Here is a 57,671-nt window from a genome sequence, read left to right on the forward strand (position 1 = left end):
AAAACTTCGAAAATAACGCTTGACACGAAATGAGGTTAGCGTAGAATGCGCGCCTCGGTTGAGCTGAAAAGCGCTTAACCAATCGCTCTTTAACAAATTGAATCAAGCAATTCGTGTGGGTGCTTGTGAGTACGGACTGATAGTCACCAAGATTATCAGCATCACAAGTGGCCATGCGAGAAATCACATAGTCATTTGAGATTGCTGAGCCAAGTTTAGGGTTTATTAAAAACCCAAGCAGTATTGAACTGAAGAGTTTGATCATGGCTCAGATTGAACGCTGGCGGCAGGCCTAACACATGCAAGTCGAGCGGATGACGGGAGCTTGCTCCTTGATTCAGCGGCGGACGGGTGAGTAATGCCTAGGAATCTGCCTGGTAGTGGGGGACAACGTTTCGAAAGGAACGCTAATACCGCATACGTCCTACGGGAGAAAGCAGGGGACCTTCGGGCCTTGCGCTATCAGATGAGCCTAGGTCGGATTAGCTAGTTGGTGGGGTAATGGCTCACCAAGGCGACGATCCGTAACTGGTCTGAGAGGATGATCAGTCACACTGGAACTGAGACACGGTCCAGACTCCTACGGGAGGCAGCAGTGGGGAATATTGGACAATGGGCGAAAGCCTGATCCAGCCATGCCGCGTGTGTGAAGAAGGTCTTCGGATTGTAAAGCACTTTAAGTTGGGAGGAAGGGCAGTAAGTTAATACCTTGCTGTTTTGACGTTACCGACAGAATAAGCACCGGCTAACTCTGTGCCAGCAGCCGCGGTAATACAGAGGGTGCAAGCGTTAATCGGAATTACTGGGCGTAAAGCGCGCGTAGGTGGTTCGTTAAGTTGGATGTGAAAGCCCCGGGCTCAACCTGGGAACTGCATCCAAAACTGGCGAGCTAGAGTATGGTAGAGGGTGGTGGAATTTCCTGTGTAGCGGTGAAATGCGTAGATATAGGAAGGAACACCAGTGGCGAAGGCGACCACCTGGACTGATACTGACACTGAGGTGCGAAAGCGTGGGGAGCAAACAGGATTAGATACCCTGGTAGTCCACGCCGTAAACGATGTCAACTAGCCGTTGGAATCCTTGAGATTTTAGTGGCGCAGCTAACGCATTAAGTTGACCGCCTGGGGAGTACGGCCGCAAGGTTAAAACTCAAATGAATTGACGGGGGCCCGCACAAGCGGTGGAGCATGTGGTTTAATTCGAAGCAACGCGAAGAACCTTACCAGGCCTTGACATGCAGAGAACTTTCCAGAGATGGATTGGTGCCTTCGGGAACTCTGACACAGGTGCTGCATGGCTGTCGTCAGCTCGTGTCGTGAGATGTTGGGTTAAGTCCCGTAACGAGCGCAACCCTTGTCCTTAGTTACCAGCACGTTATGGTGGGCACTCTAAGGAGACTGCCGGTGACAAACCGGAGGAAGGTGGGGATGACGTCAAGTCATCATGGCCCTTACGGCCTGGGCTACACACGTGCTACAATGGTCGGTACAGAGGGTTGCCAAGCCGCGAGGTGGAGCTAATCTCACAAAACCGATCGTAGTCCGGATCGCAGTCTGCAACTCGACTGCGTGAAGTCGGAATCGCTAGTAATCGCAAATCAGAATGTTGCGGTGAATACGTTCCCGGGCCTTGTACACACCGCCCGTCACACCATGGGAGTGGGTTGCACCAGAAGTAGCTAGTCTAACCTTCGGGGGGACGGTTACCACGGTGTGATTCATGACTGGGGTGAAGTCGTAACAAGGTAGCCGTAGGGGAACCTGCGGCTGGATCACCTCCTTAATCGACGACATCAGCCTACTGATGAGCTCCCACACGAATTGCTTGATTCAGATGTAAAGACGATCAAGACCCTATATAGGTCTGTAGCTCAGTTGGTTAGAGCGCACCCCTGATAAGGGTGAGGTCGGCAGTTCAAATCTGCCCAGACCTACCAATATGCGGGGCCATAGCTCAGCTGGGAGAGCGCCTGCCTTGCACGCAGGAGGTCAGCGGTTCGATCCCGCTTGGCTCCACCACTTTCTGTTGTGTCTAGTTGATCAGAACTTAGAAATGAGCATTCGTTGATGAATGCTGATTTCTGACTTTTGTCAGATCGTTCTTTAAAAATTCGGATATGTGATAGAAATAGACTGAACACCCGTTTCACTGCGGGTGGATCAGGCTAAGGTAAAATTTGTGAGTTCTGCTCGAAAGAGCGACGTGCGAATTTTCGGCGAATGTCGTCTTCACAGTATAACCAGATTGCTTGGGGTTATATGGTCAAGTGAAGAAGCGCATACGGTGGATGCCTTGGCAGTCAGAGGCGATGAAAGACGTGGTAGCCTGCGATAAGCTTTGGGGAGTCGGCAAACAGACTGTGATCCAGAGATCTCTGAATGGGGGAACCCACTCAGCATAAGCTGAGTATCTTGTACTGAATACATAGGTGCAAGAGGCGAACCAGGGGAACTGAAACATCTAAGTACCCTGAGGAAAAGAAATCAACCGAGATTCCCTTAGTAGTGGCGAGCGAACGGGGACCAGCCCTTAAGCTGGTTTGAGATTAGTGGAACGCTCTGGAAAGTGCGGCCATAGTGGGTGATAGCCCCGTACACGAAAATCTCTTGCCAGTGAAATCGAGTAGGACGGAGCACGAGAAACTTTGTCTGAACATGGGGGGACCATCCTCCAAGGCTAAATACTACTGACTGACCGATAGTGAACCAGTACCGTGAGGGAAAGGCGAAAAGAACCCCGGAGAGGGGAGTGAAATAGAACCTGAAACCGTATGCGTACAAGCAGTGGGAGCCTACTTTGTTAGGTGACTGCGTACCTTTTGTATAATGGGTCAGCGACTTATATTCAGTGGCGAGCTTAACCGAATAGGGGAGGCGTAGCGAAAGCGAGTCTTAATAGGGCGCTTTAGTCGCTGGGTATAGACCCGAAACCGGGCGATCTATCCATGGGCAGGTTGAAGGTTAGGTAACACTGACTGGAGGACCGAACCGACTACCGTTGAAAAGTTAGCGGATGACCTGTGGATCGGAGTGAAAGGCTAATCAAGCTCGGAGATAGCTGGTTCTCCTCGAAAGCTATTTAGGTAGCGCCTCATGTATCACTGTAGGGGGTAGAGCACTGTTTCGGCTAGGGGGTCATCCCGACTTACCAAACCGATGCAAACTCCGAATACCTACAAGTGCCGAGCATGGGAGACACACGGCGGGTGCTAACGTCCGTCGTGAAAAGGGAAACAACCCAGACCGTCAGCTAAGGTCCCAAAGTCATGGTTAAGTGGGAAACGATGTGGGAAGGCTTAGACAGCTAGGAGGTTGGCTTAGAAGCAGCCACCCTTTAAAGAAAGCGTAATAGCTCACTAGTCGAGTCGGCCTGCGCGGAAGATGTAACGGGGCTCAAACCATGCACCGAAGCTACGGGTATCACCTTTGGTGATGCGGTAGAGGAGCGTTCTGTAAGCCTGTGAAGGTGAGTTGAGAAGCTTGCTGGAGGTATCAGAAGTGCGAATGCTGACATGAGTAACGACAATGCGAGTGAAAAACTCGCACGCCGAAAGACCAAGGTTTCCTGCGCAACGTTAATCGACGCAGGGTTAGTCGGTCCCTAAGGCGAGGCTGAAAAGCGTAGTCGATGGAAAACAGGTTAATATTCCTGTACTTCCAGTTATTGCGATGGAGGGACGGAGAAGGCTAGGCCAGCTTGGCGTTGGTTGTCCAAGTTTAAGGTGGTAGGCTGAAATCTTAGGCAAATCCGGGATTTCAAGGCCGAGAGCTGATGACGAGTGCTCATTAGAGCGCGAAGTGGTTGATGCCATGCTTCCAAGAAAAGCTCCTAAGCTTCAGATAACTGGGAACCGTACCCCAAACCGACACAGGTGGTTAGGTAGAGAATACCAAGGCGCTTGAGAGAACTCGGGTGAAGGAACTAGGCAAAATGGCACCGTAACTTCGGGAGAAGGTGCGCCGGTGAGGGTGAAGCACTTGCTGCGTAAGCCCACGCCGGTCGAAGATACCAGGCCGCTGCGACTGTTTATTAAAAACACAGCACTCTGCAAACACGAAAGTGGACGTATAGGGTGTGACGCCTGCCCGGTGCCGGAAGGTTAATTGATGGGGTTAGCGCAAGCGAAGCTCTTGATCGAAGCCCCGGTAAACGGCGGCCGTAACTATAACGGTCCTAAGGTAGCGAAATTCCTTGTCGGGTAAGTTCCGACCTGCACGAATGGCGTAACGATGGCGGCGCTGTCTCCACCCGAGACTCAGTGAAATTGAAATCGCTGTGAAGATGCAGTGTATCCGCGGCTAGACGGAAAGACCCCGTGAACCTTTACTATAGCTTTGCACTGGACTTTGAGCTTGCTTGTGTAGGATAGGTGGGAGGCTTTGAAGTGGGGACGCCAGTTCTCATGGAGCCATCCTTGAAATACCACCCTGGCAACCTTGAGGTTCTAACTCAGGTCCGTTATCCGGATCGAGGACAGTGTATGGTGGGTAGTTTGACTGGGGCGGTCTCCTCCCAAAGAGTAACGGAGGAGTACGAAGGTGCGCTCAGACCGGTCGGAAATCGGTCGTAGAGTATAAAGGCAAAAGCGCGCTTGACTGCGAGACAAACACGTCGAGCAGGTACGAAAGTAGGTCTTAGTGATCCGGTGGTTCTGTATGGAAGGGCCATCGCTCAACGGATAAAAGGTACTCCGGGGATAACAGGCTGATACCGCCCAAGAGTTCATATCGACGGCGGTGTTTGGCACCTCGATGTCGGCTCATCACATCCTGGGGCTGAAGCCGGTCCCAAGGGTATGGCTGTTCGCCATTTAAAGTGGTACGCGAGCTGGGTTTAGAACGTCGTGAGACAGTTCGGTCCCTATCTGCCGTGGACGTTTGAGATTTGAGAGGGGCTGCTCCTAGTACGAGAGGACCGGAGTGGACGAACCTCTGGTGTTCCGGTTGTCACGCCAGTGGCATTGCCGGGTAGCTATGTTCGGAAGAGATAACCGCTGAAAGCATCTAAGCGGGAAACTTGCCTCAAGATGAGATCTCACTGGAGCCTTGAGCTCCCTGAAGGGCCGTCGAAGACTACGACGTTGATAGGTTGGGTGTGTAAGCGCTGTGAGGCGTTGAGCTAACCAATACTAATTGCCCGTGAGGCTTGACCATATAACACCCAAGCAATTTGCTCATGCGAATTGCGGTGGTGAAGACGAAACGAACCGAAAGTTCGCGACGAACCACAAGATCACATATCCGAATTGGCTGGAGTATCCATCTGGATCTTCTGGCAACAGAATTTCTTGACGACCATAGAGCATTGGAACCACCTGATCCCATCCCGAACTCAGCAGTGAAACGATGCATCGCCGATGGTAGTGTGGGGTTTCCCCATGTGAGAGTAGGTCATCGTCAAGATTCATTTCGCAAAACCCCTATCTGCGCGAGCAGGTAGGGGTTTTGTCTTTGCGCGATCGAAACGCAAGCCCCCTGTAGGCGCCGGCTTGCCGGCGAACATCGGCACCGCCGCGAGTCCTTCGCCAGCAACGCCGGCGCCTACAGGCAAATGTGTTTTGCTCGTCGGCCCGGTCACCGTCAAGCGTCAGAGGTGCGACAATATTGTCGCCAAATGACGTGACTTCCCCGTACCTACCCTGCGTCAAGGCTTAGGTTCGGGGCAAACCTGGCACCCGGACCGAGCGATGCCAGCGTACCGTGCTGCGCATTCCTGGACTTTCACCGTCCTATTACTTGAGGTTAGAAGCAAGATGGCCAAGGCCGCCGATGTCGTTGTGCAATGCCTGGAAAACGAAGGTGTCGAGTATGTGTTCGGCATTCCTGGCGAGGAAAACCTCGACCTGCTCGAGTCCCTGCGCAAGTCGAAGATCAAGCTGGTACTGACCCGCCACGAACAATCCGCGGGCTTCATGGCCGCCACCTACGGCCGCCTGACCGGCAAGACCGGCGTCAGCCTGTCGACCCTCGGCCCTGGCGCGACCAACCTGGTGACCGCCAGCGCCTACGCCTACCTGGGCGGCATGCCGATGATGATGATCACCGGCCAGAAGCCGATCAAGAAGTCCAAGCAAGGCCGTTTCCAGATCATCGACGTGTGCGGCATGATGGACCCCATCACCAAGTACACCCACCAGTTCGCCTCGGCCGACAACATTCCTGCCCGTATGCGTGAAGCCTTCCGCCTGGCGGAAGAAGAGAAGCCGGGCGCCGTGCACCTGGAATTGCCGGAAGACATCGCCGCCGAGCAGACCGACGCCCTGCCGATCCCGCGCAGCCTGCACCGTCGCCCGCTGGCCGAGCACGTGGCCATTGAAGCCGCCGTGCAGAAACTGCAGAACGCCCGCAACCCAATCCTGGTGATTGGCGCCGGCGCCAACCGCAAGATGACCGCCAAGGTCCTCAAGCAACTGATCGACAAGACCGGCATCCCGTTCATCACCACCCAGATGGGTAAAGGTGTGGTCGACGAGCGCCACCCGCGCTTCCTGGGCAACGCCGCGCTGTCCTCCGGTGACTTCGTTCACCGTGCCGTCGAAGCTGCCGACCTGATCGTCAACATCGGCCACGACGTGATCGAGAAGCCACCGTTCTTCATGGTTCGTGGCGGCACCGAAGTGATCCACGTGAGCTTCCGCTCGGCTGAAGTTGATGCCGTGTACTTCCCGCAAGTAGAAGTGATCGGCGACATTGCCAACGCCGTATGGCAGATCAGCGAAGCGCTGACCGATACCAGCCACTGGGACTTCACCCGCCTGATGGCTATCCGCGAAGCGAACGAAGCGCAGATTGCCGAAGGCGCCGATGACGACCGCTTCCCGGTCTACCCGCAGCGCATGGTCGCCGACATCCGCCGTGCCCTGCCGTCCGAAGGCATCGTCGCCCTGGACAACGGCATCTACAAGATCTGGTTCGCCCGTAACTACAAGGCACACAAGCCCAACACCGTGCTGCTGGACAACGCCCTGGCGACCATGGGCGCCGGCCTGCCATCGGCCATGGCTTCGCACCTGGTCTACCCGGACCGCCCGGTGATTTCGGTTTGCGGCGACGGCGGCTTCATGATGAACAGCCAGGAGCTGGAAACTGCCGTGCGCCTGGGCATGCACTTGACCGTGGTGATCCTGCGTGACGACGGCTACGGCATGATCCGCTGGAAGCAGGCCAACATGGGCTTCACCGATTTCGGCCTGGACTACGGCAACCCGGACTTCGTCAAATACGCCGAAGCCTACGGTGCCAATGGCCACCGCGTGGAAAGCGCCGAAGCCTTCCTGCCGCTGCTCGAGCACTGCATCAAGACCCCTGGCGTGCACGTGATCGACTGCCCGGTCGACTACAGCGAGAACGACCGCATCCTCAACAGCGAGCTGCGTGAGCGCGCGCTGGCGGTCTAAACCGTAGCACCCTCTTGCGGGGCAAGCCTGCTCCCACGTTGTGCAAGAACAACGTGGAGCAGGCTTGCCCCGTGATCGTTTTATTGGCGCTGTGAATGCCTGCGCCGCTTTTCCCATGTGTTAGGGTGCACCCATATTTTGTTTCCTCAGGACTCCTACCCATGCTCCCCGCGCTCAGCGAAAAAGAACTCGACCGCCTCGAAGACCTGCTGATCACCTACGGCAACGATTATTCGGTACTCAACCTCGCCGAGCTCAACGGTTTCTTCACTGCTCTGGCCAGCTCCCCCAACAAGGTCAACCCTGAGCAATGGCTGCCTTCTGTCGCCGGTGGCAAGGTGCCCAAGTTCAAGAAGCCTGCCCATGAAGAAGCGTATACCGCGCTGATGCTGCGTTATGCCAGCCAGGTGGCCGAAGAGTTGGCCACGGACCTCGAGGACTTCGAGCCGATGTTCGAAGAGGGCGAGAGCGAAGAGGGCCCGACGATCATTCTCGAGGAGTGGTGCTTCGGCTACATGCGCGGCACGCAAGTGGCCGAGTGGAGCGAGCTGCCGCCGGAGCAGGATCGTCTGCTCAAGGCCATTTCACTGCATGGGCTGGAAGATAACTTCGAGCTGCTCGACTCGATGAGCTTCGATGAGCACCAGGCTTGTGCACCGCTGGTGGTCGAGGCGGCGCGAGGGTTGTACCAGTACCAGAAACAGCACCGGCATTGAGATCGCAACCGCGGGCGCGTGGGAGCGGCGATGCGGCGACCCGACTTGCCCCGCGATTGTAATTATTCCACTTGCCGAAATACTGGATTGCTTCCAGCACGGATTCTGCTGCCAGCCGATCCCGTGCAGCATGTCCTCCAGCAGCGCCACTCCCGGCGCTGATCCGGAGCCCAGAACATGCCAAGCCCGATCAAGCTCTACAACTTCCCCAAGTCCGGCCACGCCCACCGCATCGAGCTGATGCTGTCGCTGCTCGAACTGCCTACCGAACTGATCTTCGTCGACCTGGCCAAGGGTGAGCACAAGCAGCCTGAATTCCTCGCCATCAACCCCTTCGGCCAGGTGCCGGTGATCGATGACAACGGCATCGTCATCGCTGACTCCAACGCCATCCTCGTCTATCTGGCCAAGGCCTATGGCGGCGAGCGTTGGTTGCCCGAAGATCCGGTCGGCGCCGCCCGTGTGCAGCGCTGGTTGTCGGTCGCCGCAGGCCCGCTGGCCTTCGGCCCGGCCGCCGCCCGCCTGGTGACTGTATTCGGCGCCTCGTTCAACACCGACGAAGTGATTGGCCGCGCCCACACCCTGCTCAAGGTGATCGACGCCGAACTGGCCAAGGCCCCGTTCCTGGTCGGTGACCAGGCGACCATCGCCGATATCGCCAATTACTCGTACATCGCCCATGCGCCGGAAGGCAATGTGTCGCTGGAACCGTACCCCAACGTGCGCGCCTGGCTGGCCCGGATCGAGGCGCTGCCGGGCTTCGTGCCGATGCCACGCACCGTTATCGGTTTACAGAGCACGCTTTGAACCCAGAGGAATGCCGCCATGCGATCGCCCTGGCATGCAGGTGAAAAACGGCTGCAGGAGCAAGTCGGTGTTGCAGAGCGCATGGAGGTGTTCGGCCAGAAGGTCATCCGCGACTTCATGCCCGACCAGCATCGCGCGTTCTACCAGCAATTGCCGTTCCTGGTGGCCGGTGCCGTGGATGCTGCTGGCACCCCTTGGGCGACGCTGCTCGAAGGCCCGGAAGGCTTCATCAGCTCGCCCGATCCCCGGCAACTTTTGATCGGTGCCGATCTCGCCTGCGACGATCCGGCCACGCCGGGGCTGGTGGCGGGGGGGGCCATCGGCCTGCTGGGGATCGAGCTGCATACGCGGCGGCGCAATCGCCTCAATGGCCTGATCCGCCGGGCTGGCACCGGCCAGCTGGAGGTGGTGGTCGACCAATCGTTCGGCAACTGCCCGCAGTACATCCAGCTGCGCGAGTACACCCGCGTCGACGAGCCGCCGCAGGCGCGTCGGGATTCATCGGCACTCAATGCCGCGTCCCGCGCCATGATCGAAAACGCCGACACCTTCTTCGTCGCCAGTTACGTCGAGCAGGAAAATGGCCAACGTGCCGTGGACGTGTCCCACCGCGGTGGCCGGCCCGGTTTCGTCAGGGTCGAAGGTAATCGCCTGACCATACCCGACTACGCCGGCAACCTGCATTTCAACACCCTCGGCAACCTGCTGGTCAACCCGGTTGCCGGCCTGTTGTTCATCGACTTCACCACGGGCGATGTGCTGCAGGTTTCAGGGCGAACCGAGGTGATTCTCGACAGCCCGCTGATCAGCGCTTTCGAGGGGGCCGAGCGGCTCTGGACCCTGGACATCGAGCAGGTGGTGGTCCGCCCGGCCGCCGTGTCATTGCGCTGGGCCTTCCAGGAATACGCCCCTACCAGCCTGATGACCGGTACCTGGAGTGAAGCCCAAGAGCGCCTGCAACAGCGTGAGCGCCAGCGCCAATGGCTGACCTGGCGCGTGCTGCGTATCGAGCAGGAAAGCCGCGATATCCGTTCGTTCTACCTGCAACCCGAGGAGGGTACGGCGGTGCCCTTCGTGCCCGGCCAGCATATTCCGGTGCGCTTGCAGGTTGATGGAGAGGCACCGCTGATCCGCACCTACAGCCTGTCCAGTGCGCCGTCCGATGGCCACCTGCGCATCAGCGTCAAGGCGCAGGGGCCGGCGTCACGCTATCTGCACCAGCAACTGAAGGTGGGCGACCCTTTACAGGTGCGCCTGCCCATGGGCAATTTCACCCTGGATCACACCAGCGACCGGCCCCTCGTGCTGGTCGGTGCTGGCGTCGGTATCACCCCGTTGATCGCCATGCTCCGCGAGCAACTGGCCTTGGGGCTGGGGCGGCGCATCTACCTGTTCCACGGTGGCCGTACGCTGGCCGACCTGCCGTTCCAGCACGAGCTTGCCGAACTCCAGCAGCACGCCGGTGGCCTGCTGAGCATTCACCGCGCCCTGAGCCTGCCCGAACCCCAAGCCGTGCAGGGCCGCGACTACGCCTTCGCCAGCCGCCTGGGCATCGAGCAGATCAAGGCCACGCTGTCGCTGGACGACTACGACTTCTACCTCTGTGGCCCGGCCAGTTTCACCCAGGACCTTTACGAAGGCCTGCGCACGGTGCATGTACCGGATGCCCGCATCCATGCCGAAGCCTTCGGCCCTTCGACCCTGCGTCGCCACAACGACGACAACCAGTCCACCCTGCAACAACCACCGCCCGCGAGCGAACCGGTGCCGGTGTACTTCGCCAGCTCCGCCAAGGAGGCACGCTGGACGCCCGGCGGCGGCACCTTGCTGGAACTGGCGGAAAGCCGCGGCCTGTCGCCGGACTTCAGCTGCCGAGGAGGCTCGTGCGGTACCTGCAAGACCAAACTGGTCAGCGGCCAGGTCCACTACCCGAACCCGCCCGCTGAACTGCCCGAAGCCGGTAGCGTGCTGATCTGCTGCGCGATTCCGGCCCAGGCCGAGGAAGGCGTGCAGCCCCTGGTACTGGAGCTCTAGCGTGACCACGGCGATAATCGCTCGACGACAACGCGTGGGGCGCGGCATGGACCAGATCCACCTGATGAAAGTGTTCGTGGCCGTCGGCGAGCTGGAAAGCTTCGCCGCCGCCGCTCGCCGCCTGGCCATCTCGCCGGCGGCGGTGACCCGCGCCGTCAGCGCCCTGGAGGAACAGCTCGGGGTCAAGCTGCTGCTGCGCACCACCCGCAGCGTGCGCCTGACCGAGGCCGGCGGGCGCTATCTGGAAGACACCCGGCATATCCTCGCCAGCATTGTCGAAGCCAACGAAGCCGCCGCCGGCATCAACGCCGCGCCCAAGGGCGACCTGGCGGTGACCGCGCCGATCCTGTTCGGCAAGAAGTTCGTCATGCCGTGCATCGTGCGCTACCTGCAGCAGTACCCCGAGGTGGACGTCTCGGCGTTCTTCCTCGACCGCGTGGTGAACCTGGTGGAGGAGGGCATGGACGTGGCCGTGCGCATCGGCCAGTTGCCCGACTCGGGCCTGAAGGCGCTGCGGGTGGGCAAGATGCGCCGGCTGCTGTGCGCCTCGCCCGAATACCTGGAACGCCATGGCACGCCGCGCCATCCCTCGGAGTTGCAGAAGCACGAAGTCATCGCCGCTGGGACGCTGTCACCTCGCACGGACTGGCGTTTCGGCGCCATCGACGACCCGACGCTGATTCGCATGAAGCCGCGCCTGACCGTGACCAGCAACGACGCCGCCATCGCCGCGGCCAGTGCCGGGCTGGGGATCGCCCGGCTGCTGTCGTACCAGGTGGCGGACGAAGTGGCGGCCGGGCGCTTGCAGGTGATTCTGGCCGAATACGAGGAGGCGCCGTGGCCGATCCATATCCTGCATCGCGAGAGCAAATATGGTTCGACCAAGGTGCGGACCTTTATCGATATGTTGGCTGAGCACTTGCGTAGCCAGGCGCATCTGGCGTGATTCCGGAACCTGGGGCTGCTGCGCAGCGGCCCCAAGTACCTCAAGCTCAATCAAGGCCTTGAAAGGCCAGCACACTCCGCCAGCACCCTCAACCCGCCCATCACCTCCGGCGTAATCACCCGCCCCAGGCACACCCGCAACCCAGTGCCACACTCCCCATCGGCAAAGAACATCCCGCTGGCGCCCACATTGCAGCCACGCTCCGCGGCAAGCCGTTGCAGCGCCAGCATGTCTGTCCCTCCCGGTAATTCGACCCAGTGGATGAAGCCGCCCCGAGGCGCCACATAGCGCGTCCCCGCCGGAAATACCGAACGCACCAGCGCCTCCATCACCCCGGCCTGCGCCGCCAGCCGCCCACGCAGTTTCGCGCAGTGCTCGTCCATGTACCCCCGCCCGATGAATTCATCCAGCACCCGCTGCGCCAGGCTCGATACCGCCAGGTTGCGTGAAAACATCTGGGCCAGGATCGCATCCCGGTACCGTCCGGCCACGCACCAGCCCACCCGATACCCCGGCGCCACGGTCTTGGAGAACGACGAGCAATAGATCGTCTGCCCGGTCACGTCGTAGTGCTTGATCGCCCTGGGCCGCTGCGCCTCGTCCACCAGGTCGAAGAAGATATCGTCCTCGATGATCGGCACATCCGCCGCCTGCGCCAGCTGTGAGAGCCGTGCCCGCGCCGCGTCGGGCATGATGAAGCCCCGGGGGTTCTGCAGCGTCGGGTTGAGGAACACCACATCGACCTTCCCGCGCTTCAGGGCCCACTCCAGGTGCTCGAGGTCCATGCCGCTGTCGGCGTGGGTGTGAATGGGCAGGGCGCGCATCCCCAGGCGTTCGATGGTCTGCAGGATGCCGTAGTAGGTGGGTGTCTCGATGGCCACCGTGGCGCCCGGCCGGGCGACGGCTTCGAGGGCCAGTTCCAGCGCCACGGTGTCGCCTGAGGTCACCAGGATATCGTCCGGCCCGCAGGCCACGCCGCGTTGCAGCATCAGCCCGGCGATACGCCGGCGCAGCGAGGCCAGGCCGGGTGGCGCGATCAGCCCGGCCAGCGCCAGATCGGCCTTGCTCGCCAGCGATGCCAGGCATCTGCTCAGCAGCACCTGTGGGGCAAGTTCGTCATGCAGCACTGCCGAGCTCAGCGAAAGCGTGGTGTTGCTGGCCGCCTGGGCGAGCATGGCGACCACCGCGTGGTCGACGTTGACGGTGACGCTGGCCAGGTCGAACCCCTGCACCTGGGCCGTGCCTTTGGCGACGAAATAGCCTACCCGTGGCCTGGCCTGCACATAGGCATTGGCCTCCAGCTCCGCCAGGGCCCGTTGCACGGTGGCGATGCTGCTGTCGAACAGCCGCGCCAGCTCGCGCACCGAGGGCAATTGCATGCCGCTGGGCCATTCGCCGCTGTCGATCTGGCGCAGCAGCCAGGCGTTGACGGTGTGCCAGCGCTTGTCGGGCTTGGGAATGCGGTCCATGGGGGCTCTTTGTGGCGTCAGGTTCAGGCCCCCGAAAGGTAGAGCAAAACCACGCCGGTTGCAGCCACAATGACAATGTTCAGCACGACCAGGGCAAAACCGAAGCGGATCAGCCCGTGTTCCTCGTCGCGGTTGGCACCGGCCAGCCCGATGATCAGCGCCAGGATCGACAACGAGCCCAGCGCGCCGTGCCCGGCGGCACTGTTGGCCATGGCGGCCAGCCACGCACCATGGCTGTCGGACAATGCCGCGATGGCGGGCATCACCAGGGTGGTACCGCCGACATTGGAACTGGTGACATAGCCGGCCAGCCCTGCCAGCAACGACACCGTCGCGGCCAGCGATACGCCGGACAGCGACTGCAAGGCCCGTTGCGCCTCGACCAGGAAGCCCGCCTTGACCATCACCTGGGAGAGCAGCAGGAACAGGAAGATCGTCGCCACCGGAAACCGTGCGCGGGTGAACAGTGCCCGCCACGGGAAGCCGCCGCCCTGGCGTGCGGCCATCGCCAGCACCACCAGCAGCAGCGCCAGCCCCGGCGAGGCCAGTGGCTTCCACGCCACCTTGGCGCCGTGCACCACCCACCCGCCGTCCCAGCCCGAGACCAGGAACAGCCCACGCGAGGCGACGATCACCCCCAGCAACGCCAGGTACGGCCACGCTGCCCGTGGCCAGTGCACCAAGGTTCCTCGCCGCGCCCAGGACAGCGCCAGGCCCGTGCAGGCCACCGCCAGCCCGGCCAGCACCCCCGAAGCCTCAGGCCCGATCCAGCGGTTGGCCGTATACAGCACTGTGCTGAACAGCAGCGAGATCGCTGCCAGCCCCAGCCATGCCTTGAGGCTGCGGATCCCCGCCAAGGCCAGTGCCACGGCGGCCAGGCAGAGAAACACCGGTGCGCTGACCAGCGCCGAATGGCTGCCCAGTTCCTGCGCCGGTACATGGGCCAGCAGCGCGCCGATCACCGTGGCCAGCCCAAGGGTGCCCCACGGCATCACCGCCATCCCCGCCAACGCCATCTTCATGCCCGTCTGGCGCGAAAACAGCCCCATCAGCAATGGCACGGTAGCGATCAGCGACACCCCGAACCCGGTCATCGCTTCCAGCAGCGGCGCCAGGCCCAGGACGATGAAGATCACCTGCATCGGTGGCGTCCAGCCCAGCTCCCGTACCCAGGCCCCGATAGCCTGCGGGGCGCCGGCGCGCTCGACCAGAATGGCAAAGGCCAGGCCCGGGACGATCACGCCGGCGGTGCTGAGAAACAGGATCAGCGTGTCTTGCAGGATCGCGCCGGACACCGCCGTCGACAGCGGCTGCGCGACGCCCAGGCCCCACAGCAGCAGGACACCGGCCACGCCGGCCAGCGCGGCCTGCACGGGTGGGCGGCGCAGCAGCAGGATCAGGGTGATCACCAGGCCTATGGGGGACATTTGCAGCAGCAGGGCAGCCATGATGCGGGTTCCTTTAGCCATCCGGGGGAGTGTGGGAGGGATGGTGGAGGGAAGGGCGAGACGGCAATAGATACAGGGGGGCTGGGTTTTTCAATACAGCTCTGGCGGCTAGCGAGGAGCGGCACTCGGTCCTGCGTTTGCAGCGTTGGAAATCCGCGCTACGCTTAATTATTAACTCGCCCATGACCACGTTCGACAGGATTTCCTGTCTGGCACTTTAGATGCCGATTTGTGGCGTGGGCGAGCCTACCTGCTTAATGCCTTAAGGGGATCGCAGACGATCTTCGTTCACAGCCCCTCTCCAAGGTACAGGCGATGAACTTCGCCGATCCGCTTACTGGCGGTGGCGGGTACACCGGCCTCTCTGGCAAAACGCGGCCACTGTGCGACGGCTTCACAGACTTCCTTGATGATCCCTCGTGCATCCATCCCCCTGACCTGGCTGGCCACGCTCAGCAAATCGTCGAGGGTGAAGTCGTCGCGTTTGCCGTTCACGGTCATCTGGTGGCTATCGACCCAGAAGCTGCCAGGCAGGTAGGAATAGGACACGTCATACGCCGGGGTGAGGTACCAGGTGCCGTCGGTGTCCATCATGAAGGCCGTGTTCTTGGTGTGGTCGTCCTGGTTACGTGCCACCAGGTTGAACACCATGCGGCGGTAGAACTGTTCGGCGCCGTCGCGGGAAATCCGCAGCGCGCGCATCACCCCGAAGGCCTCGGCATAGGAGTATTGGCCAGGCTTGCGGAAGTCGGCGTGGTCGAGTGCGCACAAGGTCGCGACGTGGATCTTTTCACCTTCGGCCGTGCGGTCGAAGCGTCGGGTCATGAAGTGAGCGCGTCCACCTTCCTCCAGCAATCGGCACTCGGTCATGGTGATGCCGGCCGCCTTGGCCATGAGGTGGTAGGCGTACTCGATGCGCCCGTAGCCTTGTGAGTCAGCCAGCACGGTCGAGTCCTTGGCCACATCGAACTTTAGCAACCAGTACTCGAAGCCCGGCGGCGCGGTGACCTGCCCCGAACGGATCTCGCCTTCGGCATTCATGGCGATCACCGCCTTGGCCCGGGCGCCGCCCGCGCTGGTACCGATCTGGATGAGGTGCTGCAGGGCGCCGTCGTCCAGCGATGGGTCCTTGGCATCCAGGCGCTCGGCGATCGACTCGCGTTCGGACAACACCTCGCTGGCCAGGCGCACCAGTGCATCGATATGGATGCTCTCCCCCTTGTCCCGCTCGGTGGCCATCGCCGGGCGATACTCCAGGGCGCCCATGCCGCGCTTGCCCTGGTACAGCAGGCGCTCGACCGGGGTAAACGTTGCCTTGTCACGCCCCTGCTGGGCCAGCCAGGCATCGATCAGCGCGTTGCCGAAATCATCGGGCAGGGAGTCGGCGAGGATCGAGGGCAGGCCCTTGAAGGTTTCGCGGTCCAGCCCCTGGAACACGTAGGTGTAGTCCTGGCGCAACGGCATATGGACCGGCGAGATCTCAAGGCCCGTCCTGACGAACTCGGGGGTGTATTCGAACTCCCCGGTCTGGGTCTGCGTGTTCCAGTTGAGCGCGCCTACATACACATCCCAGAGATAGATCCGTGCAATCACCAGCTGTCATCCTTGTCGGGTTTCGAGCCACCAATGAGCGTGGGCTTGCCGATAGGCGTCCTGATTCCGTGTTCAGGCGCCGAAGGTGTAGCCCGTGTGACGGTCGCCCGCATCCGCTGCTTGCCCTGCATTTTTGCCAGTTGTACGGGGCTGGTCCTGACGTCCTCGATGAGGGAGGCGAGACGATCTAGCTCTCCCAGCACTCGCAGGACGGCAATCACGTTGACCAGGGTGCCTTTGCCTGCCGTGAGCTTGCGGTAGGTCTCCCGGGAAATCCCGGCTTCATGGGCGACGATGTCCTGGCCAATATTACGCTTCAGGCGGATAGCCTCAATGCGTTGGCCGATCTCGTTGGCGATAGCGTCGTCAGTCATTGATATGGCTTTCATAACGCCTAGGATCCTATGCTTAAAACGCCGTTATTGACCTGAATGCCTCTGATTCTAGGCTTTGTATAGTGCGCTTGAAAGGGCAATTCGCTACTGAATAAAGCCTAATTTTCTAGGCGTTAAGTGTGTATTTTAGGTTTCCCGCCAAGAATTATAGGCGTTGTCCGATCCTGGTGTTCGCGGCGGTTTTCAGCGTTTGGTTTACCACATTTCGTTTCGCGCAGAACTGGCTACCGAATCGAGCGTCCCGAAGTGACCAAACCTGCCAGCACCTGCCCCAGTTTCACCACCGCCTCCCTCATCTCAGCGGGCGTCAGTGCCGCAAACCCCATCAGCAAGCCGGCATCGTTCCTCGGCTGCGCATACAAGCTGCCCAGCCCCAGCAGATCGATCCCCGCCCCGCGTGCCGCCCTGACCACAGCGTCTTCCGCCAAGTCCTGAACGAAATGGCAGGGCATCTGCAGCCCACCCACCGGCACGTGTGGGTGCAGGAACGCCCCCAGGCGCCGCTGCACCAGGTCCGCCAGTACGTCGCGTCGCTCGGCATAGAGGCTGCGCATGGCCCGCACATGGGCGTTGAAGTGGCCGTCTTCCATGAACCGGGCCAGGGTCAGCTGGGCGACGGACGCGTTGTGGCCATCCTGCAACGTTCGCGCGGCGGTCATTGGCGCGACGAGCTGGGGCGGCAGCAGCAGGTAGCCGATGCGCAGCCCGGCGCCCAGCGACTTGGTGAAGGTGCCGATGTACAGCGTGCGCGCGTGCGAATCCAGGCCCTGCACGCAGGCGGTGGGGCGGCCGGCGTAGTGGAATTCGCTGTCGTAGTCGTCCTCGATGATCCACGCCTGCTGCTGGCGCGCCCAGTCGATGGCCCGCAGGCGCCGGTCCAGCGACAGGGTGGCGCCGGTCGGGTATTGGTGCGAAGGCGTGAGGAACAGCGCCCGTGCATCCGGCGCCCGCTGGGCCATGCCATCCACCTGCAGGCCGTGCGCGTCCACCGGCACCGGCACGCCTTGCAGCCCGGCGGCGCTGATGGCCTTGCGGGTGCCCTGGTACAGCGGGTCCTCGACCAGCACCCGGTCGCCTGCGTCCATGAGCACCTGGGCGCACAGGCCCAGGGCCTGCTGCGAGCTGGTGAGGATCAGGATGCGGTCGGCGGATGCCTGCGCGCCGCGTTCTAGGTTGAGGTAGTCGGCGATTGCACTGCGCAAGGCGAGCATGCCCTGTGGCTCGCTGTGTTCCAGGGCACGGGTGCCGTATTCCTTGTACACCTGCCGCTCCAGCTTCTCCCAGGCGGCCAGGGGGAAATGCCGGGTTTCCGCCACGCCCGGGGCGAAGGGGCGGGGTGATTGGAAGTTGTGCACGCCACCGCTGTGCAATAGCGCTTCACCTCGGCGGCTCAACTGCACCGGGGCTTCGCTGTGTGCCGGCCGCTGGCGCTTGCGCGACGGCAGGCAGCGGGCGCGTTGCGACACGAAGCTGCCGCTGCCTACGCGCCGCTCGATAAAGCCCTCGGCGTGCAACTGGCTGTAGGCCGACTCCACGGTATCCCGCGAGACGCCCAGCGAACTGGCCAGCGACCGCGACGCCGGCAGCGGCTTGCCGACCGGCAGGGCACCCTCAAGGATCAATTGGCGGATGGCCCGCTGGATGCGCACGTGCCGCGCCAGTGCGCCATGGGCGGGATCCGTTAGCCAGGCTTTTACCGATTCCAGCTGGGCGTGTTTGAACATTGGCCTGGGTCCTTGGCGGGTAGATTCGACAGATGCCTGCCAATCCTGGGGCCGGATCGCGACCCTAAAAATGGTCTGGTAACTACCGAATAATTGGCAGGCAAAAACCAGCCATTTATCCGCTATAAAACCCAGGTCCGCAAGCAATCACCAAGGAAGGCAAGCGCTACGGACAGGCCGGCCCCCTCACTCATTCAGCTGTGTTGTCCAAAAGGGGTTTGAACAATGACCACCACCCAACTGCCCGTTTTCGTTCGCGAAGTGAAGCAAACCGACCTGCAGCCATGGTCCGACTACTGGGCGCAATACCAGGCCTTCTACCAAGTGGACCTGGGCCCAGCCATCACCGAGCGCACCTGGGCGCGCTTCTTCGACCCGGCCGAGCCCATGCACTGCGCCGTGGCCACGGACGGCGAGCAATTCTTCGGCTTCGTTCACTACGTGTTCCACCGTTCGACCTGGGGGCGCAATGATTTCTGCTATCTGGAAGACCTGTTCGTGTCGCCGAATGCGCGGGGGAGAATGATCGGCAAGCGCCTGATCGAGTTCGTCCAGGACCAGGCCCGGCAGCAGCGGTGCGACCGGTTGTACTGGCATACCCAGGAGACCAACAAGACTGCGCAGCGGTTGTATGACTGGATTGCCGAGAAACCGGGGGTGATCGAGTACCGGATGCCGTTGGAGGTTGCTCACTAAGTCCAATCTGAGCTGATTAGGGCGTGAGAGCAGGCTTGCCCCGCGAAGGATGGCACCGGCTGCGGGGTGTAAGCCCCTGCAGCGCCGCTCCCACGCCCCAGTCATCAGAAATCTTCCTTCGAAATCTGCCCTGCGTCTTAAGGTGCTGTCAGACTATTCAGGAAGAAGAACCCCCTCCCTTGCAGAGGAATTCTTAAACCAATCTCGCACGACAGTCGGGATGGGTTGAAGGGGCAATTACTACGCTGGCTTCATGCTTCCAGTACTTTGCTCACATATGCATCCAGGAACCAATCCGGCATTTCATCCTGATGGAATTCGAGTGCCGTGCCATCGGTTATCTCAGCCAAAAAAATCGATTCGTCACCGGTGTTATCGAAAATGTAGGCTCGGTTGGTGGCCGCAATGGCTTCGGGCAGCAGTGCCAAGGTACGAGCGTAGCGCTGGACGATTTTGTCCTTAGGTACGTCGTGTCCGCCGTCTTCGACCCTGTTAGCCACCCTCAGGATATTGATCTGGGGTGAGTTGGTTGCGACGAAGTACAGGTAGGTTCGATAACCCAGTTGTCGGGCCTCATTCATGAACCTCACCTTTTCGGCCGACGACATGACGGTCTCGAAGGTGAAACTGGCTCTACGCTCAAGTAGCTCATGCCGGATGAAGTCCGCAATGACCGAGGCGTAGTAGGAGTTCATGGTGATAGCGCGAAGGTCTATGCACTGCCCACTAAGCTCTACTGTCGCTACGGTGTGCTGTAGCTGCGCCTTGATCAGCAAGGGGTGATTAGCCAGGAAGGTAGTCAGCTTCTGGAGGGGCGGGCTGATATCGAATTCGGCCAGATTGATGCAGCCGGTTGCACGCGCAGCTTTTTCCAAGTCATCTGCATTGATGTAGGTATTTATCAGGCCTGCCGGGATCTGATCCTTGATGGTGCTTTTGCCGGAGCCGTTGGGCCCGGCAAAAACCCGCAGTTTAGGCGCGCCCATCGATCTTGCGAACAGTAAGGACCTGGCCTTTCTGGACCTTGCGACGTGGCCTGGATTCGACCAACACCTCAACCTGCCCGTCAGCGTGGGTTGCTACGATTCGATCCTGCTCGACGGTGACCACGGTGTGCCCTGCTGCGACAGCGCGGAAGTAGGCAAGGCGCGTCGCAGCAGCTGCCATTTCTGGAATCTGGCTTTCCAAATTTTCGAGGGCTGCGTCGCTGAGCTGCTTTTTCTGAACGGTTGCCATGGGGTCTCCTGGGCCAGTCAGGTGCGAATACGCGATGCGTGCCATTGTAGCGCTGCCAAGCGTTACCAAACAGGGGCGCGAGGTGTCTTCTTGGCAAAAACTATGAGCGCATCGCTCTGCATCGGATCGTTGCAGTTGCGCATGCCTTCGATGTCGCAAGACTCATGATCCGCTCTAAACTCATCAATGGTCTTGCCCTCGACCACGTGACTGGCCTGTTCCAGTCCGGCATATCGATGCCCTTTGTGGCGAGGGCAAGCCCTTCTTCTGCCATTACCGCTGTGTGTGGGAGCGGGTTTACCCGCGAAGGGCCGCAGAGCGGCCCCAGGGATCTTCAATCCCCCACCCCATGCAACCGCAACGCCCGTTGCGCACATGCCTTCCAGCTCAGCTTGCGCCGCTCGGGCACCACCACGGGTACCTCCGCCGCCATCACCACCGGCATATCCCGCATCCGTACCCAAGGCTCACTCTGCCAGTACAACAGACTCGCCGTATGCCCACCCGGCCAGCACATCCTGCCTAGGCGCGGCAGGTCTTCCAGCGCCGAGTCCTGCCCATCGCGCAGCACCGCCACCACCTCATGGGTCAGCCAGTGGCGCAGGTGGCGGTTTTCCGGAATGTGATGATGGGCCAGCAGGGTATAGGCCCCGGACTCGCTGACCATGGTGGTCTCGCCGTACTGGCCGTAGCGCAGCAGCTGCACGGTGCGATGCTGGTCCGGGTCGAGTTTGCGGATGCAGTGTTCGTCGAAGAAGCGCCCGGTCATCCGGCCGAGTTCGTGGGCGCAGAACCAGGCTTGGGATTCGAGCCAGAGGGTGTGGAGGGGGCGGTTGTGGCGGGTGAAGAGGGTGGAGTCGTGGAGGTCAGTCATGGCTGGCCTCCCTGGTCCTGAGGGAGTGGAACAGGCGGGACGCATGTGCGAAAGGCCTGCGAACGCTAGTCTCGATAGGCATTTCCTTTACCTCTGTCTGTGATCAGCTTTCTTAGGGCTGGGTGTCGGGAGCTAAGAAACCTTACACAGAAGGCCGGACATATTCCCCTCGCGGGTCTTGTATTAGCCCACTCCCGACGTAACAGAGTGTTTCATGCGCGCAGTAGTAAACCACAGGCACAAAAATGCCGCATCTGTCGGGAGCGGGTAGACCGCTGTGTAAAGCGTTTCTTAGGCGCCGAGAAAAAATATGACCTCCATGTTGCCATGTCAATGATCAAGAATGTAGGAGGTTTCCTATTTTTAATGAAATTTACGGATTAATGTTCATGAAGAAGGGTGTTGGGTAGGCTCAAGCTGTGAGAGAAAAATATAGCTTCCTGACCTTTCATTTTCTTCGCTGCGCTATAGACCAAGTCGATTTCGGAGATGCGATGATCTGAGTAGATTTCTCTGATTTCGGGATGGTCATCATATGACAAGATCCAAGGCGTTTTTAGGGTCTTTAAGAGCTTGCCTATTCTTTTGTGATCATCGGCCTCATAAAAATTATCATAAAGTCTCTTCCCTTTAACAAAGTATGGAGGGTCTACGTAGGATATTGCCGGATCAAAGTTTCGCCTATCCATTTCAGAAAGAAATACTTCAGCATCTAAATTGTAGAGTGAAATTGATTCTTTGATTTTTGCGATAGATGTAATTCGTTCGATTAGTTCGTCTTTGTTGAAGCGAGCGTCGATTTTGTAGTTGCCAGTTTGATCATAACCACCAATCACTCCAGCATTTATTATTCCGGAGCGATTGGTTCTATTTAAGAAGAAAAATGCAAAGCCAATATCTGTCGTAGAGGCGAAAGAGGGGTTTCTCATGATGTCTCTTTGCGCGTACCATGTTTCCATGGTTATTGGCGTGTCATATATTTTTTTCATTAGGCGCTCCGTGCTGTGCAGTACGGAATGCCAAAAGCTATGAACACCAATATTTAAGTCGTTGATGTGTATGTGTGATACGGTTTTCGTTAAAAGTAGCTCTAATGCTACGGCTGCCCCGCCTGCGAAAGGCTCAATATATTGAGCTCCATCAAGTTTGTTCTCTTTGATGATATCTTTTATAAGCCAAGAGAGCTTGGCTTTTCCTCCGGGATATCGCAGAGGTGTAAAGTACCTGCTTGCCATTTTAATCTTGTAGATCTTTTAGGTGAGACCAAAGTGCCCGAAGGTATTCTTCGTAGCATCGGTCCCAAGCTTCTTTAAGGTTCGTCATGGAACTCTCATATCGACCATGCATGAAGGCGTGCAAAGCTTGCGGGTGTAGGAAGCTTTGAGGGTTAGCCGCATCGCCACTTGAAATTAAGTTATTCAGTTCGCGAGATATCTTTTTTTCATTGTAAAGATGATTTGCGACAATTTTAACCATTTCGCCCAAGGCTATTTGGCCAAATGAGTTCTTCTTGGCTTTGTCACCAATATAAAGGTCTTCAATATAAATTTGCGAGGATATGTCAACTAAGGCTCGTGCGGCGCAGGCCACGACTAAACCATGCTCGCTAAGTTTTAATGAGTCAATTTGCCTATAAAGTTTGCTGCATTTGGTTTTGGCTGGTGGGATCGAGAGGTTGCCTATGAATAATTTATCTCGCTCAGCAGGGTTCGGCTGCTTTCTTGGCTTAGGCTGAGGATATAATGAAGAAACATTTGGAGCTTGGGAGGGGGCATTAATTTTCGGGGGCGTGCTAGAAGGTAACGGGAATTTATCTACGCCATTTGGTGAGGTAGTTATTTCCTCTGATTTGTTGTTTTTTGGGAATGCTGTGTCTAATGCACTTGTTAGAAATTCTGTTTTCTCGTCGGATGTGTAAATTTTAGAAACATTGAAGCTTGGGTTGGATACACGGTCAAGAACTACGGATAGTACTTTATTGTGTGTCTCGCGATCAATTAGCATCTGGACCGAAGAATTTTTGTATGAGACGCCGAGCGCTTTCTTGAATTCGGCGCTTGGAACCAGTCGATCAAGGTTGGATATTCTTTCGTAAAGTCTAACTGCTTGTTGTTCTGTGATTAGTTTTTGATTGATGGCGTACTCAATGAAATAGAGTGAGCGCCAGTATCGGGCCTTGCCAGAATAGTCTTGCTCATGACGGCTTTTTTCCGCTGCGCCCCACTTGAAAGTGCCTGCGCCATTTTGCTGTCCTAAGTGGCGAAGCCCCATCATCCATAAAACTCTGTGCCGATCACTACAGCTAACGCATTTTATGTCGAAACTGAAGCCATTGAATGGTGAGACACTTTCAATTTTTCGTTTAAATAGATCGTCGTCACAGAGAGATGGATCGTGCAAAAGCTTTAGAGCTGCTACTCTCCGATTTCCTTCCTTGACTACGTACATGCTTCCTTGGGGCTGAACAAGTATTTTTTCGATATCGCTGAGCCCATCTTTTGAGATGCTTCGCATTAACTGGATGAGCTTGTCGCCCATGTGCTCTACATGCCAATTAATAATCTCTCGCTGATCCTCTAGAATCTCATGGCGAGGATTTTCGCGGTCCATAAGAATTTTAGTTATATTGACTGTTACGTCTTGTGTGTCGGCCACAGATGTCGTCCTTTTCGTACTGATTCGCAGGCCCCAATCCTGCAAAATTCCCTATTGATATCATGGTGCCTGTATTGGTGCTAGCTTTTTAGTACGTTAAGCAGAAGAGGCTCCATATGGAGCCCCCTCAAAAAAAATCAATCCCAGCTCAGAGCACCACCCGTCTGATACTCAATCACCCGAGTCTCAAAGAAGTTCTTCTCCTTCTTCAAGTCCATGATCTCGCTCATCCATGGGAACGGGTTGGTAGTCCCCGGATACTCTTCCTTCAACCCAATCTGAGTCAGTCGACGGTTGGCAATGAACTTGAGGTAATCCTCCATCATCGCCGCGTTCATGCCCAGCACGCCGCGTGGCATGGTGTCACGGGCGTATTCGATCTCCAGCTGGGTACCCTGCAGGATCATCTGGGTAGCCTCTTCCTTCATCGCGGCATCCCACAGGTGTGGGTTCTCGATCTTGATCTGGTTGATCACGTCGATGCCGAAGTTCAGGTGCATGGACTCGTCACGCAGGATGTACTGGAACTGCTCGGCGACGCCGGTCATCTTGTTGCGGCGGCCCATCGACAGGATCTGGGTGAAACCGCAGTAGAAGAAGATGCCTTCCAGTACGCAGTAGTAGGCGATCAGGTTGCGCAGCAGCTCTTTGTCGGTCTCGACGGTGCCGGTGTTGAACTCCGGGTCCGAGATGGCGCGGGTGTACTTCAGGCCCCAGGCTGCCTTTTTAGCGACCGACGGGATCTCGTGGTACATGTTGAAGATCTCGCCTTCATCCATGCCCAGCGACTCGATGCAGTACTGGTAGGCGTGGGTGTGGATCGCCTCTTCGAAGGCCTGGCGCAGGATGTACTGGCGGCACTCCGGGTTGGTGATCAGGCGGTACACGGCCAGGGCCAGGTTGTTGGCCACCAGGGAGTCGGCGGTGGAGAAGAAGCCGAGGTTGCGCATCACGATGCGGCGCTCGTCTTCGGTCAGGCCGTCCATGCTCTTCCACAGGGCGATGTCGGCGGTCATGTTGACCTCTTGCGGCATCCAGTGGTTGGCGCAGCCGTCGAGGTACTTCTGCCAGGCCCAGTCGTACTTGAACGGGACCAGCTGGTTGAGGTCGGCGCGGCAGTTGATCATACGCTTTTCGTCAACGGCGACGCGGGCCGAGGAGCCTTCCAGCTCGGCCAGGCCTTCGGCGATGTCCAGGGCGTCCAGGGCAGCCTTGGCGCGCTTGACGGCGTCGGAGTCCGAGGCGGTGGCGGCGCGGGCTTCCAGGGCGGCGGCACCGCCGGCGCTGTCGAGCTTGTCGAGGGTGGTGGCAGCGGCGGCTTGCGCGGGGGTGTTGGCCTTGGCGGCGACTTCGCCGTCTTCTTTGTCGAATTCGTCCCAGCTCAGCATGGTCCTGGCTCCTGCTAGAGGGTTGCGCGGGGCAACCGGTTGGATTTTGAAGTGATGCCTGCGCGGCGCGACGCCAAGGGGCGTTACGGCAGGCAGTGAGAGCGTGCTCTCGTCACATTTGAAGGTGTTTGAGTAAGCGGCCGGCCTGTCCTCGAGCGAGGGGCCTGGGCGCCTGAAAACTGTATGGCAACGATAAAACGTGCGGTCTGGCCAAGCGGGGCTTGTGTCACGCAGTCGATCATTGGTTCAACCCTTTTTTGGGGGGCGAAGTATACCGGAATTCATGTCGGATCGGGGTGGTGCAGGGCGCGGCCGGTGGTAATTTTTCGACCGGGATCGTGCGCTTGCGTTCAGCCGAAACGGGTTGTTTTCACTGGGGTGAGAGTCTAGCTCTAAATGCGAGCGGATCCTATATGTTGTGTGGTTTTTTTTATTTGCCACTGTATATGGTGTTTTGATCTGGGGCATGACCCAGGAGGGGGATTGTCTGTACCGGCCTGTTCGCCGGCAAGCCGGCTCCTACAGGAGGAGAGCGGAACGGCTGGCAGCGGGGCAAAAAAATGCCGCCTCAACCACCCGTGAGGGCGGTTGAGGCGGCATGTTCAGCTCAGCGCTGCGAAGGCCTTATTGGCAGGCTTCGCAATCCGGCTCGTCGATGGCGCAGGCCTTCGGTACCGGGGCTGGGCCGGCGGCCTGGACCGGGGCGCTGTCGCCGCCGCTCGACACGGCGTTGAGCTTGCCGGTGTTGATGGTCGACTTCTCGGTGCTGGTCGCGGCCAGGGCACGGAGGTAGTAGGTGGTCTTCAGACCACGGTACCAGGCCATGCGGTAGGTCACGTCGAGCTTCTTGCCCGAAGCGCCGGCGATGTACAGGTTCAGCGACTGGGCCTGGTCGATCCACTTCTGGCGACGGGAGGCGGCATCGACGATCCACTTGGTCTCGACTTCGAACGCGGTGGCGTACAGGTCTTTCAGCTCTTGCGGGATACGCTCGATCTGCTGCACGGAACCGTCGTAGTACTTCAGGTCGTTGATCATCACCGAGTCCCACAGGCCGCGGGCCTTCAGGTCGCGGACCAGGTACGGGTTGATCACGGTGAATTCGCCCGACAGGTTCGATTTCACGTACAGGTTCTGGTAGGTCGGCTCGATGGACTGCGACACGCCGGTGATGTTGGCGATGGTCGCGGTCGGCGCGATGGCCATGATGTTCGAGTTACGAATACCTTTCTTGACGCGCTCGCGCACCGGTGCCCAGTCCAGGCTTTCGGTCAGGTCGACGTCGATGTACTTCTGGCCACGGGCCTCGATCAGGATCTGCTGGCTGTCCAGCGGCAGGATGCCCTTGGACCACAGCGAACCCTGGAAGGTCTCGTAGGCGCCGCGCTCGTCGGCCAGGTCGCAGGACGCCTGGATCGCGTAGTAGCTGACCGCTTCCATCGACTTGTCGGCGAACTCGACGGCAGCATCGGAGCCATACGGGATGTGCTGCAGGTACAGCGCGTCCTGGAAGCCCATGATGCCCAGGCCCACCGGGCGGTGCTTGAAGTTCGAGTTACGCGCTTGCGGCACCGAGTAGTAGTTGATGTCGATCACGTTGTCGAGCATGCGCACGGCGGTGTTCACGGTGCGTTGCAGCTTGGCGGTGTCCAGCTTGCCATCGACGATGTGGTTCGGCAGGTTGATCGAGCCCAGGTTGCAGACCGCGATCTCGTCCTTGTTGGTGTTCAGGGTGATCTCGGTGCACAGGTTCGAGCTGTGGACCACGCCCACGTGCTGCTGCGGGCTGCGCAGGTTGCACGGGTCCTTGAAGGTCAGCCATGGGTGGCCGGTCTCGAACAGCATCGACAGCATCTTGCGCCACAGGTCTTTGGCCTGGATGGTCTTGAACACCTTGATCTTGTTGTACTCGGTCAGGGCTTCGTAGTACTCGTAGCGCTCTTCGAAGGCCTTGCCGGTCAGGTCGTGCAGATCAGGCACTTCCGATGGCGAGAACAGGGTCCACTTGCCGTCATCGAAGACGCGCTTCATGAACAGGTCGGGGATCCAGTTGGCGGTGTTCATGTCGTGGGTACGACGACGGTCATCACCGGTGTTCTTGCGCAGCTCGATGAACTCTTCGATGTCGAGGTGCCAAGTTTCCAGGTAGGCACACACGGCGCCCTTGCGCTTGCCACCCTGGTTCACGGCGACGGCGGTGTCGTTGACCACTTTCAGGAACGGCACGACGCCTTGCGACTTGCCGTTGGTGCCCTTGATGTACGAGCCCAGTGCACGCACCGGAGTCCAGTCGTTGCCCAGGCCACCGGCGAATTTCGACAGCATGGCGTTGTCGTGGATCGCGTGGTAGATGCCCGACAGGTCGTCCGGCACGGTGGTCAGGTAGCAGCTCGACAGCTGCGGGCGCAGGGTGCCGGCGTTGAACAGGGTCGGGGTCGAGGCCATGTAGTCGAAGGACGACAGCAGGTTGTAGAACTCGATCGCACGGGCTTCTTTGTCTTTCTCTTCCAGCGCCAGGCCCATGGCCACACGCATGAAGAACACCTGCGGCAGCTCGAAGCGCACGCCATCCTTGTGGATGAAGTAGCGGTCGTACAGGGTCTGCAGGCCCAGGTAGGTGAACTGCTGGTCGCGCTCGTGGTTGATCGCCTTGCCCATGCGCTCCAGGTCGTAGCCTTTCAGCGCTGGGTCGAGCAGTTCGAACTCGACGCCTTTCTCGACGTAGGCCGGCAGGGCCTTGGCGTACAGGTCGGCCATTTCGTGGTGGGTGGCGCTGTCGGCCACGCCGAGGAAGCCCAGGCCTTCGGCACGCAGGGTGTCCATCAGCAGGCGGGCGGTGACGAACGAGTAGTTCGGCTCGCGCTCGACCAGGGTACGGGCGGTCATCACCAGGGCGGTGTTGACGTCTTTCAGGGCGACGCCGTCGTACAGGTTCTTCAGGGTTTCGCGCTGGATCAGCTCGCCATCGACTTCGGCCAGGCCTTCGCAGGCTTCGCTGATGATGGTGTTCAGGCGCGCCATGTCCAGCGGCGCCAGGCTGCCGTCGGCGAGGGTGATGCGGATGCTTGGGTGCGGCTCGACCACGGCGTCGGCGTTGCTGCGGGTGGCGCGCTCTTTTGCACGCTGGTCGCGGTAGATCACGTAGTCGCGGGCGACTTTCTGCTCGCCGGCGCGCATCAGGGCCAGTTCGACCTGGTCCTGGATTTCTTCGATGTGGATGGTGCCACCCGATGGCATGCGACGCTTGAACGTGGCGGTGACCTGCTCGGTCAGGCGCGCGACGGTGTCGTGGATGCGCGACGAGGCGGCGGCGGTGCCGCCTTCAACTGCGAGGAACGCCTTGGTGATGGCCACGGTGATCTTGTCGTCGGTGTAGGGGACGACAGTGCCGTTGCGCTTGATCACGCGCAGTTGGCCCGGAGCGGTGGCAGCCAGATCCTGGTTGGATTCGGCCTGCGGCGCCAAAGCCTGCGGGTTCTCGCGAGTTGTGTCGGTTTGCATGGGTGGGTGTCTCCACAGTTTCTAGTTTGTTCAGGCGCCTGTTGGGGCGCCCACCGTTCCGTCCACTTGCTCGATGGCCCGGGCGGGGACGCGCGTGATGCACGCGCATCCGCCCGCTCGGGCGTACCGACTTCGGGACAGACTCAGGAATTGGGGGCAATAAGCTGCCGCTCCCTGGCCGAAGTCAAAGGTTCTGGGCGTACCCAAAATCTGTTGCTGATGAGTGCGTGGTGGTGCCTGCAACACTCATACCCGAACAAGGCCGTCTGGGGGCTTGCATCGGTGGCCTCCGCAGGAGCGGTTTGGCTGCTGGAATCACGTTAAGTTCAGTCGGTAAATTCGCTTGAATTTGCCGGTTGACTTGTGTTTGTGATTTTGCTCGAAACCCTATATCTAGTGGTTCGCTGCGATAGGGATACAAGATAATGCGGTCTGGGGGGCTTTGCAAGGCGAGCGCCTGTGGATAAGTTGTGGGTACTTTGTGGGTTTTTGCTGTAGGCCTTGTCCCAAGAGGTTTGCACTATTTTTTACCTGTGCTACGCCTCTGCGCAGAATTTTGCGGGCGCGAACCCTATCACAAAAAACGGTTCAGTCGAGGGCCGTCTTGCGTGGTTGGCAGGGGTGGGGGCGGGACGTAGTATCCGCAGGCGATGTTGCGCTTTGGTGAAAGGGAATTTCCATCGGTTCAGGCCGTTGCCACAGCAGGGCGGGCGCAGACCTGCAGGAGCCGGCCTTGCCGGCGAAGAGGCCGGAACAGCCTGCGCAAGAACAACAATAAAAGACCAACACACAAGGTAAGGCCATGGACCAGCCAGCAAACCGCATCCTCATCGTCGAGGACGACCAGCGCCTCGCCGAACTCACCGCCGAGTACCTCCAGGCCAACGGTTTCGAAGTGGCGGTGGAAGGCGACGGCGGTCGCGCCGCGCGGCGCATCATCGACAGCCAGCCAGACCTGGTGATCCTCGACCTGATGCTGCCCGGCGAGGACGGCCTGAGCATCTGCCGGCGTGTGCGCGGCCAGTACGCCGGCCCGATCCTCATGCTCACCGCCCGCAGCGACGAGCTCGACCAGGTCCAGGGCCTGGACCTGGGCGCCGACGATTACGTGTGCAAGCCGGTGCGCCCACGCCTGCTGCTGGCGCGCATCAATGCCCTGTTGCGCCGCAGCGAGGCCCCGGAGCGGCGCCAGGACCTGACCTTCGGCCCACTGCATATAGACAGCCGCCAGCGCGAGGCGCGCCTGGGCGGCCAGCTCATCGAGCTGACCGGCGCCGAATTCGACCTGCTCTGGCTGCTGGCCAGCAACGCCGGGCGCGTGCTGTCCCGCGAGGAGATCTTCACCTCGCTGCGCGGCGTCGGCTACGACGGCCAGGACCGCTCCATCGATGTGCGCATCTCCAAGATCCGCCCCAAGATCGGCGACGACCCGATCACCCCGCGGCTGATCAAGACCCTGCGTAGCAAGGGCTACCTGTTCGTCGGCGAGGCGCCATGAACTCGATCTTCCTGCGCATCTATGGCGGCATGCTTGGCGTGCTGGTGCTGGTGGCCGTGCTGGGTGTGCTCAGCCTGCACCTGGTCAACGAGATCCGTGCCGGCCAGCACCGTGAGCGCCTGGCCCAGGGCACCTTCAGCCTGATGGCCGACAACCTGGCGCAGCAGAACGCGGTGGAGCGCACCCGTTCGCTGGTGATCTGGGAGCGTCTGCTCGGCGTGCCGCTGTATCTGCAACCGATGTCGGCGTTCACCCTCGATGGCGGGCAGCGTGCGCGCCTGTACCGCGACCTGGTGGTGGTCGAGAAGACCGGCCCCCACGCCGCCCGGGTATTGCGCCGGGTCGGTCACGAGGACCTGCTGCTGGTGGCCGAGGTGAAGCAGATCAGCGAGCAATTGGCTCGTGCCACGCTTTACCTGCTGGCGGACGAACTGGTGCGCTACCCGGTGACCGAGCAGCAGGCGCGCCTGGCGCAGCTCAGGCAGAGCAAGGGCTTCGGTTTCGACATCGCCTTGCAACGCATCGAGCGGGCGGCGCTGGACGACGATCAGCGCCGCCGGGTGGAGGAGGGCGACACGGTGATGGCGCTGGGCAAGGATGGCGACTCGATCCGCGTGTTCTCGGGGCTTGCCGGGTCGCCCTGGGTGCTGGAGATCGGCCCGCTGTACCAGCTCAACCCCTATCCGCCGCAATTGCTGATCTTGATCGCCTTCCTCGGGCTGTGCCTGATCGGGCTGGTGGTCTACCTGCTGGTGCGTCAGTTGGAGCGGCGGGTGTCGGGCCTGGAGGTGGCGGCTTCGCGCATCGCTCAAGGCAGCCTGGATACTCGGGTGCCGGCCGGCGATGCCGACTCGGTCGGGCGCCTGGCTGCGGCCTTCAATGGCATGGCCGAGCACCTGCAGCGTTCGCTGACCATGCAGCGTGAGCTGGTGCGGGCGGTGTCCCACGAGCTGCGCACGCCTGTGGCACGGCTGCGCTTCGGCCTGGAAATGATCGAGAGCGCCAGCACCGAGCAGGCCCGGGCCAAGCACTTGGCCGGCATGGATGGCGATATCCAGGACCTGGACAGGTTGGTCGACGAGATGCTCACCTACGCCCGATTGGAGCAAGGCGCACCGGCCTTGCACTTCCGGGTGGTGGACCTGGATGAACTGCTGGCGCGGGTGATCGAGGAGTTGGCGCCGTTACGGGCCGAGGTGAAGGTGGTACGGGGTGAGTGTCAGGGGCTGGAAGGCGGTGACGCCCGGGTCGAAGCCGAGCCGCGCTACCTGCACCGCGCCCTGCAGAACCTGGTGAGCAATGCCATGCGCCATGCCGAATCCGAGGTGCGCCTGAGCTATCAGATCGGCCAGCAGCGTTGCCGCATCGATGTGGAGGACGACGGGCCAGGGATCCCGGAAGGTTTCTGGGATCGTATCTTCACGCCGTTCACCCGGCTCGATGACAGCCGCACCCGCTCATCCGGCGGGCATGGGCTGGGGTTGTCGATCGTGCGCAGGATCATCTATTGGCATGGTGGCCGCGCCTTGGTCGGGCGCAGCGAGCGGTTGGGCGGCGCCTGCTTCAGCCTGAGCTGGCCGCGTGAGCAGCCTCGGGACTAGACGCTGACCAGGCTGAGCAGGTGGCCATCCTGCACGCAGAACTGGCCATCGAGCTCGACGCCGTTGTGCCATTCGGGCGACAGGTCGGTGAGCAGGCGCAGGCGGGCGCGGCCGTCGGCGGACCAGGTCAGCAGTTCGGCGTGCTCGAAGTAGAAGCGCTGTTGGGTCAGTGGATAGAGCGCCTTGAACAGGCTCTCTTTGAGCGAGAAGGTCAGGGTCACGGCCAGGGCCTGCTGGCTGCGGTCCAGGCGTTGCAGCTCCATGGGCGTGAGGATTTCGCTGGCCAGGCGTTCGGCGCGCTCCTCGCTCAACAGGGTTTCCTGGTCCAGGCCCAGGCCACGGCACTGGCCAGCGGCGGCGACCACCGCCGCTGCCCAGCCTTGGCCGTGGGTGATCGAACCATGGATGCTGGCGGGCCAGATGGGGGAGCGGTCCTCGTGGCTGGCGGGCACATGGTCACGGCCGTCCAGGATTCGCAGGGCCTCGCGGGCGCAGACTCGGCCGGCCAGGTATTCGGCCTGGCGCTTGGCCACCGAGCGTTGCAGGCTGGCGGTCTGGACGATGCCGGCGCGCTGGAAGTCGTCAGGCGCGAGGTTGGCAGGGTCGAAGGCGCAGCTGACCAGTACGGCGCCGGGGACCGGGCGGGGCAGGGGCCAGTGGTGCTGGAGGGGGGCGCAGCAGGTCGGGAGTCTGTTCATGGCGGGTATTGTGCCAGCGCCTGAGCGGGTGGTGGAGCGGAGATTGTGGGGCTGCTTTGCAGCCCATTCGCCGGCAAGGCCGGCTCCTACAGGTTCAGCGCCGCCTTCGTAGGGGCCGGCCTTGCCGGCGAATGGGGCGCGCAGCGCCCCCGACGAGCCTCAGTCGAACGCGGTCTTGAGAAACGCCTGCATATCCTTCCACGAGCTTTCATCCGCCGCCTTGTCATAGCCGATATCCGGCCCGCCATGCTCGCCATGGCTCAGCCGGTCGGCATCGGGGTTGGTGAAGCCGTGCTTGGCCCCGGGGATGCCGACGAACTTGTAGTCGGCCCCGGCCGCATCCATTTCCGCCTTGAACGCCGCCACCTGTTCCGGCGTGACCATGCTGTCGGCCTCGCCATGCTCTACCAGGATCTTCGCCCGGATCACTCCCGGCTTGGCCGGTTTCTGGGTGACCAGTGCGCCATGGAAGCTCACCACGGCGTCGAGTTTCACGCCCCGGCGCGCGGCATCGAGCACCACCTTGCCACCGAAGCAGTAGCCGATAGCGGCCAGTTGATGCTGCCGGGTATTGGGCTGCAGCTTGAGCAACTTCAGCCCCGCATCGAAGCGCTGGGCCGCCGCCTCCGGGTCTTTCAGCGCTGCCGCCATGAACGCCTGGGCTTCGGCAGGATGCTCGGTTTGCTTGCCTTCGCCGTACATATCGATGGCCAGGGCGTTGTAGCCCAGCGCGGCGAGGTCACGGGCGCGGCGCTTGGCATAGTCGTTCAGCCCCCACCATTCATGCACCACCAGCACACCGGGGCGCTTGCCGTCGACGGCGTCGTCATAGGCGTAGTAGCCGATCAGGGCGGCGCCATCGGCAGCCTGATAACGGATCTCGCGGGTCTGCACCGCCGCCTGGGCGAGGGCGGTACTGCACAGCAGGGCCAACGCAAGCAGGTAACGCATGGTCAAAGCTCCTTCTTTCGACATCGGTCGGTTCGTTCAGCCGAGGTTCAGGCTGGGTTCAGCGGCGGTTCAGGGCGTCCTCCCTACTCTAGCCCCCAGACAGCAACAACGCATTCAACGGGAGTACCTGAACCATGAAAACCCTCAATACTTTGATCGCCGCCATGGCCGTTTGCGCCGCCGGCCTCACCACCGTCGCCCAGGCCGACGACAACTTCGCCAGCCTGACTTACGGCCAGACCAGCGACAAGGTGCGCAAGTCCGGCCTGCTGCAACGCAACACCGACCACCTGAACGCCGACGGCATCATCGGCAAGGACGACACCTGGGGCGTGCGTGTGGGCAAGATCAACGACCAGGGTCGCTACTACATGACCTACGACAACGTCTCGGGGGACCACAGCGGCATCAAGCTGCGCCAGGAAAACCTGCTCGGCAGCTACGACCTGTTCCTGCCGATCGGCGATACCACCAAGCTGTTCGGCGGCGGCAGCCTGGGCATGACCAAGCTGACCCAGGACTCGCCCGGCGCCCGCCGCGACACCGACTACGGCTACGCCGTCGGCCTGCAGGCCGGCGTGATCCAGGAAGTGACCGACAACACCTCGGTGGAGCTGGGCTACCGTTACCTGCGCAGCAATGCCAGCACCGAGATCGGCAGCCACGGCGGACCAAAGGATGGCACCCTGCGCCTGACCAGCAGCGCGCAGACGTACCTGGCGGCTACCTACAAGTTCTGAGTCCGCTGTTATCCTGTACCGGCTTCGCCGCAGGTAAACCTATTCCCACAGGTGGTGCACAACCCTGTAGGGGCGGGTTTACCCGCGATGAGGCCGGTAAAGGCATTCCCTATCGAAAGGAGATCCGCATGAAATTGCTGGTGGTCGAGGACGAGGCGCTGCTGCGTCATCACCTGTTCACGCGCCTGGGCGAAGGCGGGCACGTGGTCCAGGCGGTGGCCAACGCGGAGGAAGCCCTGTACCAGGCCGAGCAGTACAACCACGACCTGGCGGTGATCGACCTGGGCCTGCCGGGCATGAGCGGCCTGGACCTGATCCGCCAGCTGCGCAGCCTCGGCCAGACCTTTCCGATCCTGATACTGACCGCTCGCGGCAACTGGCAGGACAAGGTCGAAGGCCTGGCCGCCGGGGCCGACGACTATGTGGTCAAACCCTTCCAGTTCGAAGAGCTCGAGGCGCGCCTGAACGCCTTGCTGCGCCGCTCCAGCGGTTTCACCCAGTCGACCATCGCCGCCGGCCCCCTGGTGCTCGACCTCAACCGCAAGCAGGCCACCCTGGATGATGCGCCGTTGGCGCTGACCGCCTACGAGTACCGCATCCTCGAATACCTCATGCGCCATCACCAGCAGGTGGTGGCCAAGGACCGGCTGATGGAGCAGTTGTACCCGGATGACGAGGAGCGCGACCCCAATGTCATCGAGGTGCTGGTGGGCCGCTTGCGGCGCAAGCTGGAAGGCGACAACGGCTTCAAGCCGATCGACACCGTGCGTGGCCTGGGCTACCTGTTCACCGAGCGCTGCCGATGATCCGCTCGCTGCGCGTGCGCCTGATGCTGGCCGCGGCGGTGCTGGCGCTGCTGTTCATGCTGGCCCTGCTGCCGGCCTTGCAAAAGGCCTTCAGCCTGGCGCTGCAGGAGTCGATCGAGCAACGCCTGGCCTCGGACGTGACCACCCTGATTTCAGCAGCGCGCGTCGAACATGGCCAGTTGCAGATGCCGGCCCTGTTGCCCGACGAGCGCTTCAACCTGCCGTACACCGGCCTGCTGGGCTATATCTTCGATCGCCAGGGCACGCTGGTGTGGCAGTCACGGGCCACGCGCAACCAGAACATCAACTACCAGCCGCGCTACGACGGGCGCGGCAACGAGTTCGCGCGCATTCACCAGACCGATGGCGATGAGTTCTTCGTTTATGACGTGGAGGTCAAGCTGCTGGGAGGCAAGAGCGCGGCATTCAGCATCGTGGCGCTGCAACCGGTGAGTGAATACCACGCCACCCTGAGCGGTTTGCGCGAAAAGTTGTACCTGGGCTTCGGCGCGGCCCTGTTGGCGCTGATGGTGTTGCTGTGGGCAGGGCTGACCTGGGGCCTGCGCTCGTTGCGCCGGCTCAGCCATGAACTCGACGAGGTAGAGGCTGGCGCCCGCGATGGCCTGAGCCGCGAGCACCCGCGCGAACTGTTGCGCCTGACCGGCTCGCTCAACCGCCTGCTGCGCAGCGAGCGTGAGCAACGCCAACGCTATCGCGACTCCCTCGACGACCTGGCCCACAGCCTGAAAACGCCCCTGGCGGTGCTGCAGGGCGTGGGCGAGGGCATGGCTCAGGGCAAGAGCGAGCCTGAGCAGGCGCGGGTGTTGCAAAGCCAGATCGACCGCATGAGCCAGCAGATCGACTACCAGTTGCAGCGCGCCAGCCTGCGCAAGAGCGGCCTGGTGCGACACCAGGTCGAGCTCAAGCCGTTGCTCGACAGCCTGTGCAGCACCTTGGCCAAGGTCTATCGCGACAAACGCGTCGAGGTCAGCTTCGATTTGCCAGCCCAGGCACGGGTACCCATGGAGCAGGGCGCCTTGCTCGAGCTGCTGGGCAACCTGCTGGAGAACGCCTACCGGCTGTGCCTGGGGCAAGTGCGGGTGAGCCTGCGCGAAGTGCCGGGGCGGCTGGATCTGTGGGTCGAGGACGATGGCCCGGGTGTGCCGCCCCACCAGCGTGAGCGCATTCTCGAGCGTGGCGAGCGGCTGGATCGCCAGCACCCGGGGCAAGGGATCGGCCTGGCGGTGGTCAAGGACATCATCGACAGCTATGACGCCGAGTTGAGCCTGGGGGATTCGGTGTTGGGTGGCGCTGCGTTCCGGATTGCCTTCCGTTTGGAATGACCCCGCACGTGTAGGAGCGGCTTCAGCCGCGAACACCGGCGTAGCCGGTGCCAGGCTCCGCGTTGCTTGTTTCGCGGCTGAAGCCGCTCCTACAGAGGGGTGTGCATTCAGAGCAGCAGCATGCACGTCAGGCGGATTCCCGCCAACGCACCTTGTACGATTTCCGCCATCGGGCGGAAATCCGCCATTCCCGCTGTAAGCCATTGCCCCGTCCGAGGGCATACACCCCCTGAAATCACTGGCCGTGCACCTCAAGCGGGCACTTTGGCATCGCCCTTGCTATTCACCTGGCAGAGGCCTGACCAGGCGCTCGACCACAACGACAAATCCCTCCGGGTGCAGGAGGGTTCGCGATTCAGGTGCCCCGACATCCTGGGAAGGATGCGCCGGCACACATGAGGAAAAATGAGCCATGACGAAACGTCAGCCGCTGTACAAATCCCTGTATGTCCAGGTGTTGGTCGCCATCACCATCGGTATCCTGCTCGGCCACTACTACCCGGAGACCGGCGTCGCCCTCAAACCCCTGGGTGACGGCTTCGTCAAACTGATCAAGATGGTCATCGCGCCGATCATCTTCTGCACCGTGGTCAGCGGCATCGCCGGCATGCAGAGCATGAAGTCGGTCGGCAAGACCGGCGGCTACGCGCTGCTGTACTTCGAGATCGTTTCCACCATCGCCCTGATCATCGGCCTGGTCGTGGTCAACGTGGTTCAGCCGGGCGCCGGCATGCACGTCGACGTCAGCACCCTGAACGCCAGCAGCGTGGCCGCCTATGCCGCCGCCGGCGCGCAGCAGACCACCGTGGGCTTCCTGCTCAACGTCATCCCCAACACCGTGGTCGGCGCCTTCGCCAACGGCGATATCCTGCAGGTGCTGATGTTCTCGGTGCTGTTCGGTTTCGCCCTGCATCGCCTGGGTAGCTACGGCAAGCCGGTGCTGGACCTGATCGACCGCTTCGCCCATGTGATGTTCAACATCATCAACATGATCATGAAGCTGGCGCCGATCGGTGCCTTCGGTGCCATGGCCTTCACCATCGGCCAGTACGGCGTGGGCTCGCTGGTGCAATTGGGCTACCTGATGGCCTGCTTCTACATCACTTGCATCCTGTTCGTCCTGGTGGTCCTGGGCGGTATCTGCCGCGCCCATGGTTTCAGCGTGATCAAGCTGATCCGCTATATCCGTGAAGAACTGCTGATCGTGCTGGGCACCTCGTCCTCGGAATCGGCCCTGCCGCGCATGCTGGCCAAGATGGAGCGCCTGGGCGCGAAGAAGTCCGTGGTTGGCCTGGTGATCCCGACCGGTTACTCGTTCAACCTGGACGGTACCTCGATCTACCTGACCATGGCCGCGGTGTTCATCGCCCAGGCCACCGACACCACCATGGACATCACCCACCAGATCACCCTGCTGCTGGTGCTGCTGGTGGCCTCCAAGGGGGCTGCGGGCGTTACGGGATCGGGCTTCATCGTGCTGGCCGCGACCCTGTCGGCTGTCGGCCACCTGCCGGTTGCCGGCCTGGCGCTGATCCTGGGTATCGACCGCTTCATGTCCGAAGCCCGCGCCCTGACCAACCTGATCGGTAACGCCGTGGCCACCGTGGTGGTGGCCAAGTGGGTCAAGGAGCTGGACACCGACACCCTGCAGGCGGAGCTGGCTTCCGGTGGCTCGCCGCTGGTCGACACCCGTCCGACCGACGACCTCGGCGTGGCCGAAGGCCCGGCGCGTTGATAGACGTGTGAAATGCCAAAAGGCGACCTTCGGGTCGCCTTTTTTGTGCCGCTGCCCCGCGATCCGATCCGTAGGAGCCAGTCTTGCTGGCGAACCAGGCGCCGCGATGCATGGCACCGGCTGCGCCGGTGTTCGCCGGCAAGGCCGGCTCCTACAACGATCGTGGTTACTCGACCCGGGTCTGGCCGCTGTACACCAGAATCTCCCGGCATCGCCGGCACAGGTACCGCCGCCCCTGGCGCACCAGCTTGTGCCGCTGCGCGGTGAACGGGAAATCGCTCTCCGGGCACGGGCAACGGTAGATGTAGCGCGTCGCCACTCGCCGTTGCACCTCATAGTTGTGGCAGCGATTCGGCGGCAGCTCGTACACCCCGCGCATGATCAGTTGCCACTCCTCGCCGTGGGCCTGGATCTTGTCACCAAACAACTGGTGGGCCACCAGGTGCGCCACTTCATGGGCCACGGTCTGGCGCAGGAAGTCGTCTTGGTTCTCGCGGTACAGCTGCAGGTTGAAGCGCAGCAGGTTCTCGTGCAGGTGGGCGACGCCGGCCTTCTGGCCGCGCAGCTTGAAGCTGACCTGCGGGCGCGGGAAGGGGCGTTTGAAGAAGGCTTCGGCTTGCTGGTAACAGGTTTCGACGCGTTGTTTGAGCAGCTCGGGCATGGCGGGGCAATTCTCCTGACCGGGCATTATGCCGTAGGCGACGGGCGGCTGCCGAGCCGCCGGTCAGGCACACGAAACGAAGCCGCCTTGCGGCGGCTTCGGGTGATGCCCCAGTGTTGGTTGGATCTGATTTTGATGCGTCAGTTGGTGTAGACGGGCCCCACGCCCAGTCCCCAGATGATCACGGTCGCGGCCATGATCGCCACCAGTACCACCAGGCCCACCGCCAGCACCGAACTGGAGAACAGGAAGCCTTCGTCTGATGGGATGTTCATGAACGTCGGCAAGCCGACATACAGCAGGTACACGGTGTAGCAGATCGCCGCCGTGCCGATCAGCATGCCCAGCCACAGGTGCGGGTACAGCGCCGCGAGGCCGCCGATGAACAGCGGGGTGGCGGTGTAGGTGGCGAAGGCGATGCATTGCGCCATGCTCGGGTTGGCGTCGTAGGTGCGGGCCATCCAGTGGATGAAGGCGCCCATCACCGCCACCCCGGCGAGCATCGCCAGGTAGGACATGATGCTCATCCACAGGGCGCTTTCCATGGTCAGCATCACCGCTGGCCGGTCGCCAATCACCCAGCCGACCTGGGTGGTGCCGATGAACGCCGACACGGCAGGGATCGCCGCGAGGATCAGCGTGTGGGTCAGGTACATGTGGCTGATGCTTTCTTCCTCGCCACGAATCTCCCGCCACTCCTGGTCAGGGTGGGTAAACAGCCCTACAACGTGATGAATCATGCCGGTCACTCCTATCGTCGTTGCCAAACGCCCCCCAGATGGAGCGCTTGTGGCCCGAGGCCCGAACACCGATGCAAGCGGTCGTGTGGCCTTATGTCGCAGTATAGGAAGCGGATCCTGGCACAAACCTGGCTTTTTAGAGCAAATTGCGCTGTCAGGCCTGGTGCTGATTCCCTTGAAGTCTTTATCGGAATGCCCTACTGCACTGCCAGGTTTGTGCGTAAAATAGCCCGCTTTTGTCACACCTCGCGGATCCAAGCGCTATGGGCACCCTTTCGGTCAACCAGAACAAACTGCAAAAACGCCTGCGTCGTCTCGCCGGCGAAGCCATCACCGACTACAACATGATCGAGGATGGCGACAAGGTCATGGTCTGCCTGTCCGGCGGCAAGGACAGCTACACCATGCTCGACGTTCTGTTGCACCTGCAGAAGGTGGCGCCGATCAAGTTCGACATCGTCGCGGTGAACATGGACCAGAAGCAGCCGGGCTTCCCCGAGCACGTGCTGCCCGCTTATCTGAAAGAACTGGGCGTCGAGTACCACATCGTCGAGAAGGATACCTACTCGGTGGTCAAGGAGCTGGTGCCCGAGGGCAAGACCACCTGCTCGCTGTGTTCGCGCCTGCGCCGCGGCACCCTGTACACCTTCGCCGACGAGATCGGCGCGACCAAGATGGCCCTGGGGCATCACCGCGACGACATCGTCGAGACCTTCTTCCTCAACATGTTCTTCAACGGCGCGCTCAAGGGCATGCCACCGAAGCTGCGCGCCGACGACGGCCGCAACGTGGTGATCCGCCCGCTGGCCTACTGCAGCGAGAAGGATATCCAGGCCTACTCGGACATGAAGGAATTCCCGATCATCCCGTGCAACCTGTGCGGTTCACAGGAGAACCTGCAGCGCCAGGTGGTCAAGGATATGCTGGTGGAGTGGGAGCGCAAGCACCCGGGCCGTACCGAGAGCATCTTCCGCGCCCTGCAGAACGTGGCGCCGTCGCAGCTGGCCGACCGTAACCTGTTCGATTTCACCAGCCTGAAGATCGACGAGAGCGCCACCCCGCGCTTCCTCGACGTGCTGAACATCTGACCGCATGCGCGACTATCAGTGGTTGCACGAGTACTGCCTGAACCGCTTCGGTTCGGCCCAGGCGCTGGAAGCCTTCCTGCCGCAGCCGCTTACGGCCGCGCAATTGCGTGATATCCCGGACGATCGCTACCTGTCGACGCTGGCCCTGCGCGTGTTCCGCGCCGGGCTCAAGCACAGCCTGGTGGACGCGAAGTGGCCGGCGTTCGAGCAGGTGTTCTTCGGTTTCGACCCGGAAAAGGTCGTGCTGATGGGCGCCGAGCACCTGGAGCGGCTGATGCATGACGAGCGCATCATCCGCCACCTGGGCAAGCTCAAGAGCGTGCCGCGCAATGCCCAGATGGTGCTGGACGTGGCGAAGGAGAAGGGCAGTTTTGGCGCATTCATCGCCGGCTGGCCCGAGACCGATATCGTCGGGTTGTGGAAGTACCTGGCCAAGCATGGCAACCAGCTGGGCGGGTTGTCGGCACCACGCTTCCTGCGCATGGTCGGCAAGGATACGTTCATTCCCACCGATGACATGGCGGCGGCGTTGATCGCCCAGAAGATCATCGACAAGCCGCCGACCAGCCAACGTGACCTGGCGTTGGTGCAGCAGGCGTTCAACCAGTGGCATGCAGAAAGCGGGCGACCGCTGTGCCAGTTGTCGGTGATGCTGGCGCATACCGTCAATCATTGAGATCAGTTGTAATGCCATCGCGGGGCAAGTCGCATCGGCGCACCGCCGCGATAGCGTTCAGCTTGCTTCGCCCGCCAAGCGCCGCTCCTGCTGGAACTTCCAGCGCACGAACAGCAGCCCGCTGACGAACAACCCCAGGCTCACTAGCAACTCCACCCAGCCGAACACCGCCCGCGCCGGGTCGAACGCAGCCAGCACGCCCTTGATGAAGTAGATGTTGACCACGAAGCAGGTCCAGGCATGCGCCCGGGCGCTGCCCATGAGCATGCCCGGCAGCAACAACAGCAACGGGATCAGCTCGATGGCCATGATCACCTCGACCCGCGCCCCGTGCAGGTCGGCGAACCACAGGTTGTTCACCACCAGCAGGGCGATCAGGCCAAAGAAACAAGCCAGGCTCACGGCGCGGGTGAAACGCACGCGTGGTGCCAGCCAGTCCAGCGGCGGCAGTACCTTGGGCTTCCTAGCCACGTTGCCCCTCCAGGGCCTTGGCGGTGTTCGCCAGGCGTTGGCCGAGGGCACGGCACAGGGTGATCTCGTGCGGGTCCAGCTCGCGCTTGCCATCGGCGCCGGCATGGTGGCTGGCGCCGTAGGGTGTGCCGCCGCCGCGGGTCTCGAGCAGCGCCGATTCGCTGTAGGGCAGGCCCATCACCAGCATGCCGTGGTGCATCAGCGGCAGCATCATCGACAGCAGGGTGGTTTCCTGGCCGCCGTGCAAGCTGGCGGTGGAGGTGAACACGCCGGCCGGCTTGCCCACCAGTTCGCCACCCAGCCACAGGCTGCTGGTGCCGTCGAGGAAGTACTTGAGCGGCGCGGCCATGTTGCCGAAGCGGGTCGGGCTGCCCAGCACCAGGCCTGCGCAGTGGCGTAGGTCGTCGAGGGTGGCGTACAGCGCGCCGCTGGCCGGAATGTCCGGGGCCACGGCTTCGCATTCGGTGGAAATCGCCGGCACGGTGCGCAGGCGTGCCTCCAGCCCGGCCATCTCGACGCCGCGGGCGATATGCCGGGCCATTTCGCTGGTCGAACCGTGGCGGCTGTAATACAGCACCAGGATATAGGGTTCGCTCACGGCAGGATCTCCAGGACTCTTTCCGGTGGGCGACCGACCACGGCTTTGTCACCGACAACGAGGATCGGGCGCTCGATCAGCTTGGGGTGCTTGGCCATGGCGTCGATCAGTTGGGCGTCGGTCAGGGCCGGGTTGGCCAGGTCGAGGGCCTTGTACTCGTCTTCGCCGGTGCGCAGCAGTTGGCGCGCGTCGATGCCCAGCTTGCCGAGCAGTTGCGCGAGCGTGGCGGCGTCGGGTGGGGTCTCGAGGTAGCGCACGATGGTCGGCGCCAGGCCGCGTGCCTCGAGCAGTTCCAGGGCGCCGCGGGATTTCGAGCAGCGCGGGTTATGATAGAGGGTCAGATCGGTCATGACGGGTCGCATCCAGCTGGGTGTGGCGGCTATTCTAACCGCAGCGACCGACTTCAATGCTTGAAAACTTCGAGAAGGATTGACCCATGGCAAGGCGTTTGGCAGCTGCACTGGCCATCACCGCGAGCCTGTTGCTCGGCGGCTGCGGTGCGGACTACGGCGTGGACCAGCACGGCAACACGGTGAAGGCCGAGCAGATCGACGGGCACTGGCTGGTGCTCAATTACTGGGCCGAATGGTGCGGCCCGTGCCGCACGGAAATCCCCGAGCTCAATGCCGCTGCCAAGCAGTGGGAGGCCCAGGGCATCAAGGTGGTGGGGGTGAACTTCGATGGCCTGCAAGGGCCGGACCTCAAGAGCGCCGCCGACACGCTGGGCATCGGTTTCACCGTGCTCGCCCAGGACCCGGCCGAACGCTACGAGCTGCCACGCAGCGAGGCGTTGCCGGTGACCTACATTATCGACGACAAGGGCAAGGTGCGTGAGCAACTGATGGGCGAGCAGACGCTCGAAGGGCTGCAGGCCAAGATCAAGGCGCTCAAAGGCGGCGCCTGAAAGTTCGCCAGCAAGCGGTCTCCCACGGTTCCTGTAGGAGGCCGCTTGCTGGCGAACAGGCGTTGAAGCTCAGCTTTCCTCAGGCCAGAAGCGCAAAGGCTTGCCCTCAACCGGCCAGAAGCGGATCTGCTCGATTGGCGACACATCCCAGCGCTGCACCGTTTCCAGCGCCTGCAAGAAGCGCTTCTCCTGGTCCATCAACGCCGGCGCACACAGCTTGCGGGTCTTGCCGACCTTGCCGAAGCTGATGCGCTCGCCCTCCAGTGTGTAGGGGGCGAACCAGTGGTTGCAGCCAGCGTTACCGTAGGCGCGACCGTCGTTGGCCAGGGTCAGTGTCAGGTGGCTGTAGTCGATCAGTGGGCGTTCACCGATCCACTCCAGCACATAGCTCTGCTCCTGTTGCAGCTTCGAAGGCTCCGACGCGCAGCCGGCCAGGGCTGCGGCAATCAGCGCGGTGGTCAGCAGCTGTTTCACTCAGGCACGCTCCCGGCACTGCGGGCACAGGTGTTTGTCACCCTGGCTGGCCCAACCCAGCTCCGCCACGCGGGCACTGGCGGCCGGAGCATGGCCTTTCTTGCCCAGCTTGGCGTCGACGGCGAATTCGAAGTCCAGTACCGCTTCGCAGCTGTCGCACTTGACCTGCCAGTTGAGGATCTCCAGCTCGTTGAACACTGGGCCCTTGGCCACGGCGACCCACTGGCCGCGCGGGTTGATCAAGTGGCGCACGGTCTCGACGGTCAGGCGCATGGACAAGTCCTTGCTGCCTTTGAGGGTGACCAGGAGCACGTCGTCCTTCTGGATCGAGCCGCCGTTGCCGGTGACCTGGTAGCGGCCTGGCACCAGTGCGCGGCACTCGATCAGGGTGTGTTGCGGGTTGAAAAGGGTGTAGCGGAAATCGTGTTCGACCATGGGTCCTCCAGAATTGCCGCGTATCCTAGCATCAACTTTCGACGATGTTCTGCGGATTGCCTGCCGCCCAGCGGCTGATGTTGTCGAGCGTGGTGGTGGCGATGGCGTCCAGCGCCTCACGGGTCAGGAACGCCTGGTGCGCGGTGACGATCACGTTGGGGAAGGTCAGCAGGCGCGCCAGCACGTCGTCCTGCAGCGGCAGGTCGGAGCGGTCCTCGAAGAACAGCTGCGCCTCTTCTTCATACACATCCAGCCCCAGATGGCCGAGCTGGCCGCTCTTGAGCGCGTCGACCAGCGCCGGCGTGTCGACCAGCGCGCCGCGGCCGGTGTTGATCAGCATGGCGCCGGGTTGCAGTTGGGCCAGGCTTTGGGCGTTGATCAGGTGGCGGGTGTGCTCGGTCAGCGGGCAGTGCAGGCTGACGATCCGCGACGCGCGCAGCAGCTCGGGCAACGCCAGGTAACGGGCGCCCAGGGCCAGCAGTTCGGGGTTGGGGTAGGGGTCATAGGCCAGCAGTTGGCAGCCGAAACCGGCCATGATGCGCGCGAACGCGGCGCCAATCTGGCCGGTGCCGATCACGCCGACGGTCTTGCCGTGCAGGTCGAAGCCGGTCAGCCCGTGCAGGGTGAAGTCGCCCTCGCGGGTGCGATTGTAGGCGCGGTGCAGACGGCGGTTGAGGGCCAGGATCAGTGCCACGGCGTGTTCGGCGACGGCATGGGGCGAGTAGGCCGGCACTCGCGCCACGGCCAGGCCCAGGCGTTTGGCGGCGGCCAGGTCGACGTGGTTGTAGCCGGCCGAGCGCAGGGCGACCAGGCGCGTGCCGCCAGCGGCCAGGCGCTCGAGAACCTGGGCGTCGAGCGCGTCATTGATGAAGGCGCAGACTACTTCGAAGCCCTGGGCCAGGGGGGCGGTGTCGAGGGTCAGGCGGGTGGGTTGGAAGTGCAGGTCGAAGGCGCCGCTGGCGGCGCGGGTGAAACTTTCCTGATCGTAGTGCTGGCTGCTGAACAACAGGGTGCGCATGGCGGGGCTCCTTGAAATGGCGGGGGCGGCTGTTCGCCGGCAAGCCGGCTCCTACATGATTTGAGGTGCAGGAGCCGGCTTGCCGGCGAATATCAGGCGCTTTGGCGCGCGTGTTCCGCAAGCCGGTCGATGGCTCGGTCCAGTTCGTCCAGCGCTACTTGCGCTTGGGGGCTGTCCTGCTTGAGCAGGGTCTCGCTACGTTGGCAGGCCGCGCGCAGCTGTGGCACGCCGCAATAACGCGAGGCGCCGTTGAGGCGATGCACGCGCTCGATCATCGCGGTGCGGTCGGCCGCCTCACGGGCCGCGCGGATAGCGTCGCGGTCCGACTCCAGTGACGCCAGCAGCATGGCCAGCATGTCCGCCGCCAGGTCCGGTTTGCCGGCGGCCAGGCGCAGGCCTTCCTCCGGGTCGAGGACCTTCAGTTCCGTACTGTCGGCTGGGCGCTCGCTGGTGCGTTCCGGTGGTGGCGCGCCCAGGCTCAGGCCCGTCCACTTCATCACCACTTGGGCCAGCTGCCGCTCGCTGATCGGCTTGGTCAGGTAGTCGTCCATCCCGCTGTGCAGCAGGGCGCGCTTTTCATTGGCCATGGCGTGGGCGGTGAGCGCGACGATCGGCAGTGGCTGGCCGCGCTGGCTGCTTTCCCATTGGCGGATCTGCTCGGTGCAGGCGCGGCCATCCATGCCGGGCATCTGCACGTCCATCAGCACCAGGTCGAAGGGCTCGTCCTGCACCGCTTGTACCGCGGCATAGCCGTTGTCCACCGCCAGCACCTCGGCGCCCATGCCTTCGAGCAAGGTCTGCACCAGCAGCAGGTTGGCGGGGTTGTCGTCGACGCAGAGGATCTTCGGTACGCGCTGGCCATTGCCGGGGCGTTGTTCGCTGGCGGGACGGCGCGGTTGGATCAGCTCGACCAACAGCCTGCGCAGCTTGCGGGTGCAGGTCGGCTTGGCCAGCAACTGGCCGTGGGCGTTGGGCAGGTAGGGGTGGTAGAGCGGCTGTTCGGTGGTGGGGCAGAGCACCACGCACTGGCAACCCAGGCGCTCGAGCTGCTGGTGATACTGGCCGAGCTGTTCCGGCGCCAGGTTGCCCAGGTTGGCGCCGAGCACGGCGAACTCGAATGGCTGGCCGGCCTGCGCGGCAGCCTGCACGCCCTGCAGCATCTGGTCGTAGGAGGCGAACAGGCTGACCGCCAGGCCACAATCCTCGAGTTGGTGCTCCAGGGCCTGGCGGGCCAGGTCATGGCCATCGACGATCGCCACCCGGCGCCCCACCAGCACCTGCACAGGTTGCTCTTCGGCGTCGTCATGCGCCCGTGGCAGGTTGAGGCTGATCCAGAATTGCGAGCCTTCGCCGGGGGTGCTGTCGACCCCGATCTCACCGCCCATCTGCTCGATCAGGCGCTTGGAGATCACCAGCCCCAGGCCAGTGCCGCCCGGTTGGCGCGACAGCGAGTTGTCGGCCTGGCTGAAGGCCTGGAACAGGGTGCGCACATCCTGGGGCGAGAGGCCGATGCCGGTGTCCTGCACGCTGATGCGCAGTTGCACGGTGTCTTCCTGGTCGTCCTCGAGCATGGCGCGCACGACGATGGTGCCTTCGCGGGTGAACTTGATGGCGTTGCTCACCAGGTTGGTGAGGATCTGCTTGAGCCGCAGCGGGTCGCCGACCAGCGACAGCGGGGTGTCGCGGTACACCAGGCTGAGCAGTTCCAGCTGTTTGGCGTGGGCGGCCGGGGCGAGGATGGTCAGGGTGTCCTGGATCAGGTCGCGCAGGTTGAACGGGATGCTGTCGAGCACCAGCTTGCCGGCCTCGATCTTGGAGAAGTCGAGGATCTCGTTGATGATCCCCAGCAGGTTGTCGGCGGATTTTTCGATGGTGCCGAGGTAGTCAAGCTGGCGAGGGGTGAGCTCGCTCTTCTGCAGCAGGTGGGTGAAGCCGAGGATGCCGTTCAACGGCGTGCGGATCTCATGGCTCATGTTGGCCAGGAACTCGGACTTGATGCGGCTGGCCTCCAGGGCTTCCTTGCGCGCCATGTCCAGCTCGATGTTCTGGATTTCGATGGTCTCCAGGTTCTGGCGCACGTCCTCGGTGGCCTGGTCGATGCTGTGCTGCAACTCTTCATGGGCGCTGTGCAGGGTTTCGGCCATGCGGTTGATGCCGGCGGCCAGTTCGTCGAGCTCATGGCTACCCATGGCGGGCAGGCGTTCTTCGAGGTGGCCGTCCTTGAGCTGGTTGACCGTGTGCTTGATGCGGTTGATCGGGCCGTTGATGGTGCGGCTCATGCGCACGGCGAGCAGCGCCGTCAGGCTCAGGCAGACGATGATCAGCAGCAGGCTGGTGAACAGGTTGCGGTAGCCGCGCAGCAAGGTGCCGTCGTGGGACAGCTCGATCTCGACCCAGCCCAGCAGGCGCTCGGCTTCGGCGGGGATGGCGTCGGTGGCCAGGTCGCGGTGGTGGCCGAATACCGGCATCAGGTAGCGGGTGGCATCGTTGCCCGTGCGTTGCAGCAGCTGCGTACCGGTGCCGCCGCTGGGGGGCTGGTTGAGCATGCTCGGGCCGGCATGGGCCAGGCGCGTCCGGTCGGCGGCCAGGAAAGCCACGGCGCGCACATCGGTCTGTTCCAGTGCCTGGGCGGCGATGCGCTCCAGTTGCGCGGGCGCCTGGCGGGCCAGGGCCGGTGCCGCCAGTGGCGCCAGCTGTTCGGCGATCATCTTGCCGCGTTGCAGCAGCTGCGTGCGCAATTCATTCTGCTGCAGCCAGGTGAAATAGCTGCCCAGCACCAGGGCCATCAAGCTGGCGGGCAGCAGGGCGAGCAACAGCACGCGGCTGCGGATTCCCAAACGGTCGAGCACACCTATCTCCTGTCATGTGCCTAAATGCGCGATTGCGCTTCAGCGGGGAACGTTACTCCGGGCTTGATGGCAATGCACTTATTTGTCTGTGTTTTTGTTTTCGGCGGCACTCGCCGTTTGCGTAGGCGCCAGCTGGCTGGCGAACCCATTCCCTGCGTATTCAAAGGCTATGCCTTGCATCGTCAGCAAGCATGCGCCTACAGCAGAGGTCGGCTGCGCTGGTCGTGGCACGGTTGCCTTGGCCGGGCGGCATGCTCAATAATCGCGCAACTGAGAATTTATGACAGTTGCCAATGAATCCCGTAGCTATTCATGCGACCAGTATCCTCGCCATCGAAGACGACCCTGTGCTCGGTGCCTACCTGCACGAGGAGCTGCAACGTGGCGGTTTCCAGGTGACCTGGTGCCGTAATGGCCTCGAAGGGCTAGAGGCGGCGGGGCAACAGGTGTTCGACCTGGTGCTGATGGATATTCTGTTGCCGGGGCTTAACGGCCTCGATGCGCTCGCCCGCCTGCGCCGGCACAGCGCCACGCCGGTCATCCTGATGTCGGCGCTGGGCGCGGAGGCGGACCGCATCTGCGGTTTCCAGCGTGGCGCCGATGATTACCTGCCCAAGCCTTTCAGCTTTACCGAGCTGCGTGTGCGTATCGAGGCGATCCTGCGGCGGGTGGCCATCGAGCGCCGTCACCACGCGCCGCGCGAGTGGAGTAGCGACACACTGCATTTCGACGAGCAACTCACCGACGTCAGCCTGGCCGGCGCCTCGGCGGGGTTGACGCCCAGTGAGTTCCGCCTGCTCGACCTGCTCCACCGCAGCCAGGACGAAGTGCTGAGCAAGCCCTTCCTCTATCAACAGGTCCTGCAGCGCGGCTATTCGCGCCATGACCGCAGCCTGGACATGCATGTCAGCCAGATCCGTCGCAAGCTCAAAGCCATCGGTTATCACGAGCGGCAGATTCGTACGGTGTGGGGCAAAGGCTATGTATTCGGCACGGGCGAGGCGGACTGAAGCGTGCTCGACCGCCATTCGCTGTTCTGGAGGCTGGCCATCCTGCTGGTGGGTTTCTGCCTGTTGATGATCGGCCTGAGCTACACCTGGGGCCGGCACATGGAAACCCGGAATGCCTTTCTCTCCGAACCCGCTCGGCAGGTGTTGCGCGGCTATGCCGGCGAGGCCGAGCAGGCCTGGCGCGCACGTGGTCGCGAGGGCGTGGACCGTTGGCTGGCGGGCATGCGCCAGCGTGAATCCACCTGGGTAGGCGTGCTTGATGGCGACCTCCAGCCGCTGGGCAGTGCGGCGCTGACGGGGAGCGAGGTGCAGCACCTGACCCGTCTGCGAGGGGTTGATTGGCCCATGAGCCGTCGCACCCTCGGCCAGCCTTGGCTGCGCCTGCCTTTCCCGCAGGCGCCGGAGCAAGGGATGCTGGTGATCGAATTACCCGAGCGCTTCAGCCCGGGGCAGTACCGTCTGTTCTGGCGGGTGATCACCAACGGCATCATTCCCGGGCTTTTCACCTTGCTGCTGTGTGTGGGCCTCTACCGCATGCTGATCGTACCGCTCAACCAACTGCGCGAGCAGGCCAACGCCTGGCGCGCCGACCAGCTTTCGGCGCGCCTCGACCCCCGTACCACCCAGCGTCAGGACGAGCTTGGCGAGCTGGCTCGGGCCTTCGACCAGATGGCCGAGCGCCTGCAGGGGACCGTGGCGCTGCAACAGCAACTGCTGCGCGACCTCTCCCACGAAATGCGCACCCCGCTCAGCCGCCTGCGCGTGGCCTGTGACGGCGAAGCCGACTTGCAACGCCTTCGCGAGCGTCTGCACCGAGAAGTGGATGGCATGCAGCAACTGGTCGAGGACACCCTGCAACTGGCCTGGCAGGATGCCGAGCGGGCGCCGATGAACCTGGAGCCGATCCAGCTCCAGGCGTTGTGGGAGATGCTCAGCGAGAACGCCTGCTACGAAAGCGGCTGGGCGCCGGAGCGGCTGTGTTGCGCGTTGCCAGCCAATTGCTGGGTGCAGGGCAACCTCAATCACCTGGCCCAGGCGTTGGAGAACATGTTGCGCAATGCTATCCGCCATTCGCCAGTGGGTGGCGTGGTGCGCTTGAGTGGGCGGCGTGAAGGTGGTTACTGGCGGCTCGACTTGGAAGATGAAGGTGGCGGCGTGGCCGAAGACGATCTGGAGCGCATTTTCGCGCCGTTTACCCGGCTTGATGGCTCCAGGCCCGGCGATGGTGGTTTCGGCCTGGGGTTGAGCATCGCCCGCAGCGCGATCCAGCGCCAGGGCGGCAGGGTGTGGGCGGTCAATGGTGAGCGCGGGTTGCGGGTCTGCATGCGCCTATCGGCGGTGATGGATCGCGCAGCGCAGCCTTCTGTGGGGGCGGCTTAAGCCGCGATGCAAGCAGCGCCGTAGCGTGCACCCGCTTTGCGGGTGATCGCGGCTGAAGCCGCTCCTACAGAAGCTTCGTCAGGCTGACGCTACTGCTTATAGCGTCTCGCTATATCTTCCGACGATTGCGTGATATGGCCGCGCAGGGTTTGCCGGTATGATAGTTGCCCCTGCCGTCCGGATTGCGAAAACGCCCATGACCCTGCAGTACCCAACCATCGCCGACTGCGTCGGCCACACGCCTCTGGTTCGCCTGCAGCGCATGGCCGGGGCCACCAGCAACACCTTGCTGCTCAAGCTCGAAGGCAACAACCCGGCCGGCTCCGTCAAGGACCGCCCGGCGCTGTCGATGATCACCCGCGCCGAACTGCGCGGCCAGATCAAACCTGGCGACACGCTGATCGAAGCCACGTCCGGCAACACTGGCATTGCCCTGGCGATGGCGGCGGCGATCAAGGGCTACCAGATGATCCTGATCATGCCTGACAACTCCACCGCCGAACGCAAGGCGGCGATGACCGCCTACGGTGCCGAGCTGATCCTGGTCACCAAGGAAGAGGGCATGGAGGGCGCGCGCGACCTCGCCGAGAAAATGCAGGCCGAAGGCCGCGGCCTGGTCCTCGACCAGTTCGCCAACGGCGACAACCCGATCGCCCACTACAACAGCACCGGCCCGGAAATCTGGCAACAGACCCAGGGCACCATCACCCACTTCGTCAGCTCCATGGGTACCACCGGCACCATCATGGGCTGCTCGCAGTACTTGAAGGAGCAAAATCCGGCGGTGCAGATCGTCGGCTTGCAACCCATGGAAGGTTCGGCCATTCCGGGGATTCGCCGCTGGCCCCATGAGTATCTGCCGAAGATCTTCGACGCAGCCCGCGTCGACCGCGTGATGGACATGTCCCAGCAGGAAGCCGAGGAAACCACTCGCCGCCTGGCCCGTGAAGAGGGCATTTTCTGCGGCGTGTCGTCCGGCGGTGCGGTGGCGGCCATGCTGCGCCTGTCCCGTGAAGTCGAGAATGCAGTGATGGTCGCCATCATCTGCGACCGCGGCGATCGCTACCTGTCCACCGGCCTGTTCGACCCGACCTGATGTCCAGAAAGAAAAGCAACGGTGGTCTGCGTTTCCAGCCGACCGGTGGCAACCGTGCCACACAAATTCCGCTAGGCAAGAAGCAGCGCCTGTTGATCGAGCGCGTGTCTGGCGACGGCCGCGGCATCGCCTTCATCGAGGGGCGCACCTGGTTCGTCAGTGGCGCGCTGGGTGGCGAAGAGGTCGAGGCGCGGGTGTTGGGCGCCCGTGGCAAGGTGGTCGAGGCGCGGTTGGAGCGGGTGTTCCAGGCCAGCCCCGAGCGGCGCGAGGCGCCGTGCCGGCACTACGCGCGCTGCGGTGGCTGCAACCTCCAGCACCTGCCCCATGACGGCCAACTGGCGCTCAAGCAGCGCCTGCTCGCCGAGCAGTTGCAGCGCGTCGCCGGCGTGCAGCCGGACGAATGGGCCGCGCCGCTGTGTGGGCCAGAGTTCGGCTATCGGCGGCGAGCACGGGTGGCGGTACGTTGGGACGTGAAGCAGCGCCAGCTCGATGTGGGTTTTCGCGCCGAGGCCAGCCAGGACATCATCGCCATCGACGACTGCCCGGTGCTGGTACAGCCCTTGCAGGCCATCATGCGCCACCTGCCGACCGTGCTGCGCAGCTTGAGCAAGCCGCAGGCGCTGGGGCATGTGGAGTTGTTCAGCGGCACGGCTGAAGCGGTACTGGTCCGGCACGTGGCAGCATTGCCGGCTGCAGACCTGGCGCGCCTGGAGGCATTCTGCCGGGAAGCCGGCGCTCAGCTTTGGTTGCAGGGCGAAGGCGAACCGGCGCCCGTGGACGCTGCGCAGAGGCTGGGCTTTGCCCTGGAACCCTGGGGCATGGAGCTGGCCTGGCGGCCGGGCGACTTCGTCCAGGTCAACGCCCAGGTCAACACCCTGATGATCCAGCAGGCCCTGGCCTGGCTGGCGCCACAGGCCCATGAGCGGGTGCTGGACCTGTTCTGCGGCCTGGGCAACTTCGCCCTGCCGCTGGCCCGGCAGGCGCGCGAAGTGGTGGCGGTGGAAGGCGTGCAGGCGATGGTCGAGCGTGCCGAAGCCAATGCCCAGGGCAACAATGTGCATAATGCACGGTTTTTTCAGGCCGATTTATCGCAGCCTTTGGCGGGCGCCGGATGGGTCGCCGAAGGCTTTTCTGCGGTACTCTTGGATCCACCGCGTGACGGGGCCTATGAGGTGGTGCAAGGCATCGCCCGGCTCGGCGCGAAGCGGCTGGTCTATGTATCGTGCAACCCGGCCACGCTGGCGCGAGACACGCAGGTGCTGGTCGGGCAGGGGTACCGGTTAAAAAGGGCCGGGATTCTCGACATGTTTCCTCAGACGGCGCATGTCGAGGCCATGGCGTTATTCGAGGCGGGCTAGCCAGGCTGGCCCTCTTGGTGTCGCGTCCAGGGAGTGGAGGCGGCACAGGTGAAAGCCAGCGCACCTGCGTGGTGCGCTGTATGGGAAGGTAAAGCAAAGATGGTACAGGTGAGAGTGCACCAGCCGGTCAACAACGACGGCAGTATCAATCTCGAAGCATGGCTCGATCATGTGGTGAGCGTCGATTCGCAGCTCGATCGCGCGGCATTGAAGGACGCTTGCGAATTCGCCCATGAGGTCGAGAAAAAGGGCAACCCGGCCAAGCATTCCTGGGCGGATGGGACGTCCAGTTTCCAGGCGGGCCTGGAAATCGCCGAGATCCTCGCGGACCTCAAGCTCGACCAGGATTCGCTGGTGGCCGCGGTCATCTACCGCTCGGTGCGTGAAGGCAAGGTGACCCTTGCCGAAGTCGGCCAGCGTTTCGGGCCGGTCGTCTCCAAACTGATCGACGGCGTGCTGCGCATGGCTGCCATCAGCGCCAGCCTCAGCCCGCGCCAGTCGCTGGTGCTGGGCTCCCAGGCGCAGGTCGAGAACCTGCGCAAGATGCTGGTGGCGATGGTCGACGACGTGCGCGTGGCGCTGATCAAGCTCGCCGAACGCACCTGTGCCATCCGTGCGGTGAAGGCCGCCGATGACGAGAAGCGCCTGCGCGTGGCTCGCGAAGTCTTCGATATCTATGCGCCGCTGGCGCACCGACTGGGTATTGGCCATATCAAGTGGGAACTCGAGGACCTGTCGTTCCGCTACCTCGAGCCCGACCAGTACAAGCAGATCGCCAAGCTGCTGCACGAACGGCGGCTGGACCGCGAGCGCTTCATCAGCGATGTGATGAACCAATTGCAGAACGAGTTGCTGGCCACCGGCGTCAATGCCGACATCAGCGGCCGGGCGAAACACATCTATTCGATCTGGCGCAAGATGCAGCGCAAGGGCCTGGAGTTCAGCCAGATCTACGACGTGCGCGCAGTGCGCGTGCTGGTACCTGAGGTGCGTGACTGTTACACCGCGCTGGGCATCGTGCACACCCTCTGGCGGCACATCCCCAAGGAGTTCGATGACTACATCGCCAACCCCAAGGAGAATGGCTACCGCTCGCTGCACACGGCAGTGATCGGCCCCGAGGGCAAGGTGTTGGAGGTGCAGATTCGCACCCACTCGATGCACGAGGAAGCCGAGCTGGGCGTCTGCGCCCACTGGCGCTACAAGGGCACCGACGTCAAGCCCAGCTCCAACCACTACGAGGAGAAGATCTCCTGGTTGCGGCAGGTGCTCGAGTGGCATGAAGAGCTGGGCGATATTGGCGGGTTGGCTGAACAGCTGCGGGTCGATATCGAACCGGACCGGGTCTATGTATTCACCCCGGACGGCCATGCCATCGACCTGCCCAAAGGTGCCACGCCGTTGGATTTCGCCTACCGCGTGCACACCGAGATCGGCCACAACTGCCGTGGCGCCAAGATCAATGGGCGCATCGTGCCGCTCAACTACAGCCTGCAAACCGGCGAGCAAGTGGAGATCATCACCAGCAAGCACGGTAGCCCGAGCCGTGACTGGCTGAACTCCAACCTTGGCTATGTCACCACCTCGCGGGCGCGGGCCAAGATCGTTCACTGGTTCAAGCTGCAGGCCCGCGACCAGAACGTCGCCGCCGGCAAGACCCTGATCGAGCGCGAGCTGAGCCGCCTGGGCCTGCCCCAGGTGGACTTCGAGCGCCTGGCGGAGAAGGCCAACGTCAAGACTGCCGAGGATATGTTCGCCGCCCTGGGCGCGGGCGACCTGCGTCTGGCGCACATGGTCAATGCCGCCCAGCAGTTGCTCGAGCCCGAGCGCATCGAGCCGGTCGAGCTGATTCCGCGCCAGGCCCGGGGTATCCGCGCCGGCAAGCGCAGCGATATCCAGATCCAGGGCGTCGGCAACTTGCTCACGCAGATGGCCGGCTGCTGCCAGCCGCTGCCGGGCGACGCCATCGTCGGTTATATCACCCAGGGTCGCGGCGTGAGCATTCACCGCCAGGACTGCGCCTCGGTGTTGCAACTGGCGGGCAAGGAGCCGGAGCGGATGATCCAGGTCAGCTGGGGGCCGATCCCGGTGCAAACGTATCCAGTGGACATCGTCATCCGCGCCTACGACCGCCCGGGCCTACTGCGCGACGTGTCGCAGGTGCTGCTCAACGAAAAGATCAACGTGCTGGCGGTCAACACCCGCTCGAACAAGGAAGACAACACCGCACTGATGTCGCTGACCATCGAGATCCCTGGCCTGGATGCCCTTGGGCGCTTGCTCGGGCGGATCTCGCAGTTGCCGAACATCATCGAGACGCGGCGTAACCGCACCCCTTGAGACCGAGGTGGCCTCTTCGCGGGTAAACCCGCTCCTACAGGATTGCGCGCTACCTGTAGGAACGGGTTTACCTGCGAAGAAGCCTCTGCCGAAGGACCTGCCCAACAATGACCTACACACTTGAAGACCTGCTGCACCTCATGGCCCGCCTGCGCGACCCGCAGCACGGCTGCCCGTGGGACCTGAAGCAGGACTACGCCAGCATCGTCCAGCACACCCTCGAAGAGGCCTACGAAGTCGCCGACACCATCGAGCGCGGTGACTTCGAGCATTTACAGGGTGAGCTGGGCGACTTGCTGTTCCAGGTGGTCTACTACAGCCAGCTGGCACGGGAAGAGGGGCGTTTCGAGTTCACTGGCGTGGTCGATGCGATCACCCGCAAGCTGATCCGTCGCCACCCCCATGTCTTCCCCACGGGCGATCTCTACGCGCCCTTGGATACCCCCGCGCTGAGCGAGGCCCAGGTCAAGTCGCGCTGGGAGGAAATCAAGGCCGAGGAGCGCGCCGAAAAGAGCGAGCCCGAGCAGCTGTCTCTGCTTGATGATGTTCCCGCCGCGCTGCCGGCCCTGTCCCGCGCCGCCAAGCTGCAGAAGCGCGCGGCCACGGTCGGTTTCGACTGGCCCGAGGCGCTGCCGGTGCTGGACAAGGTGCGCGAGGAGCTCGATGAAGTCCTGCAAGCCATGGCCGATGGCGACAGCGACGCCCTGGAAGATGAGCTGGGCGACCTGCTGTTCGCCACCGTCAACCTCGCCCGGCACCTCAAGCACGACCCGGAAAACACCCTGCGCCGGGCCAATCGAAAGTTCGAGCGGCGTTTTCGTTTTATCGAACAGGCATTGCGTGAGCAGGGCCTGTCCATCCAAGATCGTACCCTCGACGAGTTGGACGCCCTCTGGGGCGAGGCCAAGCGTCAGGAAAAGAACCTGCCCAGCTGCGGCTGAGCTGATGCATAAGTGAGTGAACCCCGATGAGCCTTTCCCTTCGCGACCAATTGCTCAAAGCCGGTCTGGTCAACCAGAAACAGGTTTCTCAGACCAACAAGGCTGAGAAAAAACAGAAACGCCTGGAGCACAAAGGCCAGGTCGAGGTGGACGACAGCCAGCAGCGCTTGGCCAAGGAAGCCATGGCCGAGAAGGCTAAAAAGGATCAGGAACTGAACCGCCAGGTCCAGGAAAAGGCCGAGCAGAAAGCCCGCGCCGCACAGGTCAAGCAACTGATCGAAGCGACCCGCCTGCCCAAGCTGACCACCGAGGACTACTACAACTTCGTCGATGACAAGAAGGTCAAGCGCATCGCCGTCAACGCCCTGATGCGCAGCAAGTTGAGCAATGGCGCGCTGGCGATCGTCGCCCATGGCGGTGGCTACGAGGTGATCCCGCGCGAGGCGGCGGTGAAGATCCAGGAGCGCGACCCTAACCGCATCCTGCTGCTTAACACTCATGTCGAGGAAGCGGACGAGGACGACCCGTACGCGGCCTACAAGATCCCTGATGATCTGATGTGGTAAGCACGAAAAACCCCGCCTTGGCGGGGTTTTTTAGTTAAAGGCCGGGTCATTGCGCCGGGCGTTGGCGCTCGAGGTATTCCAGCTCCATGCGGTACTGGTGAGCCTGTTGCTCGTCGTGGAACATGCCGACCAGTTGGCCTTGCTGATGCACGTCCCAGATCCGCAGGCCGGCGGCCTGGCCTTCGTGGGACATTTTCGATTCGTCGCGTTCGGTTACTTGGACTGTCATCGTCAAACTCCACTGCTTGATTGGCTGCGACACGCTGTCGCAGGCCTTCTTTATAGAATTTGTTAGCAGGCTAAGTAAATAAAACGGCGATGAAACAAGTTTCATGAAGCATGAATACGCTGGCGCGCACCTTGTAGGAGCGGCTTCAGCCGCGATGCAGGCGCTGCAGTGGGTGGCACCTGCTTTGCGGGTGATCGCGGCTGAAGCCGCTCCTGCAGGCGGTGGTGTTGGCCGGAAAAAAGAAACCCCGCACTAGGCGGGGTTTCGGGTATTGCCGGCAACGGTATCAGTTGCCCTTGACCGCCTTGCCATCGACCGTGCCATCCTGCAGCACGATCACGTATTCCTTGCCATCGGTCTCGACCTGGCGCAATTGCACCAGCAGGTAGTCCCAGTCCTTGGCGAACCACAGCTCGGTGATGCGCTTGCTCTGGCTCGGGTCGCGCACGCGCTCGACCTTGATCGCCTCGACCTGGCCGGTCTTGGTGGTCACTTTCTCGGTGCCCAGCACGCGGAAGTCGTAGGTGTCGATCTCGTCACCGTCGACCACCTGGTAGGTCATGCTCTTCTTGCCCGCCGCCACATCG

The 57,671-nt window shown here is 62.1% G+C and carries 47 protein-coding genes, 2 tRNA genes and 3 rRNA genes (1 of these 52 running past the window's edge); 27 read left to right on the forward strand and 25 right to left on the reverse strand.

The window, feature by feature from the left end; translation table 11 throughout:
- Positions 1–245 precede the first annotated feature (245 nt).
- The 10 genes from IM733_RS00005 (at position 246) to IM733_RS00050 (ending at position 11,899) form a co-directional block, all read left to right on the forward strand.
- Positions 246–1,782: ribosomal RNA gene (locus tag IM733_RS00005) — 16S ribosomal RNA — on the forward strand.
- Positions 1,783–1,859: 77 nt separating this feature from the next.
- A tRNA-Ile gene (locus tag IM733_RS00010) sits at positions 1,860–1,936 on the forward strand.
- A gap of 6 nt (positions 1,937–1,942) precedes the next feature.
- A tRNA-Ala gene (locus IM733_RS00015) sits at positions 1,943–2,018 on the forward strand.
- A 242-nt stretch (positions 2,019–2,260) separates the two neighbouring features.
- Positions 2,261–5,153 (forward strand): 23S ribosomal RNA (locus tag IM733_RS00020).
- A gap of 133 nt (positions 5,154–5,286) precedes the next feature.
- A 5S ribosomal RNA gene (gene rrf, locus IM733_RS00025) occupies positions 5,287–5,402 on the forward strand.
- The 16S, 23S and 5S rRNA genes sit together here with 2 tRNA genes alongside, the layout of an rRNA operon.
- Positions 5,403–5,752: 350 nt before the next feature.
- Entirely contained in the window at positions 5,753–7,396 is a 1,644-nt protein-coding gene (locus IM733_RS00030; RefSeq protein WP_248919004.1) for an acetolactate synthase large subunit, read from the forward strand.
- 161 nt (positions 7,397–7,557) lie between these two features.
- Complete coding sequence (locus tag IM733_RS00035) at positions 7,558–8,112, forward strand: UPF0149 family protein (RefSeq protein ID WP_248919005.1); 555 nt, start codon at positions 7,558–7,560, stop codon at positions 8,110–8,112.
- Between the two features lie 177 nt (positions 8,113–8,289).
- Complete coding sequence (locus IM733_RS00040) at positions 8,290–8,919, forward strand: glutathione S-transferase family protein (RefSeq protein WP_248919006.1); 630 nt, start codon at positions 8,290–8,292, stop codon at positions 8,917–8,919.
- Positions 8,920–8,937: 18 nt separating this feature from the next.
- The gene (locus IM733_RS00045) at positions 8,938–10,953 is read left to right on the forward strand and encodes a pyridoxamine 5'-phosphate oxidase family protein (protein WP_248919007.1); all 2,016 of its coding nucleotides are present in this window, start codon (positions 8,938–8,940) and stop codon (positions 10,951–10,953) included.
- Positions 10,954–10,999: 46 nt separating this feature from the next.
- The gene (locus tag IM733_RS00050) at positions 11,000–11,899 is read left to right on the forward strand and encodes a LysR family transcriptional regulator (RefSeq protein WP_102685189.1); all 900 of its coding nucleotides are present in this window, start codon (positions 11,000–11,002) and stop codon (positions 11,897–11,899) included.
- A 50-nt stretch (positions 11,900–11,949) separates the two neighbouring features.
- Here IM733_RS00050 and IM733_RS00055 read toward each other — a convergent pair whose 3' ends face one another.
- The 5 genes from IM733_RS00055 to IM733_RS00075 form a co-directional block, all read right to left on the reverse strand.
- Positions 11,950–13,368 carry a PLP-dependent aminotransferase family protein gene (locus tag IM733_RS00055; protein WP_248919008.1) on the reverse strand — a complete coding sequence of 473 codons (1,419 nt, stop codon included), beginning with the start codon at positions 13,366–13,368 and terminating at the stop codon, positions 11,950–11,952.
- Positions 13,369–13,391: 23 nt separating this feature from the next.
- Positions 13,392–14,816 (reverse strand): L-lactate permease, encoded by a 1,425-nt coding sequence (locus tag IM733_RS00060; protein ID WP_248919009.1) that lies wholly within the window; start codon positions 14,814–14,816, stop codon positions 13,392–13,394.
- 288 nt (positions 14,817–15,104) lie between these two features.
- Positions 15,105–16,409, reverse strand: a complete 1,305-nt coding sequence (locus IM733_RS00065) for a type II toxin-antitoxin system HipA family toxin (protein ID WP_102685186.1) — start codon at positions 16,407–16,409, stop codon at positions 15,105–15,107.
- Entirely contained in the window at positions 16,406–16,783 is a 378-nt protein-coding gene (locus IM733_RS00070) for a helix-turn-helix domain-containing protein (protein ID WP_178082022.1), read from the reverse strand. Before IM733_RS00070 ends, IM733_RS00065 begins: the two co-directional genes overlap by 4 nt.
- 245 nt (positions 16,784–17,028) lie before the next feature.
- The gene (locus IM733_RS00075; protein WP_248919010.1) at positions 17,029–18,528 is read right to left on the reverse strand and encodes a PLP-dependent aminotransferase family protein; all 1,500 of its coding nucleotides are present in this window, start codon (positions 18,526–18,528) and stop codon (positions 17,029–17,031) included.
- A 225-nt stretch (positions 18,529–18,753) separates the two neighbouring features.
- Between IM733_RS00075 and IM733_RS00080 the strand changes: the two genes are divergently transcribed.
- Complete coding sequence (locus IM733_RS00080) at positions 18,754–19,224, forward strand: GNAT family N-acetyltransferase (protein ID WP_248919011.1); 471 nt, start codon at positions 18,754–18,756, stop codon at positions 19,222–19,224.
- A 251-nt stretch (positions 19,225–19,475) separates the two neighbouring features.
- On the opposite strand, the gene IM733_RS00085 is transcribed toward IM733_RS00080, so the two are convergent.
- From IM733_RS00085 to IM733_RS00115, 7 genes are all read right to left on the reverse strand, one after another.
- Positions 19,476–20,210, reverse strand: coding sequence for a zeta toxin family protein (locus tag IM733_RS00085; RefSeq protein WP_198755687.1), 735 nt, complete (start codon positions 20,208–20,210; stop codon positions 19,476–19,478).
- Entirely contained in the window at positions 20,197–20,460 is a 264-nt protein-coding gene (locus IM733_RS00090) for a hypothetical protein (protein WP_110701203.1), read from the reverse strand. The genes IM733_RS00085 and IM733_RS00090 overlap by 14 nt, the downstream gene beginning before the upstream one ends.
- A gap of 334 nt (positions 20,461–20,794) precedes the next feature.
- A complete protein-coding gene (locus IM733_RS00095) occupies positions 20,795–21,334 on the reverse strand; it encodes a BRO-N domain-containing protein (protein WP_248919012.1) in 540 nt (179 codons plus the stop codon).
- A gap of 380 nt (positions 21,335–21,714) precedes the next feature.
- Complete coding sequence (locus IM733_RS00100; RefSeq protein ID WP_248919013.1) at positions 21,715–22,569, reverse strand: DNA adenine methylase; 855 nt, start codon at positions 22,567–22,569, stop codon at positions 21,715–21,717.
- Between the two features lies 1 nt (position 22,570).
- Positions 22,571–23,989 carry a ParB/Srx family N-terminal domain-containing protein gene (locus IM733_RS00105; RefSeq protein WP_248919014.1) on the reverse strand — a complete coding sequence of 473 codons (1,419 nt, stop codon included), beginning with the start codon at positions 23,987–23,989 and terminating at the stop codon, positions 22,571–22,573.
- A 137-nt stretch (positions 23,990–24,126) separates the two neighbouring features.
- Positions 24,127–25,377 (reverse strand): ribonucleotide-diphosphate reductase subunit beta, encoded by a 1,251-nt coding sequence (locus IM733_RS00110; RefSeq protein ID WP_110701197.1) that lies wholly within the window; start codon positions 25,375–25,377, stop codon positions 24,127–24,129.
- 624 nt (positions 25,378–26,001) lie between these two features.
- Entirely contained in the window at positions 26,002–28,878 is a 2,877-nt protein-coding gene (locus tag IM733_RS00115; protein WP_248919015.1) for a ribonucleoside-diphosphate reductase subunit alpha, read from the reverse strand.
- Positions 28,879–29,680: 802 nt separating this feature from the next.
- Between IM733_RS00115 and IM733_RS00120 the strand changes: the two genes are divergently transcribed.
- Both IM733_RS00120 and IM733_RS00125 read left to right on the forward strand, forming a co-directional pair.
- Positions 29,681–30,376 carry a response regulator transcription factor gene (locus IM733_RS00120; protein ID WP_248919016.1) on the forward strand — a complete coding sequence of 232 codons (696 nt, stop codon included), beginning with the start codon at positions 29,681–29,683 and terminating at the stop codon, positions 30,374–30,376.
- Positions 30,373–31,977, forward strand: coding sequence for an ATP-binding protein (locus IM733_RS00125; protein ID WP_248919017.1), 1,605 nt, complete (start codon positions 30,373–30,375; stop codon positions 31,975–31,977). Before IM733_RS00120 ends, IM733_RS00125 begins: the two co-directional genes overlap by 4 nt.
- On the opposite strand, the gene IM733_RS00130 is transcribed toward IM733_RS00125, so the two are convergent.
- Together IM733_RS00130 and IM733_RS00135 are read right to left on the reverse strand one after the other, a co-directional pair.
- Positions 31,974–32,675 carry a 4'-phosphopantetheinyl transferase family protein gene (locus tag IM733_RS00130; protein WP_248919018.1) on the reverse strand — a complete coding sequence of 234 codons (702 nt, stop codon included), beginning with the start codon at positions 32,673–32,675 and terminating at the stop codon, positions 31,974–31,976. The two genes, IM733_RS00125 and IM733_RS00130, sit on opposite strands and share 4 nt — an antisense overlap.
- Positions 32,676–32,834: 159 nt before the next feature.
- On the reverse strand, positions 32,835–33,626 hold the full coding sequence (locus IM733_RS00135) for a dienelactone hydrolase family protein (RefSeq protein ID WP_248919019.1): 792 nt from the start codon (positions 33,624–33,626) through the stop codon (positions 32,835–32,837).
- A 134-nt stretch (positions 33,627–33,760) separates the two neighbouring features.
- Here IM733_RS00135 and IM733_RS00140 point away from each other — a divergent pair, with 134 nt between their 5' ends.
- The 4 genes from IM733_RS00140 (at position 33,761) to IM733_RS00155 (ending at position 38,250) form a co-directional block, all read left to right on the forward strand.
- Complete coding sequence (locus IM733_RS00140; protein WP_248919020.1) at positions 33,761–34,366, forward strand: outer membrane protein; 606 nt, start codon at positions 33,761–33,763, stop codon at positions 34,364–34,366.
- A gap of 128 nt (positions 34,367–34,494) precedes the next feature.
- Positions 34,495–35,172: a response regulator gene (locus IM733_RS00145; RefSeq protein WP_011532638.1), complete on the forward strand. Its 678-nt coding sequence runs from the start codon at positions 34,495–34,497 to the stop codon at positions 35,170–35,172.
- Positions 35,169–36,515 (forward strand): ATP-binding protein, encoded by a 1,347-nt coding sequence (locus tag IM733_RS00150; protein ID WP_248919021.1) that lies wholly within the window; start codon positions 35,169–35,171, stop codon positions 36,513–36,515. Before IM733_RS00145 ends, IM733_RS00150 begins: the two co-directional genes overlap by 4 nt.
- Before the next feature lie 412 nt (positions 36,516–36,927).
- Positions 36,928–38,250 carry a dicarboxylate/amino acid:cation symporter gene (locus IM733_RS00155; protein ID WP_240066264.1) on the forward strand — a complete coding sequence of 441 codons (1,323 nt, stop codon included), beginning with the start codon at positions 36,928–36,930 and terminating at the stop codon, positions 38,248–38,250.
- Between the two features lie 166 nt (positions 38,251–38,416).
- Here the strand turns inward: IM733_RS00155 and IM733_RS00160 are convergent, their stop codons facing one another.
- Positions 38,417–38,911 (reverse strand): SprT family zinc-dependent metalloprotease, encoded by a 495-nt coding sequence (locus IM733_RS00160; RefSeq protein WP_248919022.1) that lies wholly within the window; start codon positions 38,909–38,911, stop codon positions 38,417–38,419.
- A 140-nt stretch (positions 38,912–39,051) separates the two neighbouring features.
- Positions 39,052–39,651 carry a Yip1 family protein gene (locus IM733_RS00165; RefSeq protein WP_011532642.1) on the reverse strand — a complete coding sequence of 200 codons (600 nt, stop codon included), beginning with the start codon at positions 39,649–39,651 and terminating at the stop codon, positions 39,052–39,054.
- A 263-nt stretch (positions 39,652–39,914) separates the two neighbouring features.
- Between IM733_RS00165 and ttcA the strand changes: the two genes are divergently transcribed.
- Together ttcA and IM733_RS00175 are read left to right on the forward strand one after the other, a co-directional pair.
- Positions 39,915–40,739 (forward strand): tRNA 2-thiocytidine(32) synthetase TtcA, encoded by an 825-nt coding sequence (ttcA, locus tag IM733_RS00170; RefSeq protein WP_011532643.1) that lies wholly within the window; start codon positions 39,915–39,917, stop codon positions 40,737–40,739.
- A 4-nt stretch (positions 40,740–40,743) separates the two neighbouring features.
- Complete coding sequence (locus IM733_RS00175; protein WP_248919023.1) at positions 40,744–41,415, forward strand: DNA-3-methyladenine glycosylase I; 672 nt, start codon at positions 40,744–40,746, stop codon at positions 41,413–41,415.
- Positions 41,416–41,472: 57 nt separating this feature from the next.
- On the opposite strand, the gene IM733_RS00180 is transcribed toward IM733_RS00175, so the two are convergent.
- The 3 genes from IM733_RS00180 to arsC are packed head-to-tail and all read right to left on the reverse strand — an operon-like array spanning position 41,473 to position 42,834.
- Complete coding sequence (locus IM733_RS00180; protein ID WP_248919024.1) at positions 41,473–41,886, reverse strand: DUF2069 domain-containing protein; 414 nt, start codon at positions 41,884–41,886, stop codon at positions 41,473–41,475.
- A complete protein-coding gene (gene wrbA, locus IM733_RS00185) occupies positions 41,879–42,484 on the reverse strand; it encodes an NAD(P)H:quinone oxidoreductase (RefSeq protein ID WP_248919025.1) in 606 nt (201 codons plus the stop codon). Before wrbA ends, IM733_RS00180 begins: the two co-directional genes overlap by 8 nt.
- Positions 42,481–42,834: an arsenate reductase (glutaredoxin) gene (arsC, locus tag IM733_RS00190; RefSeq protein ID WP_248919026.1), complete on the reverse strand. Its 354-nt coding sequence runs from the start codon at positions 42,832–42,834 to the stop codon at positions 42,481–42,483. The genes wrbA and arsC overlap by 4 nt, the downstream gene beginning before the upstream one ends.
- A gap of 86 nt (positions 42,835–42,920) precedes the next feature.
- On the opposite strand from arsC, the gene IM733_RS00195 reads away from it, so the two are divergent.
- Entirely contained in the window at positions 42,921–43,388 is a 468-nt protein-coding gene (locus IM733_RS00195) for a TlpA disulfide reductase family protein (RefSeq protein ID WP_248919027.1), read from the forward strand.
- A 69-nt stretch (positions 43,389–43,457) separates the two neighbouring features.
- On the opposite strand, the gene IM733_RS00200 is transcribed toward IM733_RS00195, so the two are convergent.
- The 4 genes from IM733_RS00200 to IM733_RS00215 all read right to left on the reverse strand — a co-directional run bounded on the left by IM733_RS00200 (position 43,458) and on the right by IM733_RS00215 (position 48,164).
- Positions 43,458–43,862, reverse strand: coding sequence for an META domain-containing protein (locus tag IM733_RS00200; protein WP_248919028.1), 405 nt, complete (start codon positions 43,860–43,862; stop codon positions 43,458–43,460).
- The gene (locus tag IM733_RS00205) at positions 43,863–44,297 is read right to left on the reverse strand and encodes a hypothetical protein (RefSeq protein ID WP_248919029.1); all 435 of its coding nucleotides are present in this window, start codon (positions 44,295–44,297) and stop codon (positions 43,863–43,865) included.
- 31 nt (positions 44,298–44,328) lie between these two features.
- Positions 44,329–45,315, reverse strand: a complete 987-nt coding sequence (locus IM733_RS00210; RefSeq protein WP_248919030.1) for a 2-hydroxyacid dehydrogenase — start codon at positions 45,313–45,315, stop codon at positions 44,329–44,331.
- 92 nt (positions 45,316–45,407) lie between these two features.
- On the reverse strand, positions 45,408–48,164 hold the full coding sequence (locus IM733_RS00215; RefSeq protein WP_248919031.1) for a response regulator: 2,757 nt from the start codon (positions 48,162–48,164) through the stop codon (positions 45,408–45,410).
- Between the two features lie 293 nt (positions 48,165–48,457).
- Here IM733_RS00215 and IM733_RS00220 point away from each other — a divergent pair, with 293 nt between their 5' ends.
- The 7 genes from IM733_RS00220 (at position 48,458) to IM733_RS00250 (ending at position 56,855) form a co-directional block, all read left to right on the forward strand.
- Positions 48,458–49,174 (forward strand): response regulator transcription factor, encoded by a 717-nt coding sequence (locus IM733_RS00220; protein WP_248919032.1) that lies wholly within the window; start codon positions 48,458–48,460, stop codon positions 49,172–49,174.
- Between the two features lie 3 nt (positions 49,175–49,177).
- A complete protein-coding gene (locus tag IM733_RS00225) occupies positions 49,178–50,554 on the forward strand; it encodes a sensor histidine kinase (protein WP_248919033.1) in 1,377 nt (458 codons plus the stop codon).
- Between the two features lie 196 nt (positions 50,555–50,750).
- On the forward strand, positions 50,751–51,650 hold the full coding sequence (cysM, locus tag IM733_RS00230) for a cysteine synthase CysM (RefSeq protein WP_011532655.1): 900 nt from the start codon (positions 50,751–50,753) through the stop codon (positions 51,648–51,650).
- Complete coding sequence (rlmD, locus tag IM733_RS00235) at positions 51,650–53,008, forward strand: 23S rRNA (uracil(1939)-C(5))-methyltransferase RlmD (RefSeq protein ID WP_248919034.1); 1,359 nt, start codon at positions 51,650–51,652, stop codon at positions 53,006–53,008. The genes cysM and rlmD overlap by 1 nt, the downstream gene beginning before the upstream one ends.
- Before the next feature lie 99 nt (positions 53,009–53,107).
- Positions 53,108–55,348, forward strand: a complete 2,241-nt coding sequence (gene relA, locus IM733_RS00240) for a GTP diphosphokinase (protein ID WP_248919035.1) — start codon at positions 53,108–53,110, stop codon at positions 55,346–55,348.
- A gap of 107 nt (positions 55,349–55,455) precedes the next feature.
- Positions 55,456–56,289 carry a nucleoside triphosphate pyrophosphohydrolase gene (gene mazG, locus IM733_RS00245; protein WP_248919036.1) on the forward strand — a complete coding sequence of 278 codons (834 nt, stop codon included), beginning with the start codon at positions 55,456–55,458 and terminating at the stop codon, positions 56,287–56,289.
- A gap of 26 nt (positions 56,290–56,315) precedes the next feature.
- On the forward strand, positions 56,316–56,855 hold the full coding sequence (locus IM733_RS00250) for a DUF2058 domain-containing protein (RefSeq protein ID WP_011532659.1): 540 nt from the start codon (positions 56,316–56,318) through the stop codon (positions 56,853–56,855).
- 46 nt (positions 56,856–56,901) lie between these two features.
- Here IM733_RS00250 and IM733_RS00255 read toward each other — a convergent pair whose 3' ends face one another.
- Both IM733_RS00255 and IM733_RS00260 read right to left on the reverse strand, forming a co-directional pair.
- Entirely contained in the window at positions 56,902–57,084 is a 183-nt protein-coding gene (locus IM733_RS00255) for a hypothetical protein (RefSeq protein WP_028690913.1), read from the reverse strand.
- Positions 57,085–57,370: 286 nt separating this feature from the next.
- Positions 57,371–57,671, reverse strand: the final stretch of a protein-coding gene (locus IM733_RS00260; RefSeq protein WP_248919037.1) for a DUF3108 domain-containing protein. It continues 410 nt past the right edge of the window; only the last 301 of its 711 coding nucleotides appear in the window; the start codon falls outside the window, past its right edge; it ends in the stop codon at positions 57,371–57,373.

This window comes from Pseudomonas entomophila, from assembly GCF_023277925.1.
Classification (GTDB): domain Bacteria; phylum Pseudomonadota; class Gammaproteobacteria; order Pseudomonadales; family Pseudomonadaceae; genus Aquipseudomonas; species Aquipseudomonas entomophila_D.

Excerpts from the sequence above, each read along its gene's own strand:
- IM733_RS00080 (WP_248919011.1), top strand. The coding sequence starts at position 18,754 with ATGACCACCACCCAACTGCCCGTTTTCGTTCGCGAAGTGAAGCAAACC.
- mazG (WP_248919036.1), top strand. The coding sequence starts at position 55,456 with ATGACCTACACACTTGAAGACCTGCTGCACCTCATGGCCCGCCTGCGC.
- IM733_RS00045 (WP_248919007.1), top strand. The coding sequence starts at position 8,938 with ATGCGATCGCCCTGGCATGCAGGTGAAAAACGGCTGCAGGAGCAAGTC.
- IM733_RS00195 (WP_248919027.1), top strand. The coding sequence starts at position 42,921 with ATGGCAAGGCGTTTGGCAGCTGCACTGGCCATCACCGCGAGCCTGTTG.
- IM733_RS00060 (WP_248919009.1), bottom strand. The coding sequence starts at position 14,816 with ATGGCTGCCCTGCTGCTGCAAATGTCCCCCATAGGCCTGGTGATCACC.
- IM733_RS00255 (WP_028690913.1), bottom strand. The coding sequence starts at position 57,084 with ATGACAGTCCAAGTAACCGAACGCGACGAATCGAAAATGTCCCACGAA.
- IM733_RS00030 (WP_248919004.1), top strand. The coding sequence starts at position 5,753 with ATGGCCAAGGCCGCCGATGTCGTTGTGCAATGCCTGGAAAACGAAGGT.
- IM733_RS00250 (WP_011532659.1), top strand. The coding sequence starts at position 56,316 with ATGAGCCTTTCCCTTCGCGACCAATTGCTCAAAGCCGGTCTGGTCAAC.
- IM733_RS00035 (WP_248919005.1), top strand. The coding sequence starts at position 7,558 with ATGCTCCCCGCGCTCAGCGAAAAAGAACTCGACCGCCTCGAAGACCTG.
- IM733_RS00135 (WP_248919019.1), bottom strand. The coding sequence starts at position 33,626 with ATGCGTTACCTGCTTGCGTTGGCCCTGCTGTGCAGTACCGCCCTCGCC.
- ttcA (WP_011532643.1), top strand. The coding sequence starts at position 39,915 with ATGGGCACCCTTTCGGTCAACCAGAACAAACTGCAAAAACGCCTGCGT.
- IM733_RS00090 (WP_110701203.1), bottom strand. The coding sequence starts at position 20,460 with ATGGCAACCGTTCAGAAAAAGCAGCTCAGCGACGCAGCCCTCGAAAAT.
- IM733_RS00140 (WP_248919020.1), top strand. The coding sequence starts at position 33,761 with ATGAAAACCCTCAATACTTTGATCGCCGCCATGGCCGTTTGCGCCGCC.
- IM733_RS00130 (WP_248919018.1), bottom strand. The coding sequence starts at position 32,675 with ATGAACAGACTCCCGACCTGCTGCGCCCCCCTCCAGCACCACTGGCCC.
- IM733_RS00150 (WP_248919021.1), top strand. The coding sequence starts at position 35,169 with ATGATCCGCTCGCTGCGCGTGCGCCTGATGCTGGCCGCGGCGGTGCTG.
- IM733_RS00145 (WP_011532638.1), top strand. The coding sequence starts at position 34,495 with ATGAAATTGCTGGTGGTCGAGGACGAGGCGCTGCTGCGTCATCACCTG.
- IM733_RS00205 (WP_248919029.1), bottom strand. The coding sequence starts at position 44,297 with ATGGTCGAACACGATTTCCGCTACACCCTTTTCAACCCGCAACACACC.
- relA (WP_248919035.1), top strand. The coding sequence starts at position 53,108 with ATGGTACAGGTGAGAGTGCACCAGCCGGTCAACAACGACGGCAGTATC.
- IM733_RS00085 (WP_198755687.1), bottom strand. The coding sequence starts at position 20,210 with ATGGGCGCGCCTAAACTGCGGGTTTTTGCCGGGCCCAACGGCTCCGGC.
- IM733_RS00220 (WP_248919032.1), top strand. The coding sequence starts at position 48,458 with ATGAATCCCGTAGCTATTCATGCGACCAGTATCCTCGCCATCGAAGAC.
- IM733_RS00075 (WP_248919010.1), bottom strand. The coding sequence starts at position 18,528 with ATGTTCAAACACGCCCAGCTGGAATCGGTAAAAGCCTGGCTAACGGAT.
- IM733_RS00165 (WP_011532642.1), bottom strand. The coding sequence starts at position 39,651 with ATGATTCATCACGTTGTAGGGCTGTTTACCCACCCTGACCAGGAGTGG.
- IM733_RS00175 (WP_248919023.1), top strand. The coding sequence starts at position 40,744 with ATGCGCGACTATCAGTGGTTGCACGAGTACTGCCTGAACCGCTTCGGT.
- IM733_RS00040 (WP_248919006.1), top strand. The coding sequence starts at position 8,290 with ATGCCAAGCCCGATCAAGCTCTACAACTTCCCCAAGTCCGGCCACGCC.
- IM733_RS00115 (WP_248919015.1), bottom strand. The coding sequence starts at position 28,878 with ATGCAAACCGACACAACTCGCGAGAACCCGCAGGCTTTGGCGCCGCAG.
- IM733_RS00120 (WP_248919016.1), top strand. The coding sequence starts at position 29,681 with ATGGACCAGCCAGCAAACCGCATCCTCATCGTCGAGGACGACCAGCGC.
- IM733_RS00070 (WP_178082022.1), bottom strand. The coding sequence starts at position 16,783 with ATGACTGACGACGCTATCGCCAACGAGATCGGCCAACGCATTGAGGCT.
- IM733_RS00055 (WP_248919008.1), bottom strand. The coding sequence starts at position 13,368 with ATGGACCGCATTCCCAAGCCCGACAAGCGCTGGCACACCGTCAACGCC.
- IM733_RS00110 (WP_110701197.1), bottom strand. The coding sequence starts at position 25,377 with ATGCTGAGCTGGGACGAATTCGACAAAGAAGACGGCGAAGTCGCCGCC.
- IM733_RS00155 (WP_240066264.1), top strand. The coding sequence starts at position 36,928 with ATGACGAAACGTCAGCCGCTGTACAAATCCCTGTATGTCCAGGTGTTG.
- IM733_RS00050 (WP_102685189.1), top strand. The coding sequence starts at position 11,000 with ATGGACCAGATCCACCTGATGAAAGTGTTCGTGGCCGTCGGCGAGCTG.
- cysM (WP_011532655.1), top strand. The coding sequence starts at position 50,751 with ATGACCCTGCAGTACCCAACCATCGCCGACTGCGTCGGCCACACGCCT.
- IM733_RS00160 (WP_248919022.1), bottom strand. The coding sequence starts at position 38,911 with ATGCCCGAGCTGCTCAAACAACGCGTCGAAACCTGTTACCAGCAAGCC.
- rlmD (WP_248919034.1), top strand. The coding sequence starts at position 51,650 with ATGTCCAGAAAGAAAAGCAACGGTGGTCTGCGTTTCCAGCCGACCGGT.
- arsC (WP_248919026.1), bottom strand. The coding sequence starts at position 42,834 with ATGACCGATCTGACCCTCTATCATAACCCGCGCTGCTCGAAATCCCGC.
- IM733_RS00100 (WP_248919013.1), bottom strand. The coding sequence starts at position 22,569 with ATGGCAAGCAGGTACTTTACACCTCTGCGATATCCCGGAGGAAAAGCC.
- IM733_RS00125 (WP_248919017.1), top strand. The coding sequence starts at position 30,373 with ATGAACTCGATCTTCCTGCGCATCTATGGCGGCATGCTTGGCGTGCTG.
- IM733_RS00210 (WP_248919030.1), bottom strand. The coding sequence starts at position 45,315 with ATGCGCACCCTGTTGTTCAGCAGCCAGCACTACGATCAGGAAAGTTTC.
- IM733_RS00095 (WP_248919012.1), bottom strand. The coding sequence starts at position 21,334 with ATGACTGACCTCCACGACTCCACCCTCTTCACCCGCCACAACCGCCCC.